The 55936-nt window shown below is 62.0% G+C and carries 57 protein-coding genes (1 of these 57 cut by a window edge); 22 read left to right on the top strand and 35 right to left on the bottom strand.

Annotated elements, in window-relative coordinates; all coding sequences use genetic code 11:
* Both GOW72_RS15760 and GOW72_RS15755 read left to right on the top strand, forming a co-directional pair.
* Positions 1-701 carry the 3' portion of a DUF599 domain-containing protein gene (locus GOW72_RS15760; RefSeq protein WP_170367511.1) on the top strand. The gene continues 10 nt to the left of window position 1, outside the view, so 701 of the gene's 711 nt are visible here — the last part of the coding sequence; its start codon lies off the left edge, out of view; it ends in the stop codon at positions 699-701.
* 35 nt (positions 702-736) lie between these two features.
* A complete protein-coding gene (locus GOW72_RS15755) occupies positions 737-1084 on the top strand; it encodes a hypothetical protein (protein WP_170367510.1) in 348 nt (115 codons plus the stop codon).
* Positions 1085-1087: 3 nt separating this feature from the next.
* On the opposite strand, the gene GOW72_RS15750 is transcribed toward GOW72_RS15755, so the two are convergent.
* The 4 genes from GOW72_RS15750 to GOW72_RS15735 form a co-directional block, all read right to left on the bottom strand.
* The gene (locus tag GOW72_RS15750; RefSeq protein WP_170367509.1) at positions 1088-1573 is read right to left on the bottom strand and encodes an NAD(P)H-dependent oxidoreductase; all 486 of its coding nucleotides are present in this window, start codon (positions 1571-1573) and stop codon (positions 1088-1090) included.
* A 5-nt stretch (positions 1574-1578) separates the two neighbouring features.
* Entirely contained in the window at positions 1579-2049 is a 471-nt protein-coding gene (gene rlmH, locus GOW72_RS15745; RefSeq protein ID WP_170367508.1) for a 23S rRNA (pseudouridine(1915)-N(3))-methyltransferase RlmH, read from the bottom strand.
* A 44-nt stretch (positions 2050-2093) separates the two neighbouring features.
* Positions 2094-2453, bottom strand: coding sequence for a ribosome silencing factor (rsfS, locus tag GOW72_RS15740; protein WP_217358180.1), 360 nt, complete (start codon positions 2451-2453; stop codon positions 2094-2096).
* Between the two features lie 164 nt (positions 2454-2617).
* On the bottom strand, positions 2618-3979 hold the full coding sequence (locus GOW72_RS15735; RefSeq protein WP_170367506.1) for a mechanosensitive ion channel family protein: 1362 nt from the start codon (positions 3977-3979) through the stop codon (positions 2618-2620).
* A 116-nt stretch (positions 3980-4095) separates the two neighbouring features.
* Between GOW72_RS15735 and GOW72_RS15730 the strand changes: the two genes are divergently transcribed.
* From GOW72_RS15730 to GOW72_RS15705, 6 genes are all read left to right on the top strand, one after another.
* Positions 4096-4194, top strand: a complete 99-nt coding sequence (locus GOW72_RS15730) for an isopropylmalate isomerase (RefSeq protein ID WP_170367505.1) — start codon at positions 4096-4098, stop codon at positions 4192-4194.
* Between the two features lie 51 nt (positions 4195-4245).
* Complete coding sequence (leuC, locus tag GOW72_RS15725; protein WP_170367504.1) at positions 4246-5649, top strand: 3-isopropylmalate dehydratase large subunit; 1404 nt, start codon at positions 4246-4248, stop codon at positions 5647-5649.
* A gap of 38 nt (positions 5650-5687) precedes the next feature.
* The gene (locus GOW72_RS15720) at positions 5688-6242 is read left to right on the top strand and encodes an HdeD family acid-resistance protein (protein ID WP_170343176.1); all 555 of its coding nucleotides are present in this window, start codon (positions 5688-5690) and stop codon (positions 6240-6242) included.
* Between the two features lie 43 nt (positions 6243-6285).
* Positions 6286-6891, top strand: coding sequence for a 3-isopropylmalate dehydratase small subunit (gene leuD / locus GOW72_RS15715; protein ID WP_170342515.1), 606 nt, complete (start codon positions 6286-6288; stop codon positions 6889-6891).
* Between the two features lie 332 nt (positions 6892-7223).
* Positions 7224-8054 carry a hypothetical protein gene (locus GOW72_RS15710; RefSeq protein ID WP_170359843.1) on the top strand — a complete coding sequence of 277 codons (831 nt, stop codon included), beginning with the start codon at positions 7224-7226 and terminating at the stop codon, positions 8052-8054.
* Positions 8051-9097 (top strand): endonuclease/exonuclease/phosphatase family protein, encoded by a 1047-nt coding sequence (locus tag GOW72_RS15705; RefSeq protein WP_170367503.1) that lies wholly within the window; start codon positions 8051-8053, stop codon positions 9095-9097. Before GOW72_RS15710 ends, GOW72_RS15705 begins: the two co-directional genes overlap by 4 nt.
* Here the strand turns inward: GOW72_RS15705 and GOW72_RS15700 are convergent.
* Positions 9092-10003: a Rossmann-fold NAD(P)-binding domain-containing protein gene (locus GOW72_RS15700; protein ID WP_170367502.1), complete on the bottom strand. Its 912-nt coding sequence runs from the start codon at positions 10001-10003 to the stop codon at positions 9092-9094. The genes GOW72_RS15705 and GOW72_RS15700 overlap by 6 nt on opposite strands.
* 96 nt (positions 10004-10099) lie before the next feature.
* On the opposite strand from GOW72_RS15700, the gene GOW72_RS15695 reads away from it, so the two are divergent.
* Both GOW72_RS15695 and leuB read left to right on the top strand, forming a co-directional pair.
* A complete protein-coding gene (locus tag GOW72_RS15695) occupies positions 10100-10993 on the top strand; it encodes a LysR family transcriptional regulator (protein WP_170359837.1) in 894 nt (297 codons plus the stop codon).
* Between the two features lie 143 nt (positions 10994-11136).
* Entirely contained in the window at positions 11137-12240 is a 1104-nt protein-coding gene (gene leuB / locus GOW72_RS15690; protein WP_093963789.1) for a 3-isopropylmalate dehydrogenase, read from the top strand.
* A gap of 48 nt (positions 12241-12288) precedes the next feature.
* Here the strand turns inward: leuB and GOW72_RS15685 are convergent, their stop codons facing one another.
* Positions 12289-14475 (bottom strand): transglycosylase domain-containing protein, encoded by a 2187-nt coding sequence (locus GOW72_RS15685; RefSeq protein WP_170367501.1) that lies wholly within the window; start codon positions 14473-14475, stop codon positions 12289-12291.
* A gap of 255 nt (positions 14476-14730) precedes the next feature.
* On the opposite strand from GOW72_RS15685, the gene GOW72_RS15680 reads away from it, so the two are divergent.
* Both GOW72_RS15680 and GOW72_RS15675 read left to right on the top strand, forming a co-directional pair.
* Positions 14731-15069, top strand: a complete 339-nt coding sequence (locus GOW72_RS15680) for a P-II family nitrogen regulator (RefSeq protein WP_093963790.1) — start codon at positions 14731-14733, stop codon at positions 15067-15069.
* Positions 15070-15103: 34 nt separating this feature from the next.
* The gene (locus GOW72_RS15675) at positions 15104-16432 is read left to right on the top strand and encodes an ammonium transporter (RefSeq protein ID WP_093963690.1); all 1329 of its coding nucleotides are present in this window, start codon (positions 15104-15106) and stop codon (positions 16430-16432) included.
* Between the two features lie 68 nt (positions 16433-16500).
* On the opposite strand, the gene GOW72_RS15670 is transcribed toward GOW72_RS15675, so the two are convergent.
* The 4 genes from GOW72_RS15670 to GOW72_RS15655 form a co-directional block, all read right to left on the bottom strand.
* On the bottom strand, positions 16501-17685 hold the full coding sequence (locus tag GOW72_RS15670; protein ID WP_170367500.1) for an amino acid aminotransferase: 1185 nt from the start codon (positions 17683-17685) through the stop codon (positions 16501-16503).
* Complete coding sequence (gene sseA / locus GOW72_RS15665; RefSeq protein ID WP_170365657.1) at positions 17685-18539, bottom strand: 3-mercaptopyruvate sulfurtransferase; 855 nt, start codon at positions 18537-18539, stop codon at positions 17685-17687. Before sseA ends, GOW72_RS15670 begins: the two co-directional genes overlap by 1 nt.
* Before the next feature lie 80 nt (positions 18540-18619).
* Complete coding sequence (locus GOW72_RS15660; RefSeq protein WP_170343184.1) at positions 18620-18889, bottom strand: CBU_0592 family membrane protein; 270 nt, start codon at positions 18887-18889, stop codon at positions 18620-18622.
* A 22-nt stretch (positions 18890-18911) separates the two neighbouring features.
* On the bottom strand, positions 18912-19475 hold the full coding sequence (locus GOW72_RS15655; RefSeq protein WP_170343185.1) for a helix-turn-helix domain-containing protein: 564 nt from the start codon (positions 19473-19475) through the stop codon (positions 18912-18914).
* Positions 19476-19580: 105 nt separating this feature from the next.
* On the opposite strand from GOW72_RS15655, the gene ilvD reads away from it, so the two are divergent.
* Positions 19581-21413 (top strand): dihydroxy-acid dehydratase, encoded by a 1833-nt coding sequence (gene ilvD / locus GOW72_RS15650; protein ID WP_170367499.1) that lies wholly within the window; start codon positions 19581-19583, stop codon positions 21411-21413.
* Between the two features lie 129 nt (positions 21414-21542).
* Here ilvD and GOW72_RS15645 read toward each other — a convergent pair whose 3' ends face one another.
* Positions 21543-22361: a sulfotransferase family protein gene (locus GOW72_RS15645; protein WP_170367498.1), complete on the bottom strand. Its 819-nt coding sequence runs from the start codon at positions 22359-22361 to the stop codon at positions 21543-21545.
* A gap of 143 nt (positions 22362-22504) precedes the next feature.
* Here GOW72_RS15645 and GOW72_RS15640 point away from each other — a divergent pair, with 143 nt between their 5' ends.
* Entirely contained in the window at positions 22505-24082 is a 1578-nt protein-coding gene (locus GOW72_RS15640) for a DUF5928 domain-containing protein (protein WP_170367497.1), read from the top strand.
* 44 nt (positions 24083-24126) lie between these two features.
* Here the strand turns inward: GOW72_RS15640 and amaB are convergent, their stop codons facing one another.
* Positions 24127-25626, bottom strand: coding sequence for an L-piperidine-6-carboxylate dehydrogenase (gene amaB, locus GOW72_RS15635; protein WP_425328553.1), 1500 nt, complete (start codon positions 25624-25626; stop codon positions 24127-24129).
* 17 nt (positions 25627-25643) lie between these two features.
* Positions 25644-26750 carry a saccharopine dehydrogenase family protein gene (locus GOW72_RS15630; RefSeq protein ID WP_170367495.1) on the bottom strand — a complete coding sequence of 369 codons (1107 nt, stop codon included), beginning with the start codon at positions 26748-26750 and terminating at the stop codon, positions 25644-25646.
* 245 nt (positions 26751-26995) lie between these two features.
* Here GOW72_RS15630 and GOW72_RS15625 point away from each other — a divergent pair, with 245 nt between their 5' ends.
* The gene (locus tag GOW72_RS15625) at positions 26996-27994 is read left to right on the top strand and encodes a substrate-binding domain-containing protein (RefSeq protein ID WP_170367770.1); all 999 of its coding nucleotides are present in this window, start codon (positions 26996-26998) and stop codon (positions 27992-27994) included.
* Here GOW72_RS15625 and GOW72_RS15620 read toward each other — a convergent pair whose 3' ends face one another.
* Together GOW72_RS15620 and GOW72_RS15615 are read right to left on the bottom strand one after the other, a co-directional pair.
* On the bottom strand, positions 27995-29128 hold the full coding sequence (locus GOW72_RS15620) for a Gfo/Idh/MocA family protein (protein ID WP_170367494.1): 1134 nt from the start codon (positions 29126-29128) through the stop codon (positions 27995-27997).
* A gap of 43 nt (positions 29129-29171) precedes the next feature.
* The gene (locus GOW72_RS15615; RefSeq protein WP_170367493.1) at positions 29172-30275 is read right to left on the bottom strand and encodes a Gfo/Idh/MocA family protein; all 1104 of its coding nucleotides are present in this window, start codon (positions 30273-30275) and stop codon (positions 29172-29174) included.
* Between the two features lie 96 nt (positions 30276-30371).
* Between GOW72_RS15615 and GOW72_RS15610 the strand changes: the two genes are divergently transcribed.
* Genes GOW72_RS15610 through GOW72_RS15600 form a run of 3 tightly spaced genes read left to right on the top strand, consistent with a single transcriptional unit; the run spans position 30372 to position 33058 of the window.
* Positions 30372-31376, top strand: coding sequence for a PfkB family carbohydrate kinase (locus GOW72_RS15610; protein WP_170367492.1), 1005 nt, complete (start codon positions 30372-30374; stop codon positions 31374-31376).
* Between the two features lie 9 nt (positions 31377-31385).
* Positions 31386-32222, top strand: coding sequence for a 5-deoxy-glucuronate isomerase (locus GOW72_RS15605; RefSeq protein ID WP_170367491.1), 837 nt, complete (start codon positions 31386-31388; stop codon positions 32220-32222).
* Positions 32219-33058 (top strand): class II fructose-bisphosphate aldolase, encoded by an 840-nt coding sequence (locus GOW72_RS15600; RefSeq protein WP_170367490.1) that lies wholly within the window; start codon positions 32219-32221, stop codon positions 33056-33058. Before GOW72_RS15605 ends, GOW72_RS15600 begins: the two co-directional genes overlap by 4 nt.
* 42 nt (positions 33059-33100) lie before the next feature.
* Here GOW72_RS15600 and GOW72_RS15595 read toward each other — a convergent pair whose 3' ends face one another.
* The 10 genes from GOW72_RS15595 to iolG form a co-directional block, all read right to left on the bottom strand.
* Positions 33101-33517, bottom strand: coding sequence for a VOC family protein (locus GOW72_RS15595; RefSeq protein ID WP_170343196.1), 417 nt, complete (start codon positions 33515-33517; stop codon positions 33101-33103).
* Positions 33518-33607: 90 nt separating this feature from the next.
* The gene (locus tag GOW72_RS15590) at positions 33608-34366 is read right to left on the bottom strand and encodes an SDR family NAD(P)-dependent oxidoreductase (protein WP_170367489.1); all 759 of its coding nucleotides are present in this window, start codon (positions 34364-34366) and stop codon (positions 33608-33610) included.
* Positions 34363-35169: a 5-deoxy-glucuronate isomerase gene (gene iolB, locus GOW72_RS15585; RefSeq protein ID WP_170367488.1), complete on the bottom strand. Its 807-nt coding sequence runs from the start codon at positions 35167-35169 to the stop codon at positions 34363-34365. The genes GOW72_RS15590 and iolB overlap by 4 nt, the downstream gene beginning before the upstream one ends.
* A 43-nt stretch (positions 35170-35212) precedes the next feature.
* Positions 35213-36394 (bottom strand): phytanoyl-CoA dioxygenase family protein, encoded by a 1182-nt coding sequence (locus GOW72_RS15580; RefSeq protein WP_170367487.1) that lies wholly within the window; start codon positions 36392-36394, stop codon positions 35213-35215.
* A gap of 42 nt (positions 36395-36436) precedes the next feature.
* A complete protein-coding gene (gene iolE / locus GOW72_RS15575; RefSeq protein WP_170367486.1) occupies positions 36437-37336 on the bottom strand; it encodes a myo-inosose-2 dehydratase in 900 nt (299 codons plus the stop codon).
* Complete coding sequence (gene iolD, locus GOW72_RS15570) at positions 37333-39165, bottom strand: 3D-(3,5/4)-trihydroxycyclohexane-1,2-dione acylhydrolase (decyclizing) (RefSeq protein ID WP_170367485.1); 1833 nt, start codon at positions 39163-39165, stop codon at positions 37333-37335. The genes iolE and iolD overlap by 4 nt, the downstream gene beginning before the upstream one ends.
* Positions 39166-39323: 158 nt before the next feature.
* Positions 39324-40145, bottom strand: coding sequence for an ATP-binding cassette domain-containing protein (locus tag GOW72_RS15565; protein WP_093963708.1), 822 nt, complete (start codon positions 40143-40145; stop codon positions 39324-39326).
* Between the two features lies 1 nt (position 40146).
* Entirely contained in the window at positions 40147-41253 is a 1107-nt protein-coding gene (locus GOW72_RS15560; RefSeq protein WP_170367484.1) for an ABC transporter permease, read from the bottom strand.
* Between the two features lie 62 nt (positions 41254-41315).
* Positions 41316-42236: a sugar ABC transporter substrate-binding protein gene (locus GOW72_RS15555; protein ID WP_170343203.1), complete on the bottom strand. Its 921-nt coding sequence runs from the start codon at positions 42234-42236 to the stop codon at positions 41316-41318.
* 122 nt (positions 42237-42358) lie between these two features.
* Positions 42359-43372, bottom strand: coding sequence for an inositol 2-dehydrogenase (iolG, locus tag GOW72_RS15550; RefSeq protein ID WP_170367483.1), 1014 nt, complete (start codon positions 43370-43372; stop codon positions 42359-42361).
* 300 nt (positions 43373-43672) lie between these two features.
* On the opposite strand from iolG, the gene GOW72_RS15545 reads away from it, so the two are divergent.
* From GOW72_RS15545 to GOW72_RS15535, 3 genes are read left to right on the top strand one after another with little or no spacing between them, the layout of a single operon-like run.
* Positions 43673-44635 (top strand): HlyD family secretion protein, encoded by a 963-nt coding sequence (locus GOW72_RS15545; RefSeq protein ID WP_244952461.1) that lies wholly within the window; start codon positions 43673-43675, stop codon positions 44633-44635.
* Entirely contained in the window at positions 44632-45558 is a 927-nt protein-coding gene (locus GOW72_RS15540) for an ABC transporter ATP-binding protein (RefSeq protein WP_170367482.1), read from the top strand. The genes GOW72_RS15545 and GOW72_RS15540 overlap by 4 nt, the downstream gene beginning before the upstream one ends.
* Positions 45555-46700, top strand: coding sequence for an ABC transporter permease (locus tag GOW72_RS15535; RefSeq protein ID WP_170367481.1), 1146 nt, complete (start codon positions 45555-45557; stop codon positions 46698-46700). The genes GOW72_RS15540 and GOW72_RS15535 overlap by 4 nt, the downstream gene beginning before the upstream one ends.
* A gap of 64 nt (positions 46701-46764) precedes the next feature.
* Here GOW72_RS15535 and GOW72_RS15530 read toward each other — a convergent pair whose 3' ends face one another.
* From GOW72_RS15530 to mgtE, 4 genes are read right to left on the bottom strand one after another with little or no spacing between them, the layout of a single operon-like run.
* Positions 46765-47808, bottom strand: a complete 1044-nt coding sequence (locus GOW72_RS15530; protein ID WP_170367480.1) for a succinylglutamate desuccinylase/aspartoacylase family protein — start codon at positions 47806-47808, stop codon at positions 46765-46767.
* 4 nt (positions 47809-47812) lie between these two features.
* Complete coding sequence (gene rimK, locus GOW72_RS15525) at positions 47813-48718, bottom strand: 30S ribosomal protein S6--L-glutamate ligase (RefSeq protein WP_093963715.1); 906 nt, start codon at positions 48716-48718, stop codon at positions 47813-47815.
* Positions 48715-49200, bottom strand: coding sequence for an ATP-dependent zinc protease family protein (locus tag GOW72_RS15520; RefSeq protein ID WP_170367479.1), 486 nt, complete (start codon positions 49198-49200; stop codon positions 48715-48717). Before GOW72_RS15520 ends, rimK begins: the two co-directional genes overlap by 4 nt.
* 2 nt (positions 49201-49202) lie before the next feature.
* On the bottom strand, positions 49203-50576 hold the full coding sequence (mgtE, locus tag GOW72_RS15515; RefSeq protein ID WP_170367478.1) for a magnesium transporter: 1374 nt from the start codon (positions 50574-50576) through the stop codon (positions 49203-49205).
* A gap of 82 nt (positions 50577-50658) precedes the next feature.
* Between mgtE and GOW72_RS15510 the strand changes: the two genes are divergently transcribed.
* Positions 50659-50946 (top strand): hypothetical protein, encoded by a 288-nt coding sequence (locus GOW72_RS15510; protein ID WP_170589195.1) that lies wholly within the window; start codon positions 50659-50661, stop codon positions 50944-50946.
* Between the two features lie 48 nt (positions 50947-50994).
* Here the strand turns inward: GOW72_RS15510 and GOW72_RS15505 are convergent, their stop codons facing one another.
* From GOW72_RS15505 to GOW72_RS18895, 6 genes are all read right to left on the bottom strand, one after another.
* Entirely contained in the window at positions 50995-52224 is a 1230-nt protein-coding gene (locus tag GOW72_RS15505) for an RNA polymerase sigma factor (protein ID WP_170367476.1), read from the bottom strand.
* Positions 52225-52227: 3 nt separating this feature from the next.
* On the bottom strand, positions 52228-52578 hold the full coding sequence (locus tag GOW72_RS15500; protein ID WP_244952460.1) for a YciI family protein: 351 nt from the start codon (positions 52576-52578) through the stop codon (positions 52228-52230).
* 37 nt (positions 52579-52615) lie between these two features.
* Positions 52616-53008 carry an MAPEG family protein gene (locus tag GOW72_RS15495; protein ID WP_170367475.1) on the bottom strand — a complete coding sequence of 131 codons (393 nt, stop codon included), beginning with the start codon at positions 53006-53008 and terminating at the stop codon, positions 52616-52618.
* 459 nt (positions 53009-53467) lie between these two features.
* Entirely contained in the window at positions 53468-54337 is an 870-nt protein-coding gene (locus tag GOW72_RS15490) for a glycosyltransferase family 8 protein (protein ID WP_170367474.1), read from the bottom strand.
* Between the two features lie 575 nt (positions 54338-54912).
* Positions 54913-55623, bottom strand: a complete 711-nt coding sequence (locus GOW72_RS15485; protein ID WP_170367473.1) for a hypothetical protein — start codon at positions 55621-55623, stop codon at positions 54913-54915.
* Positions 55624-55715: 92 nt separating this feature from the next.
* The coding region (locus tag GOW72_RS18895) for a hypothetical protein (protein WP_217358178.1) at positions 55716-55936 on the bottom strand (221 nt) is incomplete at its 5' end.

Here is a 55936-nt window from a genome sequence, read left to right as displayed (position 1 = left end):
CCGAACGCGCCCTGCTGTTTTCGCCCCTGGACTACGCCGCCGTCCTGCTGTTGCTGATCGCCTGGCAATGGATCGGATGGCGGATCGAGAACCCCGCGCCCGGCAAGCGCTCGGTCGCGGTGATGATGGACGAATTCCGCCGCTGCTGGATGCGCGAAATGGTGACCCGTCAGCCCCGCATGTTCGACGCCCAGGTCGTGGGCACGATGCGTCAGGGCAGTACGTTCTTTGCCTCGACCACGATGATCGCCATCGGGGGCGGGCTGGCCCTTCTGGGCAATACCGAGCGGCTGTCGGGCGTCGCCAAGGATCTGGCCATCGGCAGCGCACCGGCCATGGTGTGGGAGGTCAAGATCCTGATCGTGCTGCTGTTTCTGTCGAATGCGTTTCTGAAATACGTCTGGGCGCATCGGTTGTTCGGCTACTGCGCGGTGCTGATGGCGGCGGTGCCGAACGACCCCGAGGATCCGCAGGCCTATCCCCGCGCGGCGCAGGCGGCCGAGATCTGCGTGACCGCCGCGCGCAGCTTCAACCGTGCCCTACGCGCCACCTATTTCGCGCTGGCCTCGCTGGCCTGGATCCTGGGCCCGATCACTTTGATCATCGGCACGCTTCTGACATTGGGGGTTCTTTATCGGCGCGAGTTTGCCTCGCATTCCCGCGCGATCCTGCTGAGCCTGCCGCCGGACACGCAGACGTGATCGCGCCCCGCCCGATCAGACCCTAGACTGGCGCAATGCGACACCTGATCCCCTGCCTGTTTCTGGCCGCCCCGGCCCTCGCCGACCCGCCGACGGTCGAAAATGTCTCCGCGACGCGCACGGGCGAGACCTGGCGATTCGACGTGACCATCCGCCATCCCGATACCGGGTGGGACCACTATGCCGATGGCTGGCGCGTTCTGGCGATGGACGGGACCGAGCTGGGGATGCGAGTTCTGCATCACCCGCACGAGACCGAGCAGCCCTTTACCCGGTCGCTGGGCGGGGTCGCGATCCCCGAAGGCGCGAGTCAGGTTCAGGTGCAGGCCCGGTGCAGTGTCGACGGCTGGAACACGGACACCACGCTTGTGACGCTGGACTGATCGTCAGAACACGCCCAGCGACAACCCGGCGCCCAGCGCCGCGCCGATCTCTCGGCATTTGTCCAGTTCATCCTCGGGGATGGTCTTTTCCGCCAATATCGCCTCGGGCGTCTGGGCATGGGTGCAGATGATGAGGGGCGGCTGCACCTCTTTCAAGCGCCAACCGGTGGCGATGCGCGCCAGTTGCCGCGCCGCGTTCTGACCGTCGGACCCGGCGCAGATCATCTGCGCATAGGGCCGCCCCTCGATCCGGCCCAGAACCGGATAGTAGCAGCGGTCGAAAAAGTCCTTTATGACGCCTGACAGCGCCGCGAGGTTCTCGGGCGCGCAAAAGATGTATCCGTCGGCCGCCAGCAAATCGTCGGGTCCCGCCTGCTCGGCGGGTTTCAGGCTGACCTCGGCCTCGGCGCTGGCCGCCTGTGCGGCCGCATCGGCCATCTGCCGGCTGCCGCCGGTGCGCGAATGATAGACGATCAGTAGACGGGCCACAGTGGTCAGGCCCGATGATACGGGCCGCCCGACAGGATCGTCGCGCCACGATAGAGTTGTTCCGACAGCATCACCCGGACAAGCATATGCGGCCAGACCATGGCGCCGAAAGAAATCGAAAAATCGGCCTCGGCCCGCAGCGCCGGGTCGATACCGTCGGCGCCGCCGATGACAAAGGCCAGATCCTGCCGGCCCATGTCACGCCACCCGGCCAGCTTCCGCGCGAAATCGGGGGAAGACATCACCTTTCCCCGCTCGTCCAATGTGCAGATCACCGCGCCAGCGGGCAGCGCCTTGCGCAGCAACGCGGCCTCGGCGCCCATACCGGCGTTTTTCTTGTCTTCGACCTCGATCACGCGCGCAGGCCCCAAGCCCAGGCCGCGGCCGGTCCGGTCGAAACGGGTCAGATAGTCGTCAAGCAGGGTCTTCTCCGGTCCGGCACGCAATCGCCCGACCGCACAAATGCTGATACGCATGTCGCTCTCGCCGCCGGCCCTTCAATACGGGCCGGGATGGCGCCTCAGTTCGCCGAGGCGCTGCCGCCCTGAGGCAGCCACATCTTTTCCAGCTGGTAGAATTCGCGCACTTCGGGGCGGAAGATATGGACGATCACATCGCCCGTATCGATCAGCACCCAGTCGCCGGCATCCTTGCCTTCGACCTTCGAGGTGAAACCGAATTCCTGCTTGATGCGATCCGTCAGCTTTTCCGCCATCGCCGACACTTGACGCGTCGACCGGCCCGAAGCGATGACCATGTGGTCGGCCACCGAAGACTTGCCCTGCAGGTTGATCTGCACAACATCTTCGGCCTTGTCATCGGAAAGTGAGGAAAGGATGCGTTCAAGCAGCTTGTCGCTGATTGACTGAGAGCGGGCCATCACAGCGGCCCCTTCATCGGCGGGCAAACCCGCCTGTGTGTGTAGAGACAGGACATGGTCCTCCTTGCTAAAGCGCCGTGTAACCCCGGCGCCGGGGTACTATTAAGGTAGCAAGGCAATTGCAACATTTCAATGAACGGCAACCGTTGATGGCACGGGGTTGATCAATCCGTGTCCAGATGTGGCACAGCGGTGTCGGTGGCACCCTGCCCCAGCAGGCGCACTTCGCGCTGCGGGAAGGGGATCGAGATGCCCTCGGCCTGGAATGCATCCCACAGCGCCAGATAGACATTGCCGCGAATGTTGGTCAGGCCGGCCGTCGGATCGCGGATCCAGAACCGCAGCACGTAATCGACGCTGCTGTCGCCGAACCCGGTGATGTGGCAGACCGGTTCGTGCTTGCCGCCGCTTAGAACGCGTTTGACTGATTTCACCGTTCGCACGGCGGACTCGCGCACCTTGTGCGGGTCGTCGCCGTAGCTGGTGCCGAAGGTCAGATCGAGGCGGACGAACTCGTCGGAATGGGACCAGTTCACCACCTGCCCGGTAATCAGATCCTCGTTCGGGATCAGGTATTCGCGCCCGTCGCGGGTAACGACCGAGACGTAGCGGGCGCCCAGCGCGTTGATCCAACCGAACGTATCGCCCAGCGAGATCACGTCGCCCGGCTTGATCGACCGGTCCATCAGGATGATGATCCCCGAGATCAGGTTCGACACGACCTTCTGCAGGCCGAAGCCGATACCGACGCCAACCGCACCGGACAACAGCGCGATCCCGGTCAGGTCGAATCCCAGCGTCCGGATCCCGACCAGAAAGACCAGCCCGTACAGCGCCACCTGGATCCCCTTGGCCAGCAACACCTGCATCGAGGGCGAGATGTCGTCATTGCTTTTCAGCCCGCGTTCCGCCGCCCGGGTGCCGAGCCGCGCCAGCACCAACAACGTGCCGATCAGCAGAATGGCCTTGAGAATCCCCAATACCGAGATGTGAAGGCTGCCGATCGAAATCGCCACGCCATCCAGGAACTCGGCGACGTCATCGGTCAGACTCAGCGCGACCAGCGTGGCGTAGATCCACATCGACCAGCGGAAGATGCGCCGAATCGTCCGGTTGCGGACGAGTCGCGAAATCAGCGCGATCGCCAGCCACGCGGCTGCCAGCGTTGCCAGAACACCGATGATGTAACTGCGCGATGGCCAGGTGACCTGCTGCATCACCAGATAGACGCCCCAGGCCAGCACGACGAAGTAGACCAGCGTCATCCGCTGCATCAGCTGAACCAGAACCCGCAACCGCCATTTGGGCCATCCACTGCGCGTCCGTGCCCAGGCTTCCCACCGGCCTTTTGTCAGCAGTGTCAAAAGGAAGGACAGCGCCACCAGCCCCAGGATGATGGCGATCTGATACTGCCGCCACCCCGGAGTCACGATCAACTCGACCAGGTTCCCAAGCTGCAACAGAAAGGCCTCGGCCATGTTGTCGAACAGTTCTGAAATCGAACTTGGGATCAAATCATTGTCCATGCGCGTCTCCTGCCGCCAGATTGAACAGCAATGTGGCGGCTTGCAAGGCCCACCGACCTGTCGTGGGACGCGGATTGAGCCTTGATTGACGAGGGGGCGCGATATATCTGGATCGCATGAGATTCCATCAGGCCCCTGCTCCCAAACTGCAAGACCGCGCGCGCCTGCGTGAACGGTTCTTCGGGGCCGCCCGCACGGTTCTGGCCCGCCTATAATCGGCGCCCAGCCACTCGCCAGCATTTCTCAATACAGACGGGAGAGGACCGATGTCCCCCAAAACACTCTATGACAAGATCTGGGATGCCCATGTCGTGCACGAAGCCGACGATGGCACCTGCCTGCTTTATATCGACCGCCACCTGGTGCACGAAGTGACCAGCCCGCAGGCCTTCGAAGGCCTGCGCATGGCGGGCCGCAAGGTGCGCGCGCCGGAAAAGACCATCGCCGTGCCGGACCACAACGTGCCCACCACGCCCGACCGCGTGAACGGAATCGAGAACCCCGAATCGCGCATCCAGGTCGAAGCACTGGACAAGAACGCCCGCGAATTCGGCATTCACTACTACCCGGTGAATGATATCCGTCAGGGCATCGTCCACATCGTCGGCCCCGAACAGGGCTGGACCCTGCCGGGCATGACCGTGGTCTGCGGCGACAGCCACACCGCCACCCACGGCGCGTTCGGCGCGCTGGCCCACGGTATCGGCACCTCCGAGGTCGAGCATGTTCTGGCCACGCAGACGCTGATCCAGAAGAAGTCCAAGAACATGAAGGTCGAGATCACCGGCAAGCTGCAGCCGGGCGTGACCGCCAAGGACATCACCCTTGCCGTGATCGGCGAAACCGGTACCGCCGGCGGCACCGGCTATGTGATCGAATATTGCGGCGAAGCGATCCGCGACCTGTCGATGGAAGGCCGCATGACCGTCTGCAACATGGCCATCGAGGGCGGCGCCCGCGCCGGCCTGATCGCGCCGGACGAAAAGACCTTCGAATACGTCAAGGGCCGCCCGCACGCTCCCAAAGGCGCGCAGTGGGAGGCTGCTCTGGCCTGGTGGAAGACGCTCTATTCCGATGACGACGCCCATTGGGACAAGGTCGTCACCATCCGCGGCGAGGACATCGCCCCCGTGGTTACCTGGGGCACCAGCCCCGAAGACGTTCTGCCGATCACCGCGACCGTGCCCAACCCCGAGGATTTCGAGGGCGGCAAGGTCGAGGCCGCGCGCCGTTCGATCGAATACATGGGCCTGAAGCCGGGGCAGAAGCTGAGCGACATCGAGATCGACACCGTCTTCATCGGCTCCTGCACCAACGGCCGGATCGAGGATCTGCGCGCCGCTGCCGAGATCCTGAAGGGCAAAAAGATCAAGGACGGCATCCGCGCCATGGTCGTGCCCGGCTCGGGCCTCGTGCGCGCGCAGGCCGAAGAGGAAGGCATTGCCGAGATCTTCAAGCAGGCCGGGTTCGAATGGCGCCTTGCGGGTTGTTCGATGTGCCTGGCGATGAACCCCGACCAGCTGACCCCGGGCGAGCGCTGCGCCGCCACGTCGAACCGCAATTTCGAGGGCCGTCAGGGCCGCGGCGGACGCACCCATCTGCTGAGCCCCGCGATGGCTGCCGCTGCGGCAATCACGGGAAAGCTGACAGATGTGCGCGAATTGATGTAAGGTCCCCTCATATCTAGATATTTGAGGGAGAGACTGAAATGAGTGAATGGGTCAAATGGCTCCTGATGGGGCTTCTATCGATAGTGTTCGGCATCTTCGTGCTGGGCGCACCGGTCGTGGCATCCGTGGCAGTGACCGTGGTCACCGGCGTCCTTTTGCTGGTATCCGGCGTTCTGCAGGTTGTCGGGGGTTTCACCGTCGAAGGAACCGGCAACAAGATCCTTGCCTTCATCATGGGTGCGGTCATGCTGTTCCTGGGCTGGTCGTTTCTGGACCATCCGCTGGCAGGCACTCTGACGCTGGCAACAGTGGTGCTTATCTTGTTCATGGCAGGCGGGATCGCACGGATCATTCTCTCGTTTCAGATGCGAGGCACGTCATTTTTCTGGCCAACCCTGATCTCGGGCATCTTGTCGATCATCCTGGCAGGCATCATCTGGTCTTATGCAAGCTCGGAACCGGCGGTGCTGTTCCAGTTGCTGGGCATCCTGCTGGGCATCGAGATGCTGTTCAACGGGTTCGGATTGGTCTTCATGGCGTTCTTCGTCAAGAACGCGCCCAAAGACGAAACAACAGAAGCTCAACAAGCTTGAAACGCGGGGCATGGGGCCTGACCTCTCCCGCAGGAGTGTGAACATGGAAAAGTTTGAAAAAGTCCACGGTGTGGCAGCCCCCATGCCCCTGATCAATATCGATACCGATATGATCATTCCCAAGGTGCATCTGAAAACGATCAAACGGTCCGGCCTCGGCGTCGTCCTGTTCGACGAGATGCGCTATCACGATGACGGACGCGAGAACGAAGAATTCGTCCTGAACAAACCCGCTTATCGCAACGCCGAGATTCTGGTGGCCGGCGACAACTTCGGGTGCGGCTCATCTCGGGAACACGCGCCTTGGGCGATCAAGGATTTCGGTATCAAGGTGGTCATCTCGACCAGCTTCGCAGACATCTTCTTCAACAACTGCTTCAAGAACGGCATCCTGCCCATTGTGGTCGAAGAACACCACCACGTCATGCTGATGGAGGATGCCCACAAGGGCGAGAACGCGCGCATGACCGTGCATCTGGAAGATCAGCAGATCGTCACCTCGGACGGCGTCGTGATCGAGTTTGATATCGACCCGCACCGCAAGCATTGCCTGCTGAACGGTCTGGACGATATCGGCCTGACGATGGAAAAAGATCACCACATCGACTCGTTCGAGTCCCATGCCAGCCAGGCGCGCCCCTGGGTGTGATTCTGGGGAAGAACCTGTGGATACTCAACCTGACGGGGTCGCCAAGGCGGCCCCGTTCGCATTCTTGGGGTTAAAGTCAAAGCAACCACAACATGTAGAGAACCATTTCCATTACACGTCGAATTTGCGACGTGAATGATGCAAAGCCGCACCAGTTTCGCCATCTTTTTGCCCGAAATCACGTGTTTTCTGCACCTCGGCTTGAGCGAAATGCCGCTTATCGCCAATGATGGCGCTAAAGGGGCATCCGCCAAATTTCGAGATTGGCGGGCATCAAGTTGGAACCAAGTCGGCAAAGAATCGACTGGTCCGGTTTGGAAAGGGTTCGGATAGTGATTGCTCGCACAACAGGGGCTGCGATACGGGGATTGTTGGTGGCACTTCTGGTGCTGACACCCGCATTGTATCTGCCCGCATCTACGTCCAACGGGACCGAGATCGTTGTCTTTCTGGCAATCCTAGCATTCATCCTGACATTCGCCGAATACAACTCGGCCTTTCCCAGCTTTATCGAATTCCGCGATGCGCCGCCCGTGAACAGACTGCGCTTTGTCGGCCTGATGTCGATGATCTCGTTTCTGACCTTGATCTGCAAGAACGCCTATGCGCCGACGGAACTGACCAGCACCGTGTATTCGGTCGGTCTGGCCGTCGCGAATGTCGTCGACTTCCCCTATTCACCTGTCCGCCTGGTGGTGTTGATGCTGCCTGCTGACGCGAGCCAACCCCTGGTCGAGTTGGTACGCATCACGGCAAGTGTCGCCTATGTCGCCGCTTTGGTCACGATCGCCAGCTTTGCCTATGCGGTCAAACTGCGTGGATGGCCCACTGGCAATGGGGCATTCAATGTCTGGACCAACCTGCCCCTGTTCGACCCCACCAAGGGTGGAGACGTGGTGACTCGCCTGCAGCGCGACGGTCGGTTGAACATCTCGGTCGGCGTTCTGCTACCGTTCCTGATTCCGGCCCTGATCAAGCTGCTCACGGATTTCATTGATCCGCTGTCGTTGTCCAATCCGCAGACGTTGATCTGGACCATGAGCGCGTGGGCTTTCCTGCCGGCCAGCATGATCATGCGCGGGATGGCAACGCTGCGCATTGCCGGGCTGATCGTGGAAAAACGCCGCGCCTACTCGACCACCGAGACGACCCAAACCGCATGATCCGTATTCTTGTTCTGCTGTTGCTGCCGTTTGTGGCGCAGGCAGAGCCAGTGCGCGTTGCCAGCTTCAATGCTGAGCTAGGCCGGAAAGGTCCGGGCCTGCTGCTGCGGGATATTCGGCGTGATGATCCCCAGGTGCAGGCCGTGATTGACGTTCTGACCGCCACTGCCCCCGATGTTCTGGCCCTGCAAGGCATCGACTGGGACCATGACAACCTGGCCTTGTCCGCTCTGGCTGATCGGTTGCGCGCGGCAGGGCTGGATTTCCCGCATTTCTTCGCTGGTCAGCCCAACTCGGGGCTGATGACGTCGCTTGATCTGGACGGGGACGGAGAACGGGGCGGACCCGGGGACGCCCAGGGATGGGGCCGTTTCACCGGAAATGGCGGACTGGCCGTGCTGTCCCGCTATCCGATCGCAAAGGATGAGGTTCGTGACCTCTCGGCGCTGCTGTGGAAGGATCTGCCCGGCGCGACACTACCCACCCGTGGCGATTTGCCTTTCCCGTCCGAACAGGCCCACGCTGTTCAGCGCCTGTCGTCGACCGCCCATTGGATCGTTCCGGTGGAGACGCCTCAAGGCCGCCTGAACCTGATGACCTTTCACGCCACCCCTCCTGTCTTCGACGGGCCTGAGGATCGCAACGGATTGCGCAATCGCGATGAGATCCGGCTGTGGTCGGTGTTGCTTGACGGCGGGCTGGGTCCAGCCCCGAAAAGTCGTTTCATCATTGCCGGTGACGCCAATCTTGACCCGAACCTGGGCGAGGGGCGCAATGAAGCCATCCGCGATCTGTTACAGCACCCCAGCCTGCAGGATCCGCGACCCGTGGATGGCGCAGGCTCGGCTGTAACGGTGGTCTGGAAGGCGGTGGGTGAACGGCGTGTTGACTATCTGCTGCCATCGGTCGACTGGGTGGTTGAAAACGCCGGCATCCGCTGGACTGACGCCAAAGGCGCGCCCCTTGCCGCGGCCCGCAAGGCCAGCCGACATCGCCTGATTTGGGTTGACTTGTCACACCCTGACATGCCGCCGGGCCTATGACAGGCCCTGAACTCGATCCACGTCTGTGGTTCGCGGGCTATCATGCGACAGGTCAGACACAGCGGTTTTCAATGCCTCGTGCAGCGGCGTGGATGCGAAATCGCTGATCAACGAGTCGAAGAACGAGCCATCCAAGCGGTGCGGCGTGTCCCACAGATAGCGCATCTCAAGCAGATGCGGGGCCAGTTTCCAGAACGGCTGGGCCAGAACAATTGGCCACCAGTTCATCTGCTTCAGGCGCACCGGAGCCCCGGTCACTTCCGACAAGGCCTGTGCCAATTGGCGGCCGGTCAACGTGTATCCGGCAAAAGGAATGTCGCAATAGCGCGGCAAGTCATGCCGCATCCCGGCCAACTGAACCGCAGCGCGGGCCAGATCCGGCAGGTAGGCCCAGGCATGGGCAATGTCAGGGTCACCGGGATAGACGAAACGCCCTTTGGCCAGGGGCTTGATCATGATCTGGTCGAACCAATTGCCGGAGGCTTGCGTGTCAAGGAAATCCCCGGCGCGCAGGTTCACGGTGCGCACGCCCGACGACCGATAGGCCTCCTCCATACGGATCCGAATCTGGCCCAGAGGGTTGGTTGCAAGATGCGGCGTATCTGCCGCCCACGGCCCAGGCGTGTCGGCCCCGAAAACATAAACGTTCCCGGGCACGATCACGGTCGCCCCGGTTGCCTTCGCCGCACCGATGACCTGAGCGTGCAAATCCGGCACCTGCCGCGCCCACTCGGTGTATGGCGGGTTCCAGCCATTCACGATGACATCCGCACCCCGGGCTGCGGTGGACAGATCATCCCTCGCGCGGTCAAATCCCCGCACCGTCCATCCGGCCGCTTGAAACGCGTCTGCGGCATTGCGGCCAAAACGCCCCGAAGATCCCAGAATCAGCGCCTTTCCCGTCATCGCAACCTCCTGTCAGCCCTGGCGGTTGAACAAATGATATCCATTCACTCACCTTTGGGAATTGCCGAAAAACGCAGAGCATGTATTCATCTGCGCATGGATAAAACCTTGGCACTTTCTGATTGGTCTTTGGTGCAGAGCTTTCTGGCAGTTGCGGAAACGGGATCGTTGTCGGCGGCCGCGCGGGAACTGGGGCGCAGTCAGCCGACGCTTGGTCGCCAGGTGCAGGCGCTCGAGACGGATTTGGGCGTGTCGCTGTTCGATCGCCATGCGCGAGGCCTCAAGCTCAGCGCCGCCGGCCAGCAATTGCTGCCGATGGCGCAACAGATGCACGCGGCCATGCGTCAGCTGAGCCTGGCCGCCGCCGGGCAGTCGCAACAGCTGGGCGGTACGGTCCGCATCACCGCCTCGGTCTTCGCATCGCACCATATCCTGCCGTCCATTCTGGCGGACATCCGCAGGCAAGAACCTTCAATCCAGCTGGAACTGGTCGCCACCGACACCAGCGAAAACCTGCTGTTCCGCGAAGCTGATATCGCAGTTCGCATGTATCGCCCCGAGCAGGTCGATATCGTGACCCGGCATCTGGGCGACGTACCGTTGTGTTTCTGCGCAGCCCGGTCGTATCTGGACCGCGCCGGTCGGCCAACCACCCCCGAAGAGTTGTTTCAGCATGACCTGGTGGGTTTCGACTCCAACGACTTGATCATCTCGAAAATGCAGGCCAAGGGTTGGCCTGCCAGCAAGGAAGACTTTGCCACCCGTTGCGATCTTCAAAGCGCCTATTGGGAATTGATCCGCGCGGGTTGCGGCATCGGTTTCAGCCAGGTTCAAGTGGCCGAGGCTGATCCTGCGGTCGAAATTCTGCCGTTGGATGTGGACATACCAGTCCTGCCGGTCTGGCTGGCTGCGCCGCAGGCCATGCGGCAGACACCGCGCATTCGCCGGGTCTGGGACCTGCTTGCAGAAGGGCTGAAAGCCAGCTTGTAACCCAAATCGGGTGCCCAGCGCATGTTCAGCGGCGTTTTTCGCGCTGTACGGCCCTGAATCCGCGCATTTTGACCAGAACGCCTCATTGACCAGATGCACCGCAAACGCTAGGCCCGATGCTGAAAAACGCAAGGAGACCGTTCATGTCCAACCCCTCGCTCCTCATCCTGCCCGGAGACGGAATTGGCCCCGAAGTCATGGCCGAAGTGCGCAAGATTATCGGCTGGTTCGGCGCCAAGCGCGGCCTTGAATTCGACGTGAGCGAGGATCTGGTCGGCGGTGCCGCCTATGACGTGCACGGCAAGCCCCTGTCGGACGAGACGATGGCCAAGGCGCAAGAGGTCGACGCGGTTCTGCTGGGCGCCGTGGGCGGCCCGAAATACGACGATCTGGATTTCAGCGTGAAGCCCGAGCGCGGCCTTCTGCGCCTGCGCAAGGAGATGGACCTGTACTCGAACCTGCGCCCGGCCCAGTGCTTTGACGCGCTGGCCGATTTCTCGTCGCTCAAAAAGGACGTGGTTGCCGGTCTCGATATCATGATCGTGCGCGAACTGACCTCGGGCGTCTATTTCGGCGAGCCGCGCGGCATTTTCGAGGAAGGCAACGAGCGCGTGGGCATCAACACCCAGCGCTACACCGAATCCGAGATCGAACGCGCCGCGCGCTCGGCCTTTGAACTGGCGATGCGCCGCAACAAGAAGCTGTGCTCGATGGAAAAGGCCAACGTGATGGAATCGGGCATCCTGTGGCGCGAGGTGGTGACCCGCGTGGGCCAGGACTATCCCGAGGTCGAGCTGAGCCACATGTATGCCGACAACGGCGCCATGCAGCTGGTGCGCGCACCCAAGCAGTTCGACGTGATCCTGACCGACAACCTGTTCGGCGACATCCTGTCGGATTGCGCTGCAATGCTGACTGGGTCGCTGGGCATGCTGCCTTCGGCCTCGCTGGGCGCACCGATGGCCAATGGCCGGCCCAAGGCGCTGTACGAGCCCGTCCACGGCTCGGCCCCCGACATCGCCGGTCAGGGCAAGGCCAACCCAATCGCCTGCATCCTCAGCTTTGCGATGGCGCTGCGCTACAGCTTTGACCAAGGCGCCGAGGCCGATCGTCTGGAAGCCGCGGTCGAAAAGGTTCTGGCCGATGGTGTCCGCACGGCTGATCTGCTGGCCGAAGAAGGCGTTCAGCCGGTTTCGACCAGCGAAATGGGCGATGCGATCGTCGCCGCGCTGGACGAAAGCCTGTAACGACTGATCCGGGCGGCGCCCAGCGCCGCCCGTCTGATCATCTGCGGTCTAGTTGCCGCCAAAGAGATCCTTCAACAGACTGTCGACGGCCTTGGCAAAGCCACCCTGCTGCCTGCGGCGTGGCTGGGATTGCTGAGTCGTCTGGACCGGAGCGGCCGGAGCCAGCATCGGCAGAGGGGTCGGAGTCATGCCTTCGGTGACCCGCACCATGGTTTCCTTCCAAATCTCGGCTGGCAGTCCACCGCCGGTCACGCCCGACAACGGCGTGTTGTCGTCATAGCCCATCCAGACACCGGCCACATAGTCTGCGGTAAAGCCGATGAACCACGCATCCCGGGCGGCCTGTGTCGTGCCTGTTTTGCCCGCAACCTGCCATCCAGGCAACTTGGCGCGTTGTCCAGTTCCCTCGGATACCACGCGCTCCATCATCCAGGTCAGTTGCTTGGCAGCCTCGTCTCGGATCACCCGCTCGCCGATCCCGGTCGTTGTCACCATCATCGGGGCATCATCGCCCAGCAGTTTCAACTCGGTCAGGCCGTAAGGTTCCACGGACGAGCCGCCATTCAGGATACCGGCATAGGCGCCGGTCATTTCGATCAGTGTGCTTTCCGAGGCGCCCAGCGCCAGGGCTGGGCCCGCCGCCAGATCGCTTTCGATGCCGAACCCGCTGGCCACCGTGCGCACATTGTCCAGCCCGGCAACCTCGGCCACCTTGACGGCTGGGATGTTCAGCGAGTTCTTGAGCGCATCCGCCAGGGTCACGCGACCGTAGAACTTGTTGGTATAGTTCTTGGGGCACCACTGGCCGGACCCCGGGATGTCGATGCAATAGGGCTCGTCCACCACCGTGGCCAGTGGCGAATAGCCCAGTTCCAGCGCGGTGGCATAAACAAAGGGTTTGAACGAGGACCCGGTCTGGCGCAGCGCCTGCGTCGCGCGGTTGAACGCACCCGACACCTTGGTCTTGCGTCCACCCACCATGGCCCGGACCGCACCATCGGCCGACATCACCACGATCGCGGCCTGCGCTTTTGAGCCTTCACTGACCTTTTCGTCGAACACCTGTTTCAGCGCCGCTTCGGCCGCCTGCTGGATCCGCTGGTCCAGCGTGGTCTTGATCACCACGTCCTCGGTGGTGTTGCGGGTAAAGAATTCGGGGCCGCTGGCCATGACCCAGTCGGCAAAATAGCCCCCGGCGCGGGCGGCGGCGGCCTCGGACAGCTCGGCCGGGTTGTTGCGCGCCACGGTTGCCTGTGACGTGGTCAGGTAACCCTGATCCTCCATCAGGCTGATGACCACCTTGGCCCGGTCCTGCGAGCGTTGCAGGTTGTTGGTGGGCGCATAACGCGTGGGCGCCACCAGCAGCCCCGCCAGCATCGCCGCCTCGGCCGGGTCCACCTCGGCCGCGGACTTGCCGAAATAGCGCTGGCTGGCCGCCTCGAACCCGCGGGCCCCGGCCCCCAGAAACGCCCGGTTCAGATAGATGGTCAGGATCTCTTCCTTGGAGTATTTGACCTCCATCGCCATCGCGTAGATCGCTTCTTTGGCCTTGCGCCACAGCGAGCCCTGACGGCAGTCGGCTTCATACGCCGCTTCCGATTCCCACTCAGTCGGATCGTACGGGACGCCCAGACACAGCAGCTTGGCCGTCTGCTGGGTGATGGTCGAACCGCCATGCCCCGACAGTGGGCCACGCCCCTCGGACAGGTTGATCTTCACCGCACTGGCAATGCCGCGCGGGCTTACGCCGAAGTGACGGTAAAACCGCTTGTCCTCGGTCGCGACAACCGCATTCTTCAGATGCGGCGACACGGTGTCGGTGGTGATAACGCCGCCGAACTGATCTCCGCGCCATGCAAAGACCTTGCCGTCCCGGTCCAGCAGCGTGACCGACCCGCGCGCACGCCCGTCCAGCAGGGCATCGACCTCGGGCAGGGTGGAGTACACAACCCCAACGGCAAGCGCCAGCAGAAGAGCGGCTATCGCACCCACCCGCCAGGTCAGCCCCCAGATCAGGCGCCATATCCAGCGGAACAGCCGGCGAAAGAAGCCGCCCTGCCCGCCTCCCGAACGTTTGCCCCGGGGCTTGCGACTGGTCTTTCGGGTCGTAGTCTTGCGCGCCGTCGCCTTCTTGCCCGCCGGTTTCGCCGTCCGCTTGGCAGACGCGGTCTTGCGGCCTCCGGACGGATACCGTTTGTCCGCCACCAGCGGTTTTCGACGCTTGGACTCAGTCATGCTCAAACTCTGCCCGTTTTTGCTTTTGTGGCACCATACCGCGCTGTCGCGCCCATGTAGAGGTGTGAAATAGCGCGAATTCCCCTCTCACACTTGCGCATTTTTTAATCACTTTGCCGTTTTTGTGCAAAAAATGTGCAACTTTGCCCCTCTTCCCCAGCGTCTTTTTGCCGAAATCGTTCCTTGAGCGGCCATGTCGGGCTCTTTTTCTGCAGGTGCAAAGCCGGACCCACCGGAACAGAAGAGGGGAAAGACGTGAAACTGATCATTGCGACAATCAAGCCGTTCAAGCTCGAGGAGGTGCGCGAGGCACTGACCGAGGCGGGCGTGCGCGGCATGATGGTGACCGAGATCAAGGGCTTCGGCTCGCAATCCGGTCACACCGAAATCTATCGGGGCGCCGAATACGCGGTGAACTTCGTGCCCAAGATCAAGCTGGAAATCGTGGTGCCCGCCGCGATGACCGACCAGATCGTCGAGACCATCACCAAAACCGCCAAGACCGGCAAGATCGGCGACGGCAAGATTTTCGTCCTCGATGTCGAGCAGGCCCTGCGCGTGCGGACCGGGGAACTCAACGAAGAGGCGCTGTAAGGCGCCGCGACCGACAATCATTCGAGGACTGAACATGAACCTGATGAAATCACTCATCCCTGCCGCCGCGATCGTCGCGCTGCCGCAGATGGGCCTGGCGCAGGAGGCCGCCGCAACCGGCGAAACCGCGCAGCATACGCAATACATCCTGACCTCGCTGCTGTTCCTGATGGGCGGCTTCCTGGTGTTCTGGATGGCCGCGGGATTTGCCATGCTCGAGGCCGGTCTGGTGCGCTCCAAGAACGTGGCCATGCAGCTGGTCAAGAACATCGGCCTGTTTTCCTTTGCCGCCATCATGTATTGGCTGGTCGGCTTCAACCTGATGTATCCGGGCGACGGCTGGACCATCACCGGCATTCTGGGTGCCTTCTCGCCCACCTCGCTGGAACCGGTCGGCCTTGATGGCGTCGAAACCGATCTGTCCTATGCGTCGGTCGGTTCGGACTTCTTCTTCCAGCTGATGTTCTGCGCCACCACCGCCTCGATCGTGTCGGGCACCATGGCCGAGCGGGTCAAGCTGTGGCCCTTCTTCATCTTCGTGATCGTCCTGACCGGTGTCATCTACCCGATCGAAGCCTCGTGGCAGTGGGGCGGCGGCTGGCTGTCCGAAATGGGCTTCAGCGACTTCGCGGGCTCGACCCTGGTGCACGCCGCAGGTGGCTTTGCCGCGCTGGCAGGAGCCATCGTGCTGGGCCCCCGGATCGGCAAATACAGCAAGGACGGCAAGGTCGTTCCGATCCCCGGCTCGAACCTGGCGCTTGCCACCCTGGGTACGTTCATCCTGTGGCTGGGCTGGTTCGGCTTCAATGGCGGCTCGCAGTTGGCCATGGGCACGATCGGCGACATGGCTGACATCAGCCGCATCTTCGCCAACACCAACATGGCCGCAGCCGCCGGCGCTGTCGCTGCCCTGATCCTGACCCAGGTGATGTACGGCAAGGTCGACCTGACCATGGTGCTGAACGGTGCGCTGGCCGGACTGGTCTCGATCACTGCCGAACCGCTGGCACCGTCGCTGTTCCAGGCGCTGATCATCGGCGGTATCGGTGGCGTGATCGTGGTCTACACCGTGCCGCTGCTGGACAAGATGAAGATCGACGACGTGGTCGGCGCCATCCCGGTTCACCTGATCGCGGGCTTCTGGGGCACCTTCATCGTGGCCTGGACCAACGGCGACGCGTCCTTCGTGACCCAGATCATCGGCTTCGCGGCCATCGGGATCTTCGTCTTCGTGGTCAGCTACATCCTGTTCTCGATCCTCAAGGCCACCGTCGGCCTGCGGGTTGGCGAGGAAGAAGAGATCAACGGCCTCGACATGGGCGAACTGGGCATGGAAGCCTATCCCGAGTTCTCGAAGGGCTGAGCTCTCTTCAATCCAAACAAAAAACCCGGGCATTCGTGCCCGGGTTTCATTTTTTGAAATGCCTTATCTCAGACGCCGACGTCGATGATGGCCTTGGCCAAGATCGGCACGGTGGCCTCGTTCAACCCGGCAATGTTCATGCGGCTGTCGCCGACCATGTAGATGCCGTGCTCGACCCGCAGCTTCTCGACCAGCTCGGGCGCGGCGCCCAGGCGCGAGAACATGCCGCGATGCTGGGCCAGGAAGCCGAACCGGTCCGATCCGCTCAACCGCTGTAGCTCGTCCGCCAACTGGCGGCGCAGGCCCAGCATCGACAGGCGAACCTCCTCCAATTCGGCCATCCAATCGGCGCGCAGGCCCTCATCCATTAGGATCGTAGTCACCACGCGCGCGCCGTGATCCGGCGGGAACGAGTAGTTCTGGCGGTTCAGAAAGGCCAGCGTGCCCTGGTTCAGGGCGGTCTGGCCCGTATCGGCGCTGACGGCCATCAGCAAGCCGGTCCGCTCACGGTAGACACCGAAATTCTTCGAACAGGACGCCGCGATCAGGCATTCCTTGACCGACGCAGCGACAAGCCGGGTCGCCTGCGCATCCTCGTTCAGACCGTCGCCAAAGCCCTGATAGGCGATGTCGATCATGGCGACGAGACCGCGATCGTTGATCAGGTTCACCACCTCTTGCCACTGGACCATGTTCAGGTTGGCGCCGGTCGGGTTGTGGCAGCAGCCATGCAGCAGCACCACGTCGCCCGCCTTGGCGGTCTTGAGGTCCTCGATCATGCCGTCGAAATCGACGCCACGGGTTTCCTCGTCGAAATAGCGGTAGGCGACGGTTTCGATGCCCAGATAGTTCAGGATCGAGATGTGGTTCGGCCAGGTCGGGTTCGACACGAACACCCGGGCCGAGGGGTTGGCCATGCGGATCAGCTCGAACGCCTGGCGGCAGGCACCGGTGCCGCCCGGGGTGGCCACGGCGGCGATGTTGGCGCGCGGCACGCTGGTGCCGAGGATCAGGCTGATCATCGCATCGGCATAGACCGGATCACCGGCCAGCCCGGTATAGGCCTTTGAGTCCTGCTCTTCCCAGATCCGCTGCTCGGCGGCCTTGACCGCCCGCATCACTGGGGTCACCCCATTGGCGTCTTTGTAGACGCCGACACCCAGATCAATCTTCTGCTCGCGCGGGTCCTCGCGATACATCTGCATCAGGGCCAGGATCTTGTCGGCTGGCTGCGGCTTGAGGTTTTCAAACATCAGGAGTCTCCGGTTGCGACGGGCAGGGTCGGGAAGGCGCCCCATTCGGCCCAGCTGCCGTCATAAAGCGAATGGTCTTTCTTGCCCATGCGCTCGAGCGCAAGGCTGAGGATCGCGGCGGTCACGCCTGACCCGCAGGTGGTGATGGCGGGTTTCGACAGATCGACGCCTGCGGCTTCGAACACCGCGCGGCAGTCCTCGGGCGATTTCATGGTGCCATCGGCATTCAGCAATTGTCCGAAGGGCACGTTGCGCGAACCGGGGATGTGCCCCGCCCGCAGCCCCTCGCGCGGTTCGGGCTGCGATCCGGCAAAACGGTCGGCGGCGCGGGCATCGATGATTTCGTGATCGGCCAGCTTGGCGGCGGCTGAGACCTGGGTCACGTCGCGGACCAGGTGGTTCTGCACCCGCACGGTCATGTGGCGGTCGCGGATGACGGGGGGCAGATCCTCGATCTCGCGCCCTTCGGCAACCCATTTGGGCAGGCCGCCGTCCAGAACGGCGATGTTCTCTTGCCCCATCAGGCGGAACAGCCACCAGACACGCGCCGCCGAGAACAGGCCCGCGCCGTCATAGACCACGACCTGATGACCGTCGCCCACGCCCATGGCCCGCAGGCGCGACATGAATTTCTCGACCGGAGGCGCCATGTGCGGCAGGTCCGAGCGGTGGTCCGATATCTCGTCGATGTCGAAGAACCTTGCGCCGGGAATATGTCCTGCCTCGTATTCGGCGCGGGCGTCGCGCCCCTGCTGGGGCAGGTACCACGAGGCGTCGAGGATCCGCAGATCCGGGTCCTTGAGGTGGGCGGCAAGCCACTCGGTGGAAACCAGGGTTTTTGGATCGTCCAGCATCAAAGCCTCCCCTTTACGCGCAGGGATTTCCCTATACGCGCAAGGGTGCGGGTTCAAGGCTGGATCGGGTCCCTGCGGCCCTATCGCGCCCGTCGCAGGCGGAAATGCTGGATGATGCCGATTACGCTGATCGCGATCCAGAAACTTTCGATCAGCATCGAGGCCAGGTTGAAGTTCTGCAGCAGCGAATAGGCGATCAGCACCGAGCCGACGAGGTTGACCACCGGAAAGGCCAGATCGTCGGAATTCATCATCCGCATCTGTGTTGCGAAATAGGCCGCAACCACGATCAGCGCCCCGAAGGACCCGATGCCATCGGCCAGCGTCAGGCCGTTCAGGAATTCCGCCATCAGGTTGTCCCTTTCCGCCGTATCACCCGACCGCGGCGGTCGCAGGCCGGTGTCCGTAGTGATGCATGTTCAAGAAGGCCGCGCCCTCGGGACCGGCGCGATAGCCATGCGGCAAGTCGGCCGGAAAGCGCAACCCCTGGCCCGCGCTCAGCGGCACCCATTCGCCGTTCCGCAGCACCTCGAGCGCGCCGCTCAGGACGAAGACTTCCTCGGTCACGCCGGCGGCATGGGCGGGGGATTCGTGGCACTGGTTGGGGTCCAGTTCGACGTGAAAGGTCTCGGCCCCCAGAACCGGGTCGAAGGGAAAGACGATCTTGACCTTCAGACTGCCGGGAAAGGTCACGGTGCGGAACCGGGCCGCATCTGCGGGATCACGCAGGGCGCCGGTTCCGATCAGTGCGCTCAGCGGCATCTGGAACCCCTTGGCGATCTTCCACAGCGTCGCGATGGTGGGGCTTGATTCGCCGCGCTCGATCTGGCCCAGCATGGCCTTGCTGACTCCGGTCAAATCGGCCGCTTTGGCCAGGCTCAGCCCCGATGCCGCCCGGACGTCTCTGAGTTTCAGGGTGATGTCGTCCGATTCCATGGCCAAGTCCCGCGATTTACCTTGTGCGTTATAACGCACATGTGCTACGTGCGCTATAACGCACGCAACACTGGTTTTGCAACCGGGCAAAAGGGAAACAGCATCATGCCAATGTACCGATCCAGAACTTCGACCCATGGCCGCAACATGGCCGGTGCCCGCGGCCTGTGGCGCGCCACCGGGATGGGCGACGACGATTTCGGCAAGCCGATCATCGCCATCGTCAACTCGTTCACGCAATTCGTGCCAGGGCACGTCCACCTCAAGGATCTGGGTCAGATGGTCGCCCGCGAGGTCGAGGCCGCCGGCGGCGTGGCCAAAGAGTTCAACACCATCGCCGTCGATGACGGCATCGCCATGGGCCATGACGGGATGCTGTATTCGCTGCCCTCGCGCGAGATCATCGCCGACAGCGTCGAATACATGGTCAACGCACACTGTGCCGATGCGATGGTCTGCATCTCGAACTGCGACAAGATCACCCCGGGCATGCTGATGGCAGCGATGCGCCTGAACATCCCGGCCATCTTCGTCTCGGGCGGGCCGATGGAGGCCGGCAAGATCGACATCGCCGATCTGGATGTGAAGAAGATCGACCTGGTCGATGCCATGGTCGCCGCCGCCGATGACAAATACACCGACGAGCAGGTCAAACATATCGAAGAAAACGCCTGCCCCACCTGCGGATCGTGCTCGGGCATGTTCACCGCGAACTCGATGAACTGCCTGGCCGAGGCGCTGGGTCTGGCGCTGCCGGGCAATGGCTCGACTCTGGCCACCCATGCCGACCGCAAGGAGCTGTTCCTGGAGGCCGGCCGCCGCATCGTCGAAATCACCAAGCGCCACTATGAGCTGAACGAAAAAGGCTTCCTCCCGCGCGAGATCGCGACCTTCGAGGCCTTCGAAAACGCCATGAGCCTGGACATCGCCATGGGCGGCTCGACCAACACGGTGCTGCACCTGCTGGCCATCGCGCATGAGGGCGGAGTGGATTTCACCATGTCCGACATGGATCGGCTGAGCCGCAAGGTGCCCTGCCTGTGCAAGGTCGCGCCCAACACCGAAAACGTCCACATGGAGGATGTGCATCGCGCGGGTGGCATCTTCTCGATCCTGGGCGAGCTGAGCCGCGCCGGTCTGCTGCATGACGACTGCTGCACGGTGCATTCGGCCAGCATGGCCGAGGCCATCGCCAACTGGGACATCACGGTGACCAACAACCCCAAAGCGCAAGATCTGTTCAAGGCCGCCCCCGGTGGCGTGCGCACGACCCAGGCGTTCAGCCAGTCGAACCGCTACAAGGAACTGGACACCGACCGGGCAAACGGCGTGATCCGATCCAAGGACCATGCGTTCAGTCAGGATGGCGGTCTGGCCGTTCTGTTCGGCAACATCGCGCGCGACGGCTGCATCGTGAAGACCGCAGGTGTGGATGAGAACATCCTGAAATTCACCGGCACCGCCTATGTCTGCGAAAGTCAGGACCAGGCGGTGAACGACATCCTGACTGGCAAGGTCAAGGAAGGCGACGTGGTCGTGATCCGCTATGAAGGCCCACGCGGCGGGCCTGGTATGCAAGAGATGCTGTACCCGACCTCGTACCTGAAATCCAAAGGTCTGGGCAAAGCCTGCGCGCTGCTGACCGACGGTCGCTTCTCGGGCGGCACTTCGGGTCTGTCGATCGGGCACGTCTCGCCCGAGGCGGCCGAAGGCGGTGAGATCGGTCTGGTGCAGAACGGGGACACGATCGAAATCGACATCCCAAACCGCTCGATCCACCTGGCCGTGTCCGACGAGGAACTGGCCGAACGCCGCAAGGCGCAGGAAGCGAAAGGCTGGGAGCCGGCGCAGCCGCGCAAACGCAAGGTGTCCACGGCGTTGAAGGCCTATGCAAAGCTGGCCACCAGCGCCGCAAAAGGCGCTGTGCGTCAGGTCTGAACACTGCCGGCCCGTGCAATGCGGGCCGCACTGCCCCCTGACCCCAAAGGGCTCCCGCGCCTGACAGGACCCATCGCCTGCGCCGCTGCCTCCGTCAGTCTTGGGGCGGGAGCGCCCCTGCCTGTGGGATCAATCACCCAGCTTGGCGTGAATCTCATCCAGGTCGATTTCACCTGTCGGCATCTTGTTGGCCGGGTTCTCGAAATCGTATTTGAACAGTTCGAAATCCTGTTTGTAGATCTCATAGACCAGGTGCATCGACAGGTCGTCGAAATAGTCCTCGACCGGGTGCGCACGTTTGGGGCCGTGGCCCTCGGATTCGTTGAAGCGCGGAATTTCGGACAGGGTCACGGGATGCGGGGTTTCCAACGCGTCCAGCACGCCTTGCATCCCGTCGTTGAATTTTTCGGTCCAGAAAATCCGGTCATAGCGCCCGCCATTCACGATGAAGGTCGACACATGCCCCGACATGGCCGACCAGTGGATGTCCGGGTCCATTGGCCGCCGCCAACGGATCGTGTCGCGGGCAAACAGAAGAAACCGGCGGAAACTGGCAATCTGGTCGAATTCGCCCTTGCCGTCCTCGCCCCCGACCTCGATCCCGTAATTGTAGATCAGCGTCGGCACCAGATTGCCCCGGTACCGTTTCCCGTTGCGCTGAATGCCGCAGATCTTGTCGAAGAACGAACTGAGGATCCGCGTGTAGGGGTTGCGCACACAGGTGAAGGCGAACGACTTGTGCCCGCGCACATTGGCCGAGATCACATCCTGGCTGTGGTCAAACGCCCATTTGTGCATCCCGTCTTTGGCGTCGTGGATATCGCCGTCAAAGAACCGACCATGATCCGAGTAATACATGATTTGCCCGATGGTCGAGCAGGCGCATTTGGGCACGACGCGATAGACCATGCTTTCGCTTTCGGTCATCCATGTACCGGGAAATCCCATCTGCCATGCCTCCTTAGCCGGCCGAGTCTCAAGGTGATGCGCCAGCTTTTGACGCCAGAGAAGCAAAAATATTCTGTTTATTCAATCGCTCATCCTCAGTATCACGGTTGGAACCGGGCAGTAACGGACTTCATGCAACGCCAATGGCCAAGATCGCCTACATTCTGCTGTGTCACAAAGACCCTGACGCGATTATCGCACAGGCCGAACGGCTGACGGCCGCAGGGGACTGCATGGCCATCCATTTCGACGCCAGCGCATCCGCAGGAGACTTTGACCGGATCCAGACGGCCCTGAAAAGCAATCCCAATGTGACCTTCGCGGCCAGGCGAATCAAATGTGGCTGGGGGGAATGGTCGCTGGTGCAGGCAACACTGAACGCGGTGCAAGCTGCGGTCGAGGCCTTCCCGCGAGCGACCCATTTCTACATGCTGTCGGGCGACTGCATGGCGATAAAGACCGCGGAATATGCGCATCGGTTTCTGGATGAAACCGACAAGGATTTCATCGAAAGCCACGACTTTTTCGAAAGCGACTGGATCAAGACCGGCATGAAGGAAGACCGGCTGATCTATCGCCACTATTTCAACGAACGCACGCAGAGCAAACTGTTCTATGCCGCCTACGAGGCCCAGAAACGTCTCGGCCTGACCCGCGAGATCCCGGAGGATCTCCAGATCATGATCGGCAGCCAGTGGTGGTGCCTTCGCCGCCGGACAATCGAGATGATCCTGGATTTCCTGCGCCAGCGCCGGGACGTGGTCCGTTTTTTCTCGACCACCTGGATTCCGGACGAGACGTTCTTTCAGACCCTCGTGCGCCACCTGATCCCGAAAATCGAAATCGAAAACCGTACGCTGACTTTCCTGATGTTCTCGGACTACGGGATGCCGGTGACGTTTTACAACGATCACTACGACCTGCTGCTGACCCAAGATTACCTGTTCGCCCGCAAGATCAGCCCCGAGGCGCAGTTGCTGAAGCAGAAATTGGGTGCGCTCTATGCCAGCGAAGGGGTCGCGTTCCAGATCTCGAACGAGGGTCGGAATCTGCACGGATTTCTGACCGGCCGTGGCCGCGTGGGACGCCGGTATGCACCCCGCTTCTGGGAAACCGCCAACACGCTGGGCGCCGATCGCGATCTGTACATGGTCGTCTGCAAGAAGTGGCATGTGGCCAAGCGGCTGATCGACCAGATCGCCTCTGAGACCAACCTGCCCTGCATCGAGTACCTGTTCAACGAGGAAACCGCCCCGCTGCCCGATCTTGGGGGCTTGGAGACCACGCTGGTCAAACGATCCCGGCATCGCAGGGCGGTCACCCGGATGCTGTACGATCACTTCGGCGCCGACCGGCTGCTGATCTGCCTCGATCCCGCCAGTCTGGATATCGTACAGGATTTTTGCTCGGACAAGGCGCGCACGCATGTTCTTGAAATCGAGTGCACCTATTCGGACGCGTATCTTGTCGGCCACGCCCACAGGGTCGGGTTGGCCGGAGAAAACAGCCCAGCCGCAACTGTCGAACGCCTGTTACCGACGATCCGCAGCGATCTGGCCTATGAATACGAACAGTTGCGCGGTGCGGGGATCGAGAGGTTCTTCCGATTGCGTGAAACCGCTGACCCGGCCGAGAACGTGGCCGCGATCGCGGGGTTCCTTGGAGTTTCGGAGGAAACCGCCCAGTCGATCATGCGGCTTGATTACCTGTTCACGGACTGAACGCATGTGTTGGCCCGGCCGCGCTAGGCCGCCGGGCCGGGTTCTCAGATGTCGAACTTCACGCCCTGCGCCAATGGCAATTCGGCCGAGTAGTTCACAGTGTTCGTCTGCCGCCGCATGTAGCCCTTCCAGGCGTCCGAACCGCTTTCGCGTCCGCCACCGGTTTCCTTTTCGCCGCCGAACGCGCCACCGATCTCGGCGCCCGAGGGGCCGATATTCACGTTGGCGATGCCGCAATCGGACCCGGCGGGCGACAGGAACTGTTCCGCCTCGCGCATGTTCAGCGTGAACACGCAAGACGACAGGCCCTGCGGCACGTCGTTCTGCATCTCAAGCGCCTCGTCGAAACCGTCATAGCCCATGACATAGAGGATCGGCGCAAAGGTTTCGGTCTTTACGATCTCGGTCTGGCCCGGCATTTCGACGATCGCGGGCTGCATGTAGACACCGCCCTCGGGCACGCCGTCGGACACGCGCTTGCCGCCGAAGACGGTGCCGCCCTCGGCCTCTGCCGCCTTCAGTGCGGCCTCCATCGCCTGACCCGAGGCCGCATCCACCAGCGGCCCGACCAGCGTGCCTTCGGCCAGCGGGTCACCGATGGGCAGACCGGCATAGGCCTTTTTCAGCCGTGCAACCAGATCGGCACGGATCGAGTTGTGCACGATCAGCCGCCGAAGCGAGGTGCAGCGCTGACCCGCGGTGCCCACGGCCGAGAACACGATGGCCCGCACCGCCATTTCCAGATCGGCCGAGGGGCCCACGATCATGGCGTTGTTGCCGCCCAGCTCCAGGATGCATTTGCCGAACCGCTGCGCCACGATCGGTGCGACCGCGCGGCCCATCCGGGTCGAGCCGGTGGCCGAAATGATCGGCACCGCCTCGCTGGCCACAAGCGCCTTGCCCAGATCGGCACCGCCGATCAGCAGTTGCAGCAGCCCCTCGGGCGCGTCGCCGAACCGGGCCACGGCCTTTTCAAAGATCTTCTGACAGGCCATCGCGGTCAGGGGCGTTTTCTCGGACGGTTTCCAGATCACCGGATCGCCGCAGACCAGCGCCAGCGCCGCGTTCCACGACCAGACTGCGACCGGGAAGTTGAAGGCCGAGATCACGCCGACCGGACCGGCCGGGTGCCAGGTCTCCATCATCCGGTGGCCGGGGCGTTCCGAGGCGATGGTCAGGCCATACAGCTGCCGCGACAGGCCCACGGCAAAATCGCAGATGTCGATCATCTCCTGCACTTCGCCCAGACCTTCCGAGGTGATCTTGCCGGCCTCCCAGCTGACCAGCGCGCCCAGGTCCTCCTTGGCCGCGCGCAGTTCCTCGCCCAGCAAGCGGATCAGCTCGCCCCGGCGCGGGGCGGGCACGGTGCGCCAGGCCTTGAAGGCCGCCGTGGCGCGGGCAAAGACCGCATCCATGTCGGCAACGGGCGTTTCATGCACCCGCGCCAGCACGCGCCCGTCGATGGGCGAGCGGACCTCCAGCGACCCGCCGGTCAGCTCGGCCGCCGTCAGGCCCAGTTTTTCCAGTATGTGTTCTGCAGTCATGACAACGTCTTTCATGTTCAGGCCGCCTTGTTCTGGGGGGTCACTTCGCCAGCGCGGTACAGCTGGCCGAATTCGGTGTTCAGGAAGTCATCCAGCCCGACCTGCTCTTGCCGGACAAAGCCTTGGGTGGGCAGCGCGCCGGTGCGCATCAGGTCGACCACGCCCAGAACGCCGGCGGCGGTGGTGATCTGGATCGCGCTCCAGACCTGGCCGTCGATGGTGCGGGCAAAGGATTTGTTGATCAGGGATTTCTCGCGCAGGGCCTCGTCGATCATGCCCTTGGCCGTGCAATAGACCAGAACCACATCCTGATCGGTGCGCGGCAGCGCGGTTTCAAAGATGTCCTTCAACAGGTCGCGGCGCTGGCCCAGGCCCAGATCGGTCAACAGCAGCTTCAGGATGTCGCGATGGCCGGGATAGCGGATCGAGCGATAGGACACCGCCCGCGCCTTGCCGGCCAGCGTCTCGGGCAAGGTGCCCAGGCCGCCCGAAGTGTTGAAGCATTCGTATTCCACACCGTCATGGCCGATGATCTCGTAATCCTCGAGCGGCGCGGTCTTGACCCGTTCGCCATTCACGATGGCGTCGCAGGGGTTGCAGTATTCGTTGATCAGCCCATCGGTGGACCAGGTCAGATTGTATTTCAGCGCATTGGTCGGATAGAGCGGCAGCGCGCCCACTCGCATGTGCAGGCTGTCCAGCGTGTCGAAGTCGGCCGCCAGTGCGGCTCCCGCTATGCCGACGAAACCCGGGGCCAATCCGCATTGCGGCATGAAGGCGGTGCCGCTGTCGCGGGCCAGTTCGCGCACGGCGTTGGTCGCGGCGACATCCTCGGTCAGGTCGAAATAATGCGCACCCGCGGCCTTGGCCGCCTTGGCGATGGCAGGCGTCAGGAAAAACGGTGCGGCCGAGATCACCGCATCGAACCCCGCAAGCCCCTGTGCCAGCCCGGCTTCGTCGCCCGCGTCGATCTGGCGGGTGGTGATGCCCTGCCTGTTCAACGCCGACAAGGCCGTCAGGTCATGGTCGGCCACGGTTACGGTATAATTGTGCGATTTCTTCAACAGGGCGGCGATCATCTGTCCGATCTTTCCGGCCCCGACGACGCAGATGTTCCAACTCATTGCGCGCCTCCTCCTCTGCTCTGGTTCCAGTATGACCGCGCCGCCGTCCGGGCACAGCAATCGAGTTGACGAAACGGGCGGCTTTTCCGCCATAATGACGAAAATTGAATCATAATGTCGGATCACGGCCGCAGCGTCTTGGAACCTGACGTCAGGGGTGGAAATGCCTTGCAACCGATTGCACCATTTTTGCAATGATGCGACATTCAACAGACCCGATCGACCTCACGAAGGAGACCAGGCAAGTGGGCGTTACGCTGAAGGAAGTTGCGGCCTTGGCCGGGGTGTCGCGGTCGGCGGTGTCGCGCACCTTCACGCCGGGCGCCTCGGTCTCGGCCAAGACCCGCGCCAAGGTGGAAAAGGCCGCCAAGGAACTGGGCTACAGCCCCAACGCGCTGGCCTCGTCGTTGACGACGGGGCGGACCAAGCTGATCGGGCTGATCTCGAACAACTTCCACAACCCCATCTTTCTTGAGGTTTTCGACCAGTTCACCCGCGCCCTGCAGGAACGCGGGCTGCGCCCCCTGATCGTGAACCTGACCGACGAGACCGAGCCCGCCAATTCCGTGCGCATGCTGCGGCAATATTCGGTGGATGCGGTGATCGTCGCCTCGTCGACCTTGCCGCCCAGCTTTGCCAAGGCGTTCCACGATGCCGGCGTGCCGGTGGTGCACACCTTCGGGCGCTCGGCGACCTCGCCCGAGGTGCATGTGGTGGGCATCGACAATGTGGAATGCGGACGCATGGCCGCGCGCGAGTTGGTCTCGCGAGGCTATGCCAGCGTGGGCTATCTGGGCGGGCCGATCGATGCGACCTCGGCACGAGACCGGCAACGGGGCTTTACCGAGGAAATGGCAAACCACCCTCATGTTCCCGTCAGCCACTCTTTCGCCGGGGCCTACTCCTTCGAGGCCGGCCGGGCCGAGATGCTGCGCCTGCTGGCGGGTGACCCGGCGCAGGCCTATTTCTGCGGCGACGACATCCTGTCGATCGGTGCGCTGTCGGCGCTGGCCGACCACGGGCTGAAACCGGGTTCCGACATCGGGATCATCGGCCTGAACGACATGGAGATGTCGCGCTGGGAATACATCAACCTGACGACCATCCATCAGCCGATCAAGCAGATCATCACCGCGTCGGTCGATCTGGTCGAAGAGATGCTGAAAACGCCCGATCGCTACCCCGAGGCGCGGATCTTCCCCTGCCGGGTGATCGAGCGGGGCACGTTGCGGCCCCGCCCCTGATCAACGGAACATCGGCGGGCGCGCGTCCTGCCAGGCGCCCTCGGCCCGGGCCGAGGCCACGGCCGCGTGCACCGCGGCAATCGAGCGGACGCCATCGGCGGCATCGGGCAGCCCATCGCGCGGCTCGCCCCGGATCGCGTCGGCCAGATCGCAATAGATATTGGCTACAGCCAGCGGAAAGCCCTCGGGATGGGCAATCGCCACCCGCGACAGGCGCATCGCGTCTTCATGCAGGCCGCCCTCGCCCTTTTCGATGATCTGGGTTCGTCCACCGACCGGGGTGTAGATCAGCTGGTTGGGGTGTTCGGACGCCCAGCGCAGCCCGCCGGTCTCGCCGAACACCTGGATGTCGAACCCGTGCTGCCGCCCGATCGCCACGGACGAGGTCCACAACCGGCCCACGGTGCCGCCCTCCATGCGGAAATTGACCATCGCGTCGTCTTCCAGCTGGCGGCTGGGAATGGTCGAGGCCATGTCGGCCGACAGCGTCGCGACCTCGTCATCGCAGATGAAGCTGGCCATGTGCAGCGCGTGGATGCCGCAATCGGCGAATTGCCCCGACACACCCGCCATGGCCGGATCATAACGCCAGCGCACGCGCGGATTGTCCGCGTCGGTGGCGTCCCCATGATGGCCGTGGCTGAAATTGGTGACGACCAGGCGCACCTTGCCGATCTCGCCGGCGCGGACCATGGCGCGGGCCTGCCGCACCATCGGATAGGCCGAATAGCAGTAGTTGACCGCACAGATCTTACCCGACTCCCGGGCCACGCGCACGATCTCTTCGCCCTCTTCCACGGTCATGGTCATCGGCTTTTCGCACAGCACGTTGAACCCGGCCTCGAGATACGCCTTGGCGATCTCGAAATGGGTGGCGTTCGGGGTGGCGATGGTTACAAGGTCGATCCGGTTGGGCCGGTCCTTTTCGCCGGCCAGCATTTCCTGCCAGTCGCCATAGGCGCGGTCGGCGGGCACACCCAGCCGCTGCGCATAGGCGCGCCCCGCCTCGGGCCGGTGGTCCAGCGCGCCGGCGGCGAATTCGAACAGGCCGTCGGCCTGTGCGCCCAGACGGTGGGCGGGTCCGATCTGGCTGCCTTCTCCGCCCCCGATCATGCCCCATTTCAACTTTGCCATGGTCTTGGTCTCTCTGCGAACAATGTTGGATTACGTGTCGGGCCTAAAACGTGCTGACGTCCTGCCAACCGCGACTGTCGGCCGAGGCCAGCGCCGCCGCCAGAACCCGGTTGACCTCGTGCCCGTCCCGGAAGGTGGGCCAGTTGCTCCGGCCGGAATGAATGGCGGTCAGAAAATCCTTGGCTTCGATGATGATCTGATCCTGATATCCGGTGCCGTGGCCGGGACCCTGGCAAAAGGGCTCATAATCGGGATGCTCCGGACCGGTCAGGATCTTGGTGAAACCGCGCTGGGCCTCGGGGCCTTCGCGGCGATAGAGCCACAGGGCGTTCTGATCCTCCTGGTCAAACCGGATCGCGCCCTTGGTGCCCGAAATCTCGTAGGCATAACCCATCTTGCGGCCGGTCGCGATACGGCTGAAATATAGGTTCCCCATGACGCCGTTTTCAAACCGACACATCATCTGGGCGTGGTCGTCATTGGTCACTGCACCGCCCGGGCGGGTGTGGTGAACGGTTTCCACATCGGCCATGACCTGCGCGATCGGCCCCACCAGAGCCAGCGCGCCATTGACCATGTGCGGCGCCAGATCGCCGATGGTGCCGTTGGCCATGCCGGTCGTGCGCCAGGTCGCCGGGGCCTCGGGGTCGGCATAGAAATCCTCGGTATGTTCACCGCGGAACCATGTGATGTCGCCAATCGCGCCGTCGGCGATCAGCTGGCGGGCAAACTGGCTGGCCGGGGTGCGGATATAGTTGAACCCGACCATGTTGACGGTGCCCGAGGCCTCGGCCGCCGCCACCATGGCACGGCTGTCCTCAAGCGACGCGCCCAGCGGTTTTTCGCACAGCACCGGCTTGCCCAGCGCCAGCGCCGCCTCGGCGATCTGCCGGTGGGTGGACTGGGGCGATGCAATCACGACGGCCTCGACCACCGGATCTTTGACCAAGGTCTGCCAGTCGGCGGTGGCACGGCGGAACCCGTAGGCGGCGCGGTAGCGTTCGGCACTGTCAAGGCTTGAGGCGCAAATCATCTCGAGCCGCGGTCTGAGCGCGGTGTCGAACACGGCGCCCACGGCGGACATGGCCACCGAATGGGCTTTGCCCATATAGCCGCCTCCGACGATTCCAATTCCGATTTCTCGCATTTTGGGCGGCTCCGAACATACTGATTGCAACCGGTTGCAAAATCAGTATCGTGAGAATCGATCCAATGCAAGGTCCATCGGATCGGCGGGATCAAAATGCCTGGGAGGTACAGTTTGAGTCACTTGATCGACGGCATCAAAGGAAACCGGTTTGCCGTTTTCGGGCGCGCTGGCATGGACATGTTCGCCGATCCGGTCGGTGTCAAAAGCGAACATGCCGACATGTTCCGCGCGGACTTGGGCGGTTCGTCCGCGAATATCTGCGCGGGTCTGGTCAAGCTGGGTAGCCAGGCGTCGCTGATCACCTCTGTCTCGGATGACGCGGTTGGGCGATTCTGCCTCAACAAGTTGCATCACTATGGTGTCGACACCTCTTTCATTCGCGTCGTCGGCGGTGAATACCGCATGTCCTTGGCGGTCTATGAAAGCTGCATCGAGGACTTTCAGAACGTCATCTACCGAAACGGCGCCGTCGATTTTCAGGTCACTGAAGATGACATGGACCGGGTCGACTATGGTCGTTTCAGCGCGGCGATCTCGGCCGGAACCGTGCTTGCCGCCGAACCGTCGCGCAGCGCCACGTTTCGCGCCTTCGACAATGCGCGCAAGGCCGGTCTGCCGGTGATCTTCGACATCGACTATCGGCCCTACAGCTGGCCCTCGGCGCAGGTCGCCGCCGACGTGCTGTCGCGCGCGGGCGAGGCCAGCGACATGATCGTCGGCAATGACGAAGAATTCGGCTTCATGGCCGGTGGGATCGAGAAAGGCTTCCGGAAAGCCTGCGATCTGGCCGAGAAACCCGGCCGCATCGTCATCTACAAGATGGGCGAAAAGGGCGCCGTGACCCTGACCGACGGGCAAGAGATCCACACCGGCATCTACCCGGTCACCGCCGTCAAACCCAACGGCGCGGGCGACAGCTTCATGGCCGGGCTGCTGGCCTCGATCGCGGCGGGCCATTCGCTGGAACAGGCGGTGTTGCGCGGCTCGGCGTGCGCCTCGATCGTCGTGTCCAAACCAGGCTGCGCGCCCGCCATGCCAACCACCGAAGACCTGGACGCTTTCCTTGCGTCCCACCCCGGCCCCACCCCGGCCGGATAGGAGAGCCCGATGCACATCCCCCCGTTCGACAACCAGAACAAACCCATCGTCGATGTCGATGATCCGACCGTGCCGCTGAACTATTTCAACATCGTCAAGTTGAAGCGGGGCGAAGCCTTCGAATACCAGGTCCCGGGGTACGAGACCTGCATCGTGCCCGCCACCGGCAGCGTCGACGTGAATGTCGAGGGCGTGCGCTTTGCGCAACTGGGCAACCGGGGCGAGGATGTCTGGGATGGCGAGCCCGAGGGGGCTTATGTCCCGTCAGGGGCAAGGGCGCAGATGGTCTGCGTGTCGGAAACGGCCGAGGTGTTCGTGGCCGGCGCAAAGTATGACAAGGTGCTGGACCCGTTCGACGTGCGCGAGCATGACTTGGTGCAATATGGCAGCGACGACACCAAGACCCATCGCAAGATCAAGCATATCCTGGGCCAGAAACAGCATGACAAGGTCGGCCGCCTGCTGGTGAGCGAGCTGTTCACCGTGGGTCAGGGCGGCTGGTCGGGCTTTCCCAGCCACAAGCACGACACCAACCGCCTGCCGGACGAGACCCGGCATGACGAAACCTACAATTTCCGCTTCAAACCCAACTGGGGTTCGGGCCTGCAGATGCTGCAGCGCGAGGACAATGAACCGGGTGATGCCTATCACATCGTCGATGGCTCGACGATCTGCATCGACAAGGGCTATCACCCCTGCTGCGTTCTGCCGGGATACGAGATGTATTACTTCACCATCCTCGGCGGGCTGACCCAACGATCGCTGGTGCAGTATTTCCAACCCACCCATGCCTATCAGATCGAGACGATCCCGGGCATCAAAGACATGATCGCCAAGTTCAAATGACCCTCGTTACGCTCAAAGACGTCCTGCAACCCGCCTATGAACAGGGCTATGCCGTCGGCGGTCTGGTGACGCTGGGCTGGGAGGATATGCGCGCCTATGTCGGCGCGGCCGAGGCCGAGAACGCCCCGGTGATCCTGCAGGCCGGACCCAGCTGCCGCGAGCACACACCGCTGCCGGTTCTGGGCAAGATGTTCCGGTATCTGGCCGAAAACGCCTCGGTGCCCGTCGTGGCGCATCTGGACCACGGCTATACGTTCGAGGAGTGCAAGATCGCGCTGGACAGCGGGTTCACCTCGCTGATGTTCGACGGATCGCGCAAGCCCCTGCAGCAGAATATCGACGAGACCGCCGGGATTGCCGAAATGGCCCACGCCGCCGGGGTCTCGTGCGAGGGCGAAATCGGCTTCGTCGGCTATTCCGGCGGCGAAGGCTCGGCCGGGACCGACCCGGACGAGGCCGCCACCTTCGCCGCCCAGACCGGCGTGGATGCGATGGCGATTTCGGTCGGAAACGTCCACCTTCAGCAGAACAAGGAAGGCGGGCTGGACGAGGACCGCATCCGCCGGGTTCAGGCCGTGACCAACGTGCCGCTGGTGATCCATGGCGGATCGGGCGTGCCCGTCGAACAGCGCGCGCGGCTGGCGCGTGAAACCGCGATCTGCAAGTTCAACATCGGGACCGAGCTGCGCATGGCCTTCGGCGCCGCCCTGCGCGCGGCCGTGAACCGCGACCCCGACCGGTTCGATCGGGTGACGATCCTGAAGGAAACCCATGATCCGGTCGTTGCTGCCACCCGCACCGTGATCCGCGCCTTTGGTGCACCGCCGCAGCGCTAACCGTCCGGACCTGTGCCGTTCTTCAACACGCGCAGGCGGATCCTAATCGTCGCGCCCCGGTTCGTTTGGATTGCTGGAAAACAGGGCAATCTTGTTGCCCTGTGGGTCCCGCAGATAGCCGACATAAAAACGTGGCCCGTACATGGCGCGAAAGCCCGGCTGACCTTCGTCCGATCCGCCGGCCCGCAGCGCGGCGGCGTGCAGGTCTCGTACCTGCTGCTGATCGCAAGCCTCAAAGGCGACCATCGCACCATTCCCGGCCGAGGCCGCGGCCCCGTCAAAAGGCGGTTTGACATAAAATTCCGGCAGAACCGGTTGCTGGCCCGGCGGCACCGGCAAGGCGAAACTCAGCCCCTCGGGACCCTCTTCCAGCGCATAGCCGAGATCCGGCAGAAAGGCGCAGTAAAACCGTTTTGCACGCGCGATGTCGTCCGCGCCAACCGTGACATAGGAAATCATCCCGCATCTTTCCTTGCCGGGTGTCGATCCGTCAACCGGCCCCAGTGTATCGACGCACGTCCATTCCGGACGGGAACGACCCCATGGGCGTCAGATCGAGCCGCCCTCGACCATGAAATTGCCCGCGCTGCACATGGCCGCGTCGTCCGAGGCCAGAAACAGCACCATCCGCGCCACATAGACCGGGTCGATCGGGTCGGGCAGGCATTGGCGGTCGATCTGTTTGGCCAGCGCCTCGGGGGTGACCCACAGGTCTTTCTGGCGCTGGGTCATGATCCAGCCGGGCACGACCGTGTTGACCCGGATCCGGTGATCGCCCAGTTCCCGCGCCATGGTGCGGGTCAGGCCGTGCACTGCAGATTTCGCGGTGGCATAGGCGGGAAAGCCCGCGCCGGCCTCCCACCAGGAATTCGAGCCGATATTGATGATCGACCCCGCGCCCTTGTCGATCATGCCCGGCGCCACGGACTGGATGGCAAAGAACATGTGGCGGATGTTGGTCGCCATGCGCTCGTCCCAATAGTCCGGCGTCACCTCGCGCCAGTCGTGCCGGTCGTCATGCGCGGCGTTGTTGACCAGAACGTCCGCCGCGCCCAGCGCGCCCGCCAGCTCGTCAAAAGCGGACCGCAGCGCCGCGATGTCGCGCAGGTCGCAGGCGGCAAAGGCGTGGGTTCCGTCCAGTTCTTCCAGCAGCGCGTTTCCGCCCTCGGCGTTGATGTCGACAAAGCCGACCTTGGCCCCCTGCTCGGCAAAGCCGCGCACGATTTCGCGCCCGATGCCCGAGGCCCCGCCGGTCACGAATACGGTGCGCCCTTTCAGGCAGGGATAGATGGCAAAGGCCTTGGTCATTTGTCGCGCTCCATGATCCATTCCACTTCGGGCGCCGGAACGAAACGCCATTTGCGCAGCGGCCCGGCCATGACGTTCAGATAATACATCTCGAACCCGTAGGGCGCCCCGCAAGGGTGGTGCCCGCGCGGCACCAGTACCACATCGCCATCGGACACGGCCATGGTTTCGTCCAACTGACCGTCATCGGTATAGACGCGCTGGATGCCAAAGCCGCTGGCCGGGTTCAGGCGGTGGTAATAGGTCTCCTCCAGATAGGTGATGCGGGGATAGTCGTCCTCGTCATGCCGGTGGCTGGGGTAGGATGACCAATGGCCGCTGGGGGTGAAGACCTCGGTCACCAGCAGGCTGTCGGCGTAATCCTCGGCCTCCATCGCGATGTTGTTGATGTGGCGCGTGTTCGTTCCCTTGCCGCGCTCGGTCAGGGTGATGCCCTCGGGCCCGATCCGGCGCGGGGCATGGCCGCCCTTGCCCGGGGCCGAGCACACGGCGATCACGCAATCGGTTTCGGCCGTGGCCTCCCACTCGGTGCCGTTGGGCAGGTACAGGCAATGGGGCGGGGACTTTTCGAACACTTTCATCCGGTCGCCCAACACGCCCCAATTCTGCCCGGCGCCGGTGATCCGGGCCTTGCCCTCGACCATCACCAGAATGACCTCGCGGTCGCCGGTGACCTCGGCGGCGCGGTCGCCGGCCCGCAGGTGATAAAGGCCAAAACCCACATAGCGCCAGCCGGCGCTGGCCGGCGTGATGTCATGCACCTTGCCATGGGTTCCGAACGGTTTTCTCAGAAGTTCTGCCATCGGTTTCACCTGTGTTGGGGCAGCACCGGCCGCCCGGGTTCCGTCATGCCGCCTGCCGCGCCTGCAGCGCGTCCAGCGCCTGCGTCAAATGCGCCTGCGTCCAGCTTTCCGACACCGCCCGGCGCAGGATGTCGGCCTGGCTGGGCGGGGCGTTTCCGCCCACCGGCGGATCGGTGTCCAGATTGGTCGGAAAGGGATAGCCTTCGGCGGTGGCCGCGATCGCGGCGCCGATGCGGGCATCATCCAGATCGCCGCGCTGGCTCAACGCCATCAGTGCCGGGAATACGGCCAGACACATCGCCTTGCGGTCCACCGCCTCCATCGCCCGCCCGAAGGCTGACGACACCTGCAGCAGGTTGGCCATCCGGTGGATGTCGGCGCTGCTGTTTTCGCCGGCTGCATGGAACAGCGCCGGGTTGAAGAACACCGCATCGCCCTTGGCCAGCGGCAGCTGGATGCAGGCCCGTTCGAAATACGCCCGATGCGCGTCGTCGTGAAAGGCGACATAGCCAGGGCCATACAGCTGCGAGAAGGGCAACAGCTTGGTCGGGCCGCTTTCAATGGGCATGTCGCAATGGGCAACCGCGCCCTGCAGAGTCAGCGCGGCGGTGACCATATGGGCGTGCGCCGGGAACTGGGCCGCCTTGTCGGCGGTCTGGAACCCCAGGTGATAGTCTCGATGCGCCTGCTGCGCCTTGCCGCCCGGCCGCACCTGGTTGATCTGCGCGGTCATCTGGTAATCGGGGCCCAGCCAGGCCTCGCAGGCGGCGGCAATCGCCGTGTTGCCGAAATAGAGCGCAAAACCCTCGGGGTCGCGCAGGCATTGCTTTTGCAGCGCGTTCCACACCCGGTCATTCGCGCCCGAGGCCGCAAAGTGATCGCCCTCGCCACCCCCGGCCTGACGCTCATCTTCGATGATCCGGCGAAACACCTCGGTCGCCCGGTCGATGACCGAGGTCTCGGCATAGGCCCCTTTCAACGCGATCACCCCGGCAGATCGGCCCAGAACCCAGCCCCATTCCGCCAACAGGGCGCGCCGGGTGTCGGGGGTTTCCAAGGCGGGCCGCAGCGCGTGCATGTCATAGACCGGCACGTTCTTCTCCACAGCGGCCGCGTGGGGCACCTGCTCGGGCCGCAGGCTCTGCGAGGTCAGCACCTTGAATTCGTCCAGATCACAGGACTCACGGCCGAAATAACCGACGAAACCAGGTTGCTGACGGACCATGAAACGCTCCTTTCCCATGGCGGCACCCAAGGGCGCGAAAGATCAGGCGGTGATCTCCAAGCCGGCCCGACCGCAGACCTCGACGATGTGGTCATAACCCATCTTCGAGTATTCATAGGGCGGGGCTTTGGCCGGGTCCTGCTCGGCCTCGACCACAATCCAGCCTTCGTAATCCAGGGCTTTCAACGCATGGGCGACCTCCTGAAAGTCGATGCAGCCATCGCCGGGCACCGTGAAGGCCCCCGCGATCACCGCATCCAGGAAACTGCGCCGGTTGCCGCGCGTGTCGCGCACGATTCCGGGGCGAATGTCCTTGAAATGCACATTTTGCAACCGATCGCCCCAGCGGTTCAGCGTAGCCAGTACATCACCGCCGCCAAACAGCAGATGGCCGGTGTCAAAGCACAGCTTCACCTCCGGCCCCGATCCCTCCATCAGCCAGTTCACGTCATCTTCGCTTTCGATGATCGTGCCCATGTGATGGTGATAGGCCATCGGCATCCCCTGATCGGCCATCCACTTGGCCAGTTCGGTGATCTTGGCGCCGTAGGCCTTGATCTCGTCTTTCGACAGTTGCGGGCGGTCATTGACCGGGGTGTCGATCTGGCCCTGAACCGTGTTCGAGCATTCGGCGTAGACGATGCAAGGGCTGTTCAGCGCCACGAACTGTTCGACCTGCGCGCGCACCGCGTCGCGTTCGGCGGCGAAATCATTGACCAGCGAATTGCCGGAACACCAGCCGCCGCACAGGGCAAGGTCATTTTCTTCCAGATAGGCGCGCAGCCCCTCGGTATCGGCGGGCATACGTTGCCCGCGCTCGACCCCGGTATAGCCGATCTGACGCGCCTCTTTCAGGGCCTGTTCCATGGTGAACCCAGCCGTCAGGTCGGGCAGGTCGTCATTTTGCCACGCAATCGGAGAGATGCCGATCTTCACGCTCATTTGGTGTTTCTTTCCTTGATGGCAGCCTCGTAGGCCGCACGTTGTTCATTCACTGCCGGGCGGACACTGACCTCGGGCACCGCCACTTCCCACCACGTGCCGCCATATTCGGTCGAGGGGTACGGGTCGGTGTCGATGACGATCACATAGGGGCCTTTGACTTCGCCGCGTTTGGCCAGCGCCTCTTCCAGCTCGGCGATCGAGCCGACCTTGACCGAGGTCGCCCCCATCGCCGCCGCATGGGCCGCAAAGTCGATGGCCGAGGGCGTCTCGTGCACCGCATGGTCCAGCAGGTTGTTGAACTCGGCCCCGCCGGTGCCCATCTGCAGCCGGTTGATGCAGCCAAAGCCCCGGTTGTCGGTGATCACCACGGTGAAGGACACGCCCATCATCGCCGCCGTCGCCATTTCCGAGTTGGCCATCATGTAGGTGCCGTCCCCGGTGAAACAGATCACGTCGCGGTCGGGCTGGGCCATCTTGATGCCCATGGCGCCGGCGATCTCGTAGCCCATACAGCTGAAGCCGTATTCCATGTGATAGGCCCCCGGACGCGGCGCCTTCCACAGCTTGTGCAGCTCGCCCGGCATGGTGCCGGCGGCGCACATCACCACCGTGTCGTCATGTGCCGCGCGCTGCACCGCGCCCACCACCTGCATGTCGGTGGGCAGTGCGTTGGCGTCGCCCGGCGCGTCGGTCAGCGCATCGACCTTGGCAAACCACTCAGCCTTGAGCGTGTCGGCCACCGGATCGGCGCGATAGCCCTGCAGGGCTGCGCCCAATTCCTCGATCCCGACCCGCGCGTCGGCCAACAGCGGCATCGCGCCGTGTTTCGCGGCGTCATAGGCGGCGGTGTTCAGGCAGACCATCTTGCGCGCTGGGTTGGAAAACAGCCCCCAGGACCCGGTTGTGAAATCCTGAAACCGCGTGCCGATACCCAGGATCAGATCCGCCTCGGCGCACACGGTGTTGGCGGGTTCGCCCCCGGTCACGCCGACCGGGCCCAGGTTCAGCGGGTGATCCCAGGCCAGGGCCGATTTGCCGGCCTGCGTCTCGGCAACAGGAATGTTGTGGGTCTCGGCAAAGGCCTGCAGCGCGTCGGTCGCGCCGGAATAATGGACACCGCCGCCGGCCACGATGATCGGGCGTTTGGCCGACCGGATGGCCTCGGCCGCGCGGGCCAGCTCACCTTCGTCGGGGCGGATGCGGCGCTGGTGCCAGATGCGCGGCTCGAAGAAGCTGAGCGGATAGTCATAGGCCTCAGCCTGCACGTCTTGGCAAAAACCCAGGGTCACCGGCCCGCAATCGGCCGGGTCGGTCATGGTGCGGAAGGCGCGCGGCAGGGCAGTCAGCAGATGTTCGGGCCGGGTGATCCGGTCGAAATAGCGGCTGACCGGGCGGAAACAGTCATTGGCGCTAACGGTGCCGTCGGTGAAATCCTCGGTCTGTTGCAGCACCGGGTCGGGGCCGCGGGTGGCGAAAACGTCCCCCGGCAACAGCAGCACCGGCAGGCGGTTCACATGCGCCAGCGCGGCGGCGGTGACCATGTTGGTCGCCCCCGGCCCGATCGACGAGGTGACCGCCATGGCGCGGCTGCGCCGCATCTGCTTGGCATAGGCGATCGCGCAATGGGCCATGGTCTGTTCATTGTGACCGCGATAGGTGGGCAGGCTGTCGCGCACACCGTGCAGCGCCTCGCCCAGACCGGCCACGTTGCCATGGCCGAAAATCGCCCAGACGCCGGCGATGAAGGGCTGGCCGTCTTCGTTCATCTGCGCGCCAAGGTAACGCACCAAGGCCTGCGCCGCGGTCAGTCGGATTGTCTTGCTCATCATGATCCCTTTCAGAACGAGGCCGCTATGGGCAATCCGTTGCAATCATTCTGTCGTGAAAGGATCCGACACGCCCACCACCCAGACCGGGTGGCCCGGCCTGCCGGACCCTGGTGATATTGGTGCCCCGCGCGATGCGGGACACCGGGGAGAAACCTTCAGACGGTGCCGCCCAGCGACCCTTCCAGCTCGGCCATCTCCTGCCCGCCGGCCATCATGTCCTGCAGCTCTTCGGGCGAGATCTCACCGCGCCGGGCGGTGCCCAGCGTCTTGCCGCGGTTCAGAACCGTGAACCGGTCGCCCACGGCCAACGCGTGGCGGACGTTGTGGCTGATGAAGACCACACCGATGCCCTGGTGGCGCACCTTGTCGATGGTAGCCAGCACGTTCGAGGTCTGCCGCACGCCCAACGCCGAGGTCGGTTCGTCCAGGATCAGGATCTTGGCGCCGAAATAGACCGCACGGGCAATCGCCACGGTCTGACGCTCGCCCCCCGACAGGGTTCCCACCGCCTGATCGGGGCCGCGCAGGTTGATGCCCATCTTGCGCATCTCTTCCATGCAGACCTCGTTGGCGTGCTCGATGTCGAACCGTTTCAACAAACCTTTCCCCTTGGTCGGCTCGCGCCCCATGAAGAAATTGCGCGTGACGCTCATCAGCGGGATCATCGCCAGGTCCTGGAACACGGTGGCGATGCCCGCCTCCATCGCGTCGCGGGGCGTGTCGAAGGACATCGGCTGACCTTCGAAATAGATCTCGCCCTTGGTGGGTTTGTGCACGCCCGACATCGTCTTGATGAAGGTCGATTTGCCCGCCCCGTTGTCACCCAGCAGGCAGTGGCATTCACCCGGCTTGACGTCGAAACTGACGCCCGCCAGCGCAATGATGTTGCCGAAATGCTTTTCGATCTCTTTCATTTCGACGACCGGGGCCACGTCCTTGACCGCATCGCCGTGATGGAACTTGGTATCTTCGGTCATGTCAGCGCTCCCCGGTTACGCGTTTGCGGATCGCGTTGTTGAACAGAACAGCGATCAGCAGCATCGCCCCTAGGAACACCTGGAACCAGTCCTGATCGAAATCGGTATAGGTCAGGCCGATGACCACCATGCCGAAGATGATCGCCCCGAAAAACGCCCCGATGGCCGAGCCATACCCGCCGGTCAGCAAACAGCCACCGATCACCGCGGCGATGATCGCCTCGAATTCCTTCTGGAAGCCGCGCCGCGCATCGGTCGAGCCTGCGTCGATCACGGTGATGATCGCCACCAGCGCGGCACAACAGGCAGTCAGCATGAACAGTGAAATCTTGACCCGGTTCACCGGTACGCCCGAGTTCGACGCCGCAACCCGGTCGCCGCCCGAGGCGAAGATCCAGTTGCCGGCCGGGGTGCGCAGCAGAACATAGGTGGCGGCAATGGCGAAGGCCACGAACCACAGGATTTCAACCGGGACACCCGGCACTTTGGGCGCGCCGCTTTTGAACGTGTCGATCAAGCCCTTTTCGGCCAGCCAGGTAAACAGGCTGCCGAAGGCTTCGCCGGAAAAGAACGGCGCGAGCCAGTCATTTTCGACCTGATCGCGCACGCCGCGCAGCTGGGTCGACCCGCCGGTGGCGGCCTTGAGCCCCACCAGGGACAGGCCGCGGAGAATGAACAGAAAGGCCAGCGTCACGATGAAGGATGGCAGGCCCGAGCGGATGACGATGGTGCCGTTGATTGCCCCGACAAAGGCCGCAAAAACAAAAGTCATCGGGATCGCGGCGACCAGGGGCAGCTGCCAGGTCACCACGCAGACCCCAAAGAACAGGCCGGCAAAGGCCACCATGGAGCCGATCGACAGGTCAAACTCGCCCCCGATCATCAGCAGCGCCGCGCCGATGGCCAGAATACCCAGTTGGGCGGCCGGGGTCATGAAGTTCATGATGCCGGCAAGCGTGAACATCGATTCATCGGCCGTGATGGCGAAGAAGATGAAGACAAGGATCGCCCCTGCGATGGCCCCCAGTTCGGGCCGCTTCATCAGCTTGGTCAGGAACGGTTCCTTCTTGATCCGTTCGTCCATCGCCGCTTGTGCAGACTCGGTCATGGTTTCCTCCCGTTTGGCAGGGGCGGCGCCCTGACGCCGCCCCGATTTTCAGCCCGCCGGTATCAGCGGATGCCCTGAGCGGACAGCTCGACCACCTGACCGGCCTTGTCGGCGGTGATCAGGTTCGGACCCGAGGGCACGTTGCCGCCCGGCATCAGGCCGTACTTGGCGTTCAGCGCCATAAACACGACCGGCAGGTAACCCTGCAGATACTGCTGCTGGTCTACCGCAAAGGCCGCGTCACCATCGACGATCGACTGCAGGAAGTTGGCCGACAGGTCGAACGAAGCCACGTTCACGTCGCGCCCCGACCCTTTGACGGCGGCCACTGTGGGCTCACCGGCCGAGCTTGCGCCCAGCGCCATCACGGTATCGACGCTTTCATCCGAAGCCAGAGCCGCCGACACTTTCGACTCGATCTCGGACGGATCGTTGGACGTCGGCAGAACGGTCACATTGCCGCCAAAGCCTTCAGCAAAGCCCGCGCAGCGCAGGTCCAGCGCGACGTTGCCAACCTCGTGGTTCACACAGATCGCGTTCTTGCCGCCCATCTCGGCCAGCTTCTCACCGGCGGCCTTGCCGGCGTCGAATTCATCCTGACCCACATGCAGCGCCGCGCCCAGCTTCTTGGACACGTCCGAGCCCGAGTTCATCGAGATCACCGGGATACCCGCGGCAACCGCGCGTTCGATCGAGGGGCCAAGCGCGTCGGCGTCCGGGATCGAGACGATCAGCCCGTCGGGCTCCTGGTTTACGGCAGCGTCGATCAACTGCGACATGGCAACCATGTCGAAGGTTTCGGGCGCACGGTACTCGACGTTTACGCCCATATCCGTGCCGGCCTGCTCGACCCCGTTCTTGACCACGTTCCAGAACGCGTCATTCGCCTGGCCGTGCGATACCACGACGATGTCCTGCGCAAAGGCCGGAGTGGCCAGCGCCAGCGCGCCGGCGGCCAAAGCACCTTTGAAAAATTTGTTCATTACGTTTCCTCCCACTAGGACAGATTTTTGTCTTGTCCGGGTCCTGGACCCATTCATCCGGCAAGGCCGAATCTCTGTCGCACCGATACGCATCGGGGCCGTTTCAGTTTCAATACTTCACGTCATTTTGCAACCGGTTTCAAAATTTCCTCCAGCTTTACCGGAATACCCGTCCTGGCCGATCGGGTCGCAGCTTCGGCCAGGGCCAGCGCTGCGACGCCGTCTTCCAACGTCACCGGCACGGCGGATCCGGTCTTGACCGCAGTCACGAACGCATCCCATTCCGCCCGATAGGCAGGCATGTAGCGTTCGAGAAAGAAGTAGGTCGGCTTGGCACTGATCACGCCGTCGGACGTGGATTTCACCAGGTTGTTCTCGAGCACGTTGCGCGCCTGCAGCAGCCCGCCGGACCCCAAGACCTCGACCCGTTGATCATAGCCGTATACGGCCCGGCGAGAATTCTTGATGACGGCGATCCGACCGTCCTTGTAGGTCATGGTGACGACGGCTGTGTCCACATCCCCCGCCTCGGCGATGGCGGGGTCCACGGTCGATGTGCCAACGGCCGAAACAGTGACGGGTACGTCACCCATGATGAAATTGGCGAGGTCGAAATCATGTATCGTCATGTCCCGAAATAATCCGCCCGATACTTTGACATAGGAAATCGGGGGCGGCGCCGGATCAAAAGAAGTGATCGACAGCAATTCGGGGCTTCCGATCTCGCCGGACTGAACGGCGGATTTCAATGCGCCAAACCCCGGATCGAAACGCCGATTGAACCCGATCATGACCGGTTGACCGGTACCTGCCACGGCTTGCTGGCAGGCGAGGGCGCGGTTCAGGTCCAGATCGACCGGCTTTTCGCACAGAACGGCCTTGCCCGCCGCCGTCGCCGCCTCGATGAGGTCCGAATGCGTATCCGTCGGCGTGGCGATCAGCACCGCGTCGATATCCGGGTCGGCGATGATGTCCTCCGACGTGCGCGCCACGGCTCCATGCGCTTGCGCCAGACGTGCGGCGGCGTCTTCCATAGCGTCCGAAACCGCAACAAGCGTGCTGTCCGGGTGGTCCGAAATGGCTTGCGCGTGGACGGTTCCGATGCGCCCTGCTCCAAGCAATCCGATTCTGAGCATTGTGACCTCTGGGTATATTTCTGGCGGGAGCATGTTCTTTTTTGCAACCGGTTGCAAGGATTAATTGCGGCCTGAGCGCGCCCGTGTTTTGGCCCAACATTGCAACGCGGTCACGAAGGCACTCAGCCGATCGCGTGCGGGACCAATCTCTTGAGTTTGCTGCCTGGGCGTCCTTGAGTGGCTTGGTATTGGCCCATTCGGTTCGGCTTTTGTGATTTCTCCGTCCTCTGTTAAACCTTTGAGTCGGGGCAGAAATTGACACCGATACCAAACCGCCCCGACCAAGGAGACGATGATTTGATGAATGTGTCCCTGCCGATTCCGCTGCTGGTCATGGCCATTCTCCCTGCTGCGTTGCTGGACCGATGTTCGGGCCAGAACACCGGCACCGCGCTGGGAGTTCTGGCGCGGGACCGGGTCGCACTGACGGCAACGGCCAATGAGATCATCGTGGAACTGCCTGTTGCAGAAGGGTCTCCGGTCAAGGTCGGCGACGTGCTGGTCAGGTTTGACACGGATCTGCAGACCGCGAAGCTGAACCTCGCGCAGGCGGAACTGGAGAAATCGCAGGCCACGCTGCTGAAACTGGAAGTCGGTCCGCGCGAGGAGGAGATAGCGATCGCGCGCGCCAACGTCGCCGGGGCCGAGGCGCGTCTGCTGGACGCAGAAGCCGTGTATCAGAGGAATTCCCAGCTGGTCGTCAACTCGGTCGTCAGCCAGGCGCGCCTGGATCAGGATATTGCCGCACGCGATTCCGCTCGGGCGGCACTGGAAAGCGCTCGGGAGTCCCTGAAAGAACTGGAAAACGGAACCCGCCCCGAAGATCTGTCGGTGGCCCGGGCCAATGTGCGGGCGGCCGAAGCGGCGGTTGCCGCCGAGCAGACCGTTCTGGATGACCTGACGGTTGTTGCGACACGGGACGGCATCCTGGATTCCCTGCCCTGGAACCTGGGGGAACGGGTCGCCCAGGGCAGTCCGGTCGCGGTGCTGGTGTCCGGCGCGGCCCCTTACGCCCGCGTCTATGTCCCCGAACCCAGCCGGGTGGACATCGCACCCGGAGACTCTCTCGAGGTTCGGGTCGACGGGCTGGACCAACCTCTGACGGGCACCGTGCGATGGGTCAGCGACGACCCGTCCTTCACCCCCTACTACGGGTTGAACAAGGATGATCGGACGCGGTTGGTCTATCTGGCAGAAATCGACCTGCCGGAAACCGCCCGAGATCTGCCTGCGGGCGTTCCCGTTCAGGTGAAGATGCCATGAGTGATCTGGTGGTCTCGACCCAGGGTCTGACGCGCCGTTTCAAGGAAAAGACAGCCGTCAGCAACCTGGACCTGGAGATACGCCAGGGTCAGATCTATGGGTTTCTGGGCCCGAACGGCTGCGGCAAGACAACGACGATGCGAATGCTGACCGGACTGCTGACGCCCAGCAGCGGATCCGTCTCGGTGCTGGGCCGACCAATGCCGCAATACGCCGAGCCGCTGAAGAATGAAATCGGGTACATGACGCAGATCTTTTCGTATTACCGCGACATGACGGTGCTGGAGAACCTGCGCTTTGCCGCCGAGATCTACGGAATGCCGCGCCGCAAATCCGCCGACCGGATCGACGAACTGCTGACAACCTACGACCTGACCGAAAACGCCAATCAACTGAGCGGCAGCATGAGCGGCGGGCAGCGGCAGAAACTGGCGCTGGCCGCGACGGTGCTGCACGGCCCCAAGCTGTTGTTTTTGGACGAGCCGACATCGGCCGTCGACCCCGAAACCCGCCGGTCTTTCTGGGAACAGCTGTTCGACCTGGTCGATCAGGGCGCGACGATGATCGTGTCCACGCATTTCATGGACGAGGCGGAACGGTGTCACAAGCTGGCCATCCTCGAGCATGGGGTGAAAAAGGCGGATGGATCGCCCCGGCAACTGATGGAAGACCTGAACGCCACCGTGATCGAGGCCGAAGGCGAGGGTCTGCGGCAGGTCAAACACCTACTGGACGACACGCCCAAGGTGCTGTCGACGGCGCAGGTGGGTGCCCGATTGCGCGTACTGGTGGACAAGTCGGAAAACGATCCGATGGCGATGATCACGTCGCGCCTGTCCGACTTTCCCAACCTGGCGATGTCCGTGCAGCGCCCCAATCTCGAAGACGTGTTCGTCAGCGCGACGAAGGGGCCCGCCCAATGAAATCGCTCCGCCGCATCACCGCCGTTCTCAAGAAAGAGCTGCTGCAACTGCGGCGTGACCGGATGACCTTTGCCATGGTCGTCATGATCCCGCTGATCCAGCTGCTGTTGTTCGGATACGCAATCAACACGAACATCCGCCATATACCGGTCGGGATCGTGGATCAGGCCGACTCGTCGCTGTCCCGGACCTTAGCTCAGATCGTTCAGGCTACGCAGGTCGTGACCATCACCGAGGTCTTCGCGACCCCGGAAGAAGCGGAGCAGGCGATCACCGAATCCACCGTGCGCGCCGCGTTCATCATTCCGCCCGACGTCGATGACCGGCTTGCCCGAAGCCCGTCCATCGGACTGGGCCTGCCCAACGCCACCAACCAGACATCCAGCCGCCCCGTGGCTCATTGGATCGTGGACGGGTCGGACACCATGGTGGCCAGCGCTATCAAATCCCTGCGCAGCATGCCACTGACCGAATTGCTGCGACAGCCACCAAACCGTCAGGTCCCGACCTTCGAGGTCACGCTGTATTTCAATCCCGAGCAACGATCGGCGGTGAACATCGTTCCCGGCCTTGTGGGCGTCATCCTGACCATGACCATGATCCTGTTCACCTCGGCCGCCATCGTCCGAGAGCGCGAGCGGGGGAACATGGAGATGCTGATCAACACCCCGGTCAAATCCATCGAGCTGATGATCGGCAAGATCATTCCCTACATCTTCCTGGGTTTGCTGCAGGTCGCGATCATCCTCGGGCTGGGACATTTCCTGTTCGACGTCCCCATAAACGGAGGGATGATCCCGCTGCTGGTGGTAACGCTTCTGTTCATCATCGCCAGCCTGTCGCTTGGCCTAGTGATCTCGACGCTGGCCCAGAACCAGCTGCAGTCCATGCAGATGACGATTTTCGTTCTGCTGCCCTCGATCCTGATGTCGGGGTTCATGTTCCCGTTCGACGGAATGCCCAAGCCGGTTCAGGTGATCGCCCAAGTGCTGCCGGCCACCCATTTCATGGACATGATCCGCGGCGTGGTTCTGCGGGATGCAACGCTTTACGCTCTGCGCGGTGACATCCTGTGGATGATCGGGTTTGCCGTCCTTGGGATGCTGGCCGCGACGCTCAGGTTCAAGAAACGCCTGGGATAAACGAAGGGCGGCCAAGGCCGCCCCAAGTGTCTGGATTGCCAGCCTCTTATCCGTGTCGGACCGTTCAGATGATCTCGTCCTCGTCGAACATGGGATCGTCTTCCAGCTGCGCGTTGATATCTTCCATCGAGTCTTCGGCCTTTTCCACGGACCCGACCCGCCCCAGGTGAAACACGGCATCGCCCTCATTTACCACGGGCATGACCGCGCGCCCGACGATCAGGCCGTCGAACGGAGCGATGATGTCCTCGCTGGCTTCGCCGAACGGGTCCGATACGGCACCCAGCAGATCACCTTTGCGAACCAGTTCACCGTCGGCTTTGTAGATCCGAAGGATTCCACCCATCGGGGCACGCAACCACTTGCTTGACGAACAGAACTGCGGTGCCGCTTTGGGCTTGGAAATCCGCTTGGCGGGAACCATCCCCATGTGCCTCAGCACCCGCAGAATGCCAGCAAGTCCCGCGCGGATCGACAGTTCATCCAGGCGAAGACCCTCGCCCGCTTCGTACAACAGGATATCTTTCCCCTGCGCCTTCGCCGCGCCGCGCAATGAGCCGTCGCGCAGAGGCGATTGGATGACGATCGGTGCTCCGAAAACGCTGGCCAGTTCCTTGGTCCGAGGGTTGTCGGGCGAGATCCGGATCTGCGGATAGTTCGTGCGATGGATCGCCGCCGAATGCAGATCGATCCCCAGATCCGAGCGGGCGACGATTTCTGTCATGAACAGATGCGCCAGCCGCGAGGCCAGCGACCCGTTCTCGCTGCCGGGAAACACCCGGTTCAGGTCGCGGCGGTCGGGCAGATAGCGGGAATGGTTGATGAAGCCGAACGCATTCACGATCGGCACCGCGATCAGCGTGCCTTTCAATGTCGCCAAGTTGGGCGCACGCAACAGACGGCGAATGATCTCGACGCCGATCACCTCATCACCATGCACCCCACCACTGACAAAGACGGTGGGTCCGTTCTGTCGGCCATGCACCACATGCGCGGACATGGTCACCGGGGTATGGTCCGACAGAACGCTGACCGGCAGATCCACGGTAAGCCGCGATCCCGGCGCCACAGTGGCGTGGCCGATCGTGAATGGCTGCCGCTTTGCCATGCCGTTACCCTTTGCCCTTGGTCTTGGTGGCCCCGGCTTTTGCGTTCTTTTCCAGGAACTCGATCATCTTTCCGGCAATATCCAGACCCGTGGCTTTTTCCACACCCTCCAGACCCGGCGAGGAATTGACCTCCATCACCACAGCGCCGTGGTTGGCGCGCAGCATGTCGACGCCGCAGGCATTCAGGCCCATCGACTTGGCCGCGCGAACGGCCGTTGCACGCTCTTCCGGTGTCAGCTTGACCACCTTGGCCGAACCGCCGCGATGCAGGTTCGAGCGGAAATCGCCCTCGGCGCCGGTGCGTTTCATCGCAGCGACAACCTTTCCGCCCACCACGATGGCCCGAATGTCGGTTCCTCCGGCTTCCTTGATGAACTCCTGCAGCAGGATGTTCACACCCGCACCGCGGAACGCCTCGACAACCGATTTGGCGGACCGGTCCGTATCGGCCAGAACGACACCGATGCCTTGCGTCCCTTCCAGCAGCTTGATGACGATGGGCGCGCCACCGGCCAGTCTCAGCACCTCGTCGGTCTGTTTGGGGTCGTGAGCAAAGGTTGTGACGGGCAGGCCGACACCGTCGCGGGCCAGCAACTGCATCGACCGCAGCTTGTCGCGCGACCGGCCGATGGCGACGCTTTCGTTCAACGGGTAAACACCCATCATTTCGAACTGACGCAGCACTGCGGTTCCGTAGAAGGTGACCGAGGCACCGATCCGCGGAATCACCGCGTCATACCCCGTCAGCTTTTCGCCGTTGTAATAGATCTCGGGGCGACGGGTTGCGATGTTCATGTAGCACCGCAGGGTGTCGATGATGTCGAGCTGATGCCCACGCTCCTCGGCCGCTTCCTTGAGGCGGCGGTGCGTGTACAGGTTGGCATTGCGCGCCAGCATGGCAATCTTCATGACAAATCCCCTTTGTCCTGGTGTTTTGGTTTGCCGCGCAACAGATGCGCGCGCTTGGTGTGAACGGCGATCGCGTGGTTCTTCAGCGCCGCCCGGCCCACGATCATCTGAAAGGTCATGTTCGTGCGATCGGTCAGAGACAGATCCAGCGGCCAGGTTTCGTCGCCCAACCGGATGGTGGTTCGGATGACGATCCTGTTTTCAGGAATTCCGCTGGTGTTCTTGATGTTGCGCCGTTCCTTGATCGGAGCCTCGATACGGACCATGCCTTCTCCACCCGGCACCTCCGTCAGGAAGGACACCCAGTGATGTCCGTCCCGTTGAAACCGCCGAATGTCGGTTGCATGCAGCGCTGACGTGCGGGCGCCAGTGTCGATCTTGGCCTTGATGTCGTTCAATGGCAGGTCGGGAAGGTCGATGTATTCCATCCAACCAATGACCTTCGGCATCTGCGGCTGACCCTTGTCGGAAACGTTTGCCATAATCACACCAGCCAGGGCATCAGAAGGGTTGCAAGGCTGAGCACGAAGAAGAAGCCGGCCATGTCCGTAATCGTGGTCAACAGCGGGCCACTTGCGGCGGCCGGGTCCTGTCCGATCCGCTTCAGCAGCAAAGGAACAACACCGCCGATGGATACTGCCAGCATCGTATTGAGTGCCAGCGCAGTACCAATCACCAGACCCAGAGCCGGATTGCCTTTCCAGAACCACGCGACCAGCCCGATCAGAATACCCAGCGCGATCCCATTGATGACCCCGACCGAAATCTCCTTGATCCAGACCCGCATGGCATCTTGCGGCCGTACCAATCCAAGGCTCAATTCGCGCATGGTGACGCCAACGGCCTGGTTGCCGGAACAGCCGCTCATGTCCGATACCATCGGCAGGAAGATGGCCAGCGCAATCACGGCGGCCAGTGTTTCTTCGTAGGCCGAGATCACGCTGGCCGCGATGATGTTGAGTACGATGTTGGCCGCAAGCCAGGCCAGCCGGCGACGGGACCGCACCGACAAAGGCATCGAGCGCAACTCGTCGCCAACCACACCCTGACGTTTGAGGCTTTCACTTTCCGAGCGTTCCAGAGTGGCTTCTGCCACCGCCGTGCGGGACACGACACCCGCCAGGACTCCGTCGGCATAAACCACCGGCACCCCCAGGAAAGGATGATCGTTGAACACGTCTTCCAGCTGTTCCAACGGGGTATCCACGGTCACGGTCAGAGGTGGAACCATGATGCTTGTCAGCTTTTCGCTGCGCTTGGCGGTCAGCAGGCTGCGCAGCGATACCACGCCCACCGCGCGCCCCTCGGAATCGACGATATAGGGGTGCTGCCCGCGATACCTTTCAAAATCCTCGTCGTCCGAAGCAAGTTCGCGCAGGACATTGCCAACGGTCTGCGTGTCGCGGAACTTGAACACCTCGGTCATCATCAGACCGCCAGCGGTGTCATCCTCGAACGTGCTGAGCAGGCGGACATCCGCAGCCTCTTCGGCGTCCATTTCGGACAAGATGGCCTCGGCATCCGGCGTATCCAACTCGCCGATAACGTCGGCCTGAATGTCCGAATCAAGCTGTTCGATGATCTCGGCAGCACGCTCGGGCTTGAGGCGTTCCACAAGCTCGACCGCCATCTCGTTTGGCGCTTCTTCGACCAGTTCCGCGGCAAGTCCAACGGGCACGATCTCCAGAACGGTATCGCGCTCAGCCGGTGTCAGCTGAAGAACTTCGCGCAGAGCTTCGCTGCTGGTCAGCGGATTCAGAAGCGCCTCAAGCTCGGACGCATTGGACTGCTCGACCGCTTCCTTGATCCGAAGCGAAAGCTCTTCGTCGGTTGAGGGAATGTCTACGTTTCCGTCCATGCCTTGGCCATTCAATTGGGTTGTCGTTCCTTTATATAGGTGATAAATTTTTGTCTATAGACAAAATTACATGAGATATAGAATGTCTGACTTCACGAATGCCGCCGAAACCCTGGCCGGTCTCTATACCAGGGAATTCGGAGGAAAGGCCTCGGGCCGGTATCGCATCCCGCAGAAGCTGCTGCGTGAACTGTGTGGCCGGAGAAGGCTGTACCAGGAGGACATCACGGCTCTGACCCGTGAACTTCTGGAAATGGGCTATGTCATGATTGATATGGACAGCTTCTTTGTCGTCATGAGCGCCAATTCCTTCGTGAACTATCGGCGAGTCGGCAAGGAAATGCTGGCCCACACGGAAGGCACCAGCTAAGTCCCACTTCAGGCAATCGGCGCAATGGTGCCCGATCATGTCAGATCCTCAGTGCGCGAGCCGCCGCAGTCTTTGTTTCAGAAGCTTTCTGGACGCCTGGTTTGGTGCCGCTTCTATGGCCTGCCGATAGGCCGCGACCGCCGCAGCGGTGCGGCCCGTCTTCTGCAGAATATGCGCCCGGGCCGCGTGCCAAGGCTGAAAATCGTCAAGATCGGGCCGCAGGCTGTCCAACTTGTCCAAGGCCAGTTGGGCATGACCTGTCTCGGCCATCACGACGGCCCAGTTCAGGGCAACCACCGGGGTTGGCTCGTAGGCCCATAGGGACTGATACAGCAGGGACATCTGCCGCCAATCCGGGACCGGCGCCATCATGTGGCAATCCGCAATGGCGGCCTTGAGCTGAAACGGTCCCGGTTTTCTCTGGTCGACCGCAGCTTGCAGGAGCCGCTGCGCCTCACGTATCTGACCCTGCCGCCAAAGCGTTCGGTCCTGATCCTCTACGGGCACCATAGCGCCATCAGCGTCGATACGCGCAGGGCGGCGGGCATCGGTCAATAGCATCAGGGCCAGCGCACCTTCGATTTCGGGCTCTTCCGGTCGGAGGTCTCGCAGAACCCGCGCAAGGTAGATACCTTCGTGGCAGAGATCCCGCGGCCCTGTATCCTCGGTCACGTATCCGGTGGTGAAGATCAGGTACAGTGTCGTCAACACCGTATCCAAACGTTCCGGCCAGATTTCCGGATCGGGAACGGAGTACCCAATCCCCTTGGCGCGAATCTTGGCCTTGGCTCGGGACAGGCGCTGGCCCATCGCCTGGTCGTTGTCCAAAAATGCCGCGGCGATTTCCCGTGTGGTCAGGTTGCAGACCGTGCGCAAGGTCAGCGCGATGCGTGACTTCTGGTCCAGCGCGGGGTGGCAGCAGGTGAAGATCAGACGCAACCGGTCATCCGGTATCGGCTCAGGCAGGTCGTCCGTCACGGAGTCGGGCAGGGTTACGGCCAGGGCTGCTGTTTTCCGACCTTCCCTATGTTGCGCTCGAATGCGATCGATGCCCTTGTTCAGACCAACCCGCATCAACCATGCGGTCGGGTTGTCCGGAACTCCGCTGCGGCTCCAGTGTTTCACGGCCGAGATTGCGGCCTCCTGCAGTGCGTCCTCGGCCAGTTGGAAGTCACCCAACCGGTTGATCAGGCCGGCCAGAAGCCGCCCCCGATCCCGCCGCAACACATCATCAATGACATGTCCAACTGCGATCGCTTTGGGGGCGGCGTTCTTCATGGGTTATCCAGCCGGATTGTAGTCCATCAGAGGGCGGACCTCGATGGTACCGTAATTGGCGGCCGGGATCAGTGCCGCGTATTTCAACGCCGCATCCAAGTCGGCAACGTCAACCACATAGTATCCGCCAAGATGCTCACGCGTTTCGGCATAGGGCCCGTCCATGGTTTCAGCTTTTCCGGAGCGGATCCGAAGGGTGGTTGCTGTTTCGATCCCTTGCAGACCCTCGCCATCGCAAAGAACACCATCCGCTTTCATCCGCTCATTGGCGGCAAAGAAGCCACTCATCATCTCGTCAAACTCCCGGGTGCCATAGGCCGGTTCCTGCGCGGGGTCAGTGTAGATCAACAGCATGTATTTCATAGCAATAATCCTTTTCAAAAGTTATGGGTCAAAGACCGAATATCCGGGCTGCGATGCAGATCATCATGATCAGCGCGGCCAGGACATTGGTGCCATTACCGACATAGCGGAGCGGGTGGCCGGCATTGTCAATCTTCAACCCGAAGGGATGCACAGCTCGTCCGATCACCAGCAAAATGCCCGCCGCGTTGAGGAAAAGCGCTGATGTACAGACCCCTTCGCCCAGCATCATCAATATCAATATGAAGGTCGCCCAGTCCTGGCAGTTTCCATGTTGGCGCACGCGCAACATCAGCGCCATGTCGCCGCCATCGCCGATGGATTGGCCCGTGGCCGACCGCATCCCCGAGACACGAAACCATAAGACGAGCCAGATCATCGCCACTAGCAACGCATAAATCGGTGTCGTTGAAAAAACCATCTATCGTCCTTCCTGTATTAAGGTTCGTACCCCAAGGACGTCGGGTTTTCTCAGATTTCGACAGGTGCTGAGATTATTTGGTGGCGCGCTGCAATTCTTGCGCATTTTGCGCGTTTCTTCTCTTTTTTGTCGGCGATTGTTGGGTTGGTGCTGAACGAGCGGTGGAGAACGAGCAAAGCCGCCCTTGGGCGGCTCGTTCGGTGTTTTGTTCGACTTTGCTGGTTGCGGGAGCATGAAACCGCCGACAGTTGACCCTTTTGGGTTGGCAATACAATAGAACTACTACACCCGACAGAATTTCAGTCTTCACCCACTGAAGTGGTCCGCTGCTATGTCAAGATAGGCGGTTGATCCTAGTGCAAAAATTCGCCTGAGAGAAAGGCAACAAATCCGCCGCGCGAGTGGCAAGATCGATGAAGTAGTACTCTGCGGCCGGTTCCAAGCACAGTTTCTCGTGAGCTAAATCCGACGGGCGAGCCAGTGCAAACCAAAGCGCCTTAGCAAATGGCGGCGATATCTGCGCTTCGGTGACATTCCAGCATCGGGCGATAAATCCAGTTGTTCGGCCCAAGGCGTGCGCCCGGCCATTTCGCAATAGATGCCGCCCCAAGGATGCTTAAGAGGCGCAGTCCACGGTTTAACGGAACCCGCAAAATGAAGGATAACCGGCACCTCAAAATCGCCGATCAAACGTGTAGGATAAAATGTATAATTGTATCTCCGCTCGCATCCCATGACTTGTCCTGCAAGTGCGATATTCAGCGCGCATTGATCATGCCAGACAAGCCGATCGGACATGGTTGTAAGAACTTCAAACACACGTTTTTCGACGTTTTGTTTCCGCCAGAGGTTTAGATCAATCAACATAACGCCTGAGCTGAAATACTGTGACGGACCCACGCCCAAATCCTCATGAAGTGCGTTGCCAACCTGATATGCCGCAACTATGCTGCCACCGAGATCTCGATCATATAGTTCCGCCAAAGAACTGAGTACCAAAGTATCGCAATCTAAATACAAGACCCGGGTAACAGTCTTTGGAAGAATGCTCCCCAAAGAACACCGGTAGAGCGCCGCCGATGAAATATGCGGTTCATCCCGCAAGGTGCCCCAAATCTCCGAATACGCGTAGTTTGAGATTTCAATGAATTGGGTGCGGAGCTCAATGTCGTTGCAAAAGGTTTGCAGCTTAAACAGCTCGTCACATGCGGGAAAACCATGAACGAGATACAATTCCAAATCACTTCGAACATTTGTGGCAGCAAGTGAATAGAGCGCCGCCGACAATGGCGCGATCATATTTCTGTCAAAAGTGAAAAGAATATTCATCTCAACCGTCTTTCTGCAAGTGCACTGACATCTGCACGCAAGATCACTTGAATATGCATGCTCAACAAGCATGTTTTTCCAAGAACGCAGTCTGCGGTCGCACTCTAAGGCTCGCGCTTCGCATCCGATTTAAGTAGTTGATTTTCTTGAGAAAACCAAGTTTGATTTTTTGTGACCAAAACTACGGAGACATTGGGCGTCACCCCAAAGATCTCTCAACCCTACAACCCTTCGCATTTGAGAGCATGTTCTGCTAACCCTTGGTGAGAAACATTAGGTGCGCAAAGCTAAGTTGTCTATGCCGAGGCTGACCTTTTTCGCGCTGGGCTCTCTGTAGGACAATCTGCCCAACACGGGTGTCAAAGCCTGGGCCGGAGGCATGCCCCTAGTTGGTATTGCCACGGGAGGCTTACCTAATCTTGTGGCCGATCGCGAGATGGGTGCCCTGGCATACCCGCCACACCCAGCGGCCTTGGACGCGCGACCCGCGCCCATGCCGAGGCCAGCTTTGCCCCGGCACGCATTGGCTCGGCCTATGAGAACCCTTATAAGTCAGTAATACGAATACACCTGCCTTAAAGCGGTCCGTCATCCGGCGCAATCTCTCCCAAACCGCCAATTGGAGCTGGCGCCCTACGGCGCGAGATCTGACGAGCGGGATTGAAATAGATCGAAGTGACCTGCCGATACGCATTAATAGGGGCAAAATCGGTGAAATCAGCACGAGGCCACCTCATTGCAGCATCGAGGGAAGCCAGAACCCTTGGGTAGCGTTCAGAATTGTCGAGGACAATCAGCGCAGGAACAGCTCGACCGGCCTTTACCTCCTCCATGACATACCCTGCGCAAAGACGGCGATGTATTCCATCGATCACCACGATATCCGCATCTGCCACTTCAGGTCGCCGGGTATATGTTTCGGGTTCGGTGGCGAGATGAATGTCAAACCCTGCTGATCGGGCCAGCGTTTTTGACACCTCATCATACCATCCTTGACTATGCTCAATCGCGGTGACCATCGCGCCACGTTTTGCATAAAACACTGAGGAGTGCCCACTGCCATATTCCAGAACGCGAACTCCGTTCAAATCATACGAGTCGATGTATTCAATCGCCGAGTATGCGTACCAAGGGATCTCTTCTCCCGCAGCGTCTACGCAGCGCACCTCAAGTACGCTTCGATAGTGGCCAAGATCATCCGACAACACGCGAAGCGCATCGCCTTCAGTTTTCTGTTGGCGGTTTAGCAAAAGCTTTAACCACTTCCATCCAAAACTCGACAGCATGTTGTTACCTTAGACTGCGGACCTGTGCTTCTGTGTTGGCTAAGCAACGACCATTCGATGAGACTTACTTAATTTACAGTACGGAGACATTACTAAATTGCGAAGGGCATGAAAATTCTTGTAAGCGTTTTGTGAAACCGCGCAGCTTGAATCTGCGTCTTCTGGTTTTGAGCCTGACGCGGTGAAGACGTTGAGCAATTGATCCAGTGGATCAATTTTTGTGTTAGCGGGCTGTATTTTGATTTTGTGGATTTGGTTGCGGGAGCAGGATTTGAACCTGCGACCTTCAGGTTATGAGCCTGACGAGCTACCG

The sequence above is a fragment of the Ruegeria arenilitoris genome, from assembly GCF_013032855.1.
Lineage (GTDB): Bacteria > Pseudomonadota > Alphaproteobacteria > Rhodobacterales > Rhodobacteraceae > Ruegeria > Ruegeria arenilitoris.
Note: the sequence above shows the minus strand (reverse complement) of the source record. Positions and strands in the feature narration are given on the sequence as shown.

Coding starts and splice junctions, on each gene's coding strand:
- GOW72_RS15755 (WP_170367510.1), top strand. CDS start 737: ATGCGACACCTGATCCCCTGCCTGTTTCTGGCCGCCCCGGCCCTCGCC.
- rlmH (WP_170367508.1), bottom strand. CDS start 2,049: ATGCGTATCAGCATTTGTGCGGTCGGGCGATTGCGTGCCGGACCGGAG.
- rsfS (WP_217358180.1), bottom strand. CDS start 2,453: ATGGCCCGCTCTCAGTCAATCAGCGACAAGCTGCTTGAACGCATCCTT.
- GOW72_RS15735 (WP_170367506.1), bottom strand. CDS start 3,979: ATGGACAATGATTTGATCCCAAGTTCGATTTCAGAACTGTTCGACAAC.
- GOW72_RS15730 (WP_170367505.1), top strand. CDS start 4,096: ATGAGATTCCATCAGGCCCCTGCTCCCAAACTGCAAGACCGCGCGCGC.
- leuC (WP_170367504.1), top strand. CDS start 4,246: ATGTCCCCCAAAACACTCTATGACAAGATCTGGGATGCCCATGTCGTG.
- GOW72_RS15720 (WP_170343176.1), top strand. CDS start 5,688: ATGAGTGAATGGGTCAAATGGCTCCTGATGGGGCTTCTATCGATAGTG.
- leuD (WP_170342515.1), top strand. CDS start 6,286: ATGGAAAAGTTTGAAAAAGTCCACGGTGTGGCAGCCCCCATGCCCCTG.
- GOW72_RS15705 (WP_170367503.1), top strand. CDS start 8,051: ATGATCCGTATTCTTGTTCTGCTGTTGCTGCCGTTTGTGGCGCAGGCA.
- GOW72_RS15700 (WP_170367502.1), bottom strand. CDS start 10,003: ATGACGGGAAAGGCGCTGATTCTGGGATCTTCGGGGCGTTTTGGCCGC.
- GOW72_RS15695 (WP_170359837.1), top strand. CDS start 10,100: ATGGATAAAACCTTGGCACTTTCTGATTGGTCTTTGGTGCAGAGCTTT.
- leuB (WP_093963789.1), top strand. CDS start 11,137: ATGTCCAACCCCTCGCTCCTCATCCTGCCCGGAGACGGAATTGGCCCC.
- GOW72_RS15685 (WP_170367501.1), bottom strand. CDS start 14,475: ATGACTGAGTCCAAGCGTCGAAAACCGCTGGTGGCGGACAAACGGTAT.
- GOW72_RS15675 (WP_093963690.1), top strand. CDS start 15,104: ATGAACCTGATGAAATCACTCATCCCTGCCGCCGCGATCGTCGCGCTG.
- GOW72_RS15670 (WP_170367500.1), bottom strand. CDS start 17,685: ATGTTTGAAAACCTCAAGCCGCAGCCAGCCGACAAGATCCTGGCCCTG.
- sseA (WP_170365657.1), bottom strand. CDS start 18,539: ATGCTGGACGATCCAAAAACCCTGGTTTCCACCGAGTGGCTTGCCGCC.
- GOW72_RS15660 (WP_170343184.1), bottom strand. CDS start 18,889: ATGGCGGAATTCCTGAACGGCCTGACGCTGGCCGATGGCATCGGGTCC.
- GOW72_RS15655 (WP_170343185.1), bottom strand. CDS start 19,475: ATGGAATCGGACGACATCACCCTGAAACTCAGAGACGTCCGGGCGGCA.
- ilvD (WP_170367499.1), top strand. CDS start 19,581: ATGCCAATGTACCGATCCAGAACTTCGACCCATGGCCGCAACATGGCC.
- GOW72_RS15645 (WP_170367498.1), bottom strand. CDS start 22,361: ATGGGATTTCCCGGTACATGGATGACCGAAAGCGAAAGCATGGTCTAT.
- GOW72_RS15640 (WP_170367497.1), top strand. CDS start 22,505: ATGGCCAAGATCGCCTACATTCTGCTGTGTCACAAAGACCCTGACGCG.
- amaB (WP_425328553.1), bottom strand. CDS start 25,626: ATGACTGCAGAACACATACTGGAAAAACTGGGCCTGACGGCGGCCGAG.
- GOW72_RS15630 (WP_170367495.1), bottom strand. CDS start 26,750: ATGAGTTGGAACATCTGCGTCGTCGGGGCCGGAAAGATCGGACAGATG.
- GOW72_RS15620 (WP_170367494.1), bottom strand. CDS start 29,128: ATGGCAAAGTTGAAATGGGGCATGATCGGGGGCGGAGAAGGCAGCCAG.
- GOW72_RS15615 (WP_170367493.1), bottom strand. CDS start 30,275: ATGCGAGAAATCGGAATTGGAATCGTCGGAGGCGGCTATATGGGCAAA.
- GOW72_RS15610 (WP_170367492.1), top strand. CDS start 30,372: ATGCCTGGGAGGTACAGTTTGAGTCACTTGATCGACGGCATCAAAGGA.
- GOW72_RS15605 (WP_170367491.1), top strand. CDS start 31,386: ATGCACATCCCCCCGTTCGACAACCAGAACAAACCCATCGTCGATGTC.
- GOW72_RS15600 (WP_170367490.1), top strand. CDS start 32,219: ATGACCCTCGTTACGCTCAAAGACGTCCTGCAACCCGCCTATGAACAG.
- GOW72_RS15595 (WP_170343196.1), bottom strand. CDS start 33,517: ATGATTTCCTATGTCACGGTTGGCGCGGACGACATCGCGCGTGCAAAA.
- GOW72_RS15590 (WP_170367489.1), bottom strand. CDS start 34,366: ATGACCAAGGCCTTTGCCATCTATCCCTGCCTGAAAGGGCGCACCGTA.
- iolB (WP_170367488.1), bottom strand. CDS start 35,169: ATGGCAGAACTTCTGAGAAAACCGTTCGGAACCCATGGCAAGGTGCAT.
- GOW72_RS15580 (WP_170367487.1), bottom strand. CDS start 36,394: ATGGTCCGTCAGCAACCTGGTTTCGTCGGTTATTTCGGCCGTGAGTCC.
- iolE (WP_170367486.1), bottom strand. CDS start 37,336: ATGAGCGTGAAGATCGGCATCTCTCCGATTGCGTGGCAAAATGACGAC.
- iolD (WP_170367485.1), bottom strand. CDS start 39,165: ATGAGCAAGACAATCCGACTGACCGCGGCGCAGGCCTTGGTGCGTTAC.
- GOW72_RS15565 (WP_093963708.1), bottom strand. CDS start 40,145: ATGACCGAAGATACCAAGTTCCATCACGGCGATGCGGTCAAGGACGTG.
- GOW72_RS15560 (WP_170367484.1), bottom strand. CDS start 41,253: ATGACCGAGTCTGCACAAGCGGCGATGGACGAACGGATCAAGAAGGAA.
- GOW72_RS15555 (WP_170343203.1), bottom strand. CDS start 42,236: ATGAACAAATTTTTCAAAGGTGCTTTGGCCGCCGGCGCGCTGGCGCTG.
- iolG (WP_170367483.1), bottom strand. CDS start 43,372: ATGCTCAGAATCGGATTGCTTGGAGCAGGGCGCATCGGAACCGTCCAC.
- GOW72_RS15545 (WP_244952461.1), top strand. CDS start 43,673: ATGAATGTGTCCCTGCCGATTCCGCTGCTGGTCATGGCCATTCTCCCT.
- GOW72_RS15540 (WP_170367482.1), top strand. CDS start 44,632: ATGAGTGATCTGGTGGTCTCGACCCAGGGTCTGACGCGCCGTTTCAAG.
- GOW72_RS15535 (WP_170367481.1), top strand. CDS start 45,555: ATGAAATCGCTCCGCCGCATCACCGCCGTTCTCAAGAAAGAGCTGCTG.
- GOW72_RS15530 (WP_170367480.1), bottom strand. CDS start 47,808: ATGGCAAAGCGGCAGCCATTCACGATCGGCCACGCCACTGTGGCGCCG.
- rimK (WP_093963715.1), bottom strand. CDS start 48,718: ATGAAGATTGCCATGCTGGCGCGCAATGCCAACCTGTACACGCACCGC.
- GOW72_RS15520 (WP_170367479.1), bottom strand. CDS start 49,200: ATGGCAAACGTTTCCGACAAGGGTCAGCCGCAGATGCCGAAGGTCATT.
- mgtE (WP_170367478.1), bottom strand. CDS start 50,576: ATGGACGGAAACGTAGACATTCCCTCAACCGACGAAGAGCTTTCGCTT.
- GOW72_RS15510 (WP_170589195.1), top strand. CDS start 50,659: ATGTCTGACTTCACGAATGCCGCCGAAACCCTGGCCGGTCTCTATACC.
- GOW72_RS15505 (WP_170367476.1), bottom strand. CDS start 52,224: ATGAAGAACGCCGCCCCCAAAGCGATCGCAGTTGGACATGTCATTGAT.
- GOW72_RS15500 (WP_244952460.1), bottom strand. CDS start 52,578: ATGCTGTTGATCTACACTGACCCCGCGCAGGAACCGGCCTATGGCACC.
- GOW72_RS15495 (WP_170367475.1), bottom strand. CDS start 53,008: ATGGTTTTTTCAACGACACCGATTTATGCGTTGCTAGTGGCGATGATC.
- GOW72_RS15490 (WP_170367474.1), bottom strand. CDS start 54,337: ATGAATATTCTTTTCACTTTTGACAGAAATATGATCGCGCCATTGTCG.
- GOW72_RS15485 (WP_170367473.1), bottom strand. CDS start 55,623: ATGCTGTCGAGTTTTGGATGGAAGTGGTTAAAGCTTTTGCTAAACCGC.